At 37.7% G+C, this 57,671-nt stretch carries 59 protein-coding genes and 3 pseudogenes; 35 read left to right on the forward strand and 27 right to left on the reverse strand.

What is annotated here, in order from left to right; all coding sequences use genetic code 11:
- Positions 1–335 (forward strand): hypothetical protein (locus HEQ36_RS16560; RefSeq protein WP_290708084.1); only part of this gene is annotated, 335 nt, incomplete at its 5' end.
- Between the two features lie 19 nt (positions 336–354).
- Here the strand turns inward: HEQ36_RS16560 and HEQ36_RS16565 are convergent.
- The 3 genes from HEQ36_RS16565 to HEQ36_RS16575 all read right to left on the reverse strand — a co-directional run bounded on the left by HEQ36_RS16565 (position 355) and on the right by HEQ36_RS16575 (position 1,399).
- Positions 355–798: a putative toxin-antitoxin system toxin component, PIN family gene (locus HEQ36_RS16565; protein WP_168635841.1), complete on the reverse strand. Its 444-nt coding sequence runs from the start codon at positions 796–798 to the stop codon at positions 355–357.
- A complete protein-coding gene (locus tag HEQ36_RS16570; protein ID WP_027403128.1) occupies positions 798–1,073 on the reverse strand; it encodes a hypothetical protein in 276 nt (91 codons plus the stop codon). The genes HEQ36_RS16565 and HEQ36_RS16570 overlap by 1 nt, the downstream gene beginning before the upstream one ends.
- A gap of 167 nt (positions 1,074–1,240) precedes the next feature.
- Positions 1,241–1,399, reverse strand: coding sequence for a hypothetical protein (locus tag HEQ36_RS16575; RefSeq protein WP_160170635.1), 159 nt, complete (start codon positions 1,397–1,399; stop codon positions 1,241–1,243).
- A gap of 372 nt (positions 1,400–1,771) precedes the next feature.
- On the opposite strand from HEQ36_RS16575, the gene HEQ36_RS16580 reads away from it, so the two are divergent.
- Complete coding sequence (locus HEQ36_RS16580) at positions 1,772–2,041, forward strand: hypothetical protein (protein WP_168635840.1); 270 nt, start codon at positions 1,772–1,774, stop codon at positions 2,039–2,041.
- An 82-nt stretch (positions 2,042–2,123) separates the two neighbouring features.
- Positions 2,124–2,813: pseudogene (locus tag HEQ36_RS16585) on the forward strand (TCP-1/cpn60 chaperonin family protein); the annotation flags it as partial.
- Positions 2,814–2,931: 118 nt separating this feature from the next.
- On the opposite strand, the gene HEQ36_RS16590 reads toward HEQ36_RS16585, so the two are convergent.
- Complete coding sequence (locus HEQ36_RS16590; RefSeq protein WP_168635839.1) at positions 2,932–3,483, reverse strand: hypothetical protein; 552 nt, start codon at positions 3,481–3,483, stop codon at positions 2,932–2,934.
- Between the two features lie 184 nt (positions 3,484–3,667).
- Between HEQ36_RS16590 and HEQ36_RS16595 the strand changes: the two genes are divergently transcribed.
- The 6 genes from HEQ36_RS16595 to HEQ36_RS16620 all read left to right on the forward strand — a co-directional run bounded on the left by HEQ36_RS16595 (position 3,668) and on the right by HEQ36_RS16620 (position 9,346).
- Positions 3,668–4,099, forward strand: a complete 432-nt coding sequence (locus HEQ36_RS16595; RefSeq protein ID WP_168635838.1) for a hypothetical protein — start codon at positions 3,668–3,670, stop codon at positions 4,097–4,099.
- 12 nt (positions 4,100–4,111) lie between these two features.
- Positions 4,112–4,348 (forward strand): BolA family transcriptional regulator, encoded by a 237-nt coding sequence (locus tag HEQ36_RS16600; RefSeq protein ID WP_233455453.1) that lies wholly within the window; start codon positions 4,112–4,114, stop codon positions 4,346–4,348.
- Positions 4,349–4,486: 138 nt separating this feature from the next.
- Positions 4,487–5,089: a ParA family protein gene (locus HEQ36_RS16605; RefSeq protein ID WP_290708090.1), complete on the forward strand. Its 603-nt coding sequence runs from the start codon at positions 4,487–4,489 to the stop codon at positions 5,087–5,089.
- On the forward strand, positions 5,067–6,788 hold the full coding sequence (locus HEQ36_RS16610; RefSeq protein ID WP_233455452.1) for a hypothetical protein: 1,722 nt from the start codon (positions 5,067–5,069) through the stop codon (positions 6,786–6,788). Before HEQ36_RS16605 ends, HEQ36_RS16610 begins: the two co-directional genes overlap by 23 nt.
- 361 nt (positions 6,789–7,149) lie before the next feature.
- Entirely contained in the window at positions 7,150–8,070 is a 921-nt protein-coding gene (locus tag HEQ36_RS16615; RefSeq protein WP_039202308.1) for a radical SAM protein, read from the forward strand.
- Positions 8,063–9,346, forward strand: coding sequence for a photosystem II assembly protein (locus HEQ36_RS16620; RefSeq protein WP_053540832.1), 1,284 nt, complete (start codon positions 8,063–8,065; stop codon positions 9,344–9,346). The genes HEQ36_RS16615 and HEQ36_RS16620 overlap by 8 nt, the downstream gene beginning before the upstream one ends.
- A 472-nt stretch (positions 9,347–9,818) precedes the next feature.
- Here the strand turns inward: HEQ36_RS16620 and HEQ36_RS16625 are convergent, their stop codons facing one another.
- Positions 9,819–10,280: an anti-sigma factor gene (locus HEQ36_RS16625; RefSeq protein WP_039202305.1), complete on the reverse strand. Its 462-nt coding sequence runs from the start codon at positions 10,278–10,280 to the stop codon at positions 9,819–9,821.
- A gap of 116 nt (positions 10,281–10,396) precedes the next feature.
- Complete coding sequence (locus tag HEQ36_RS16630) at positions 10,397–11,053, reverse strand: sigma-70 family RNA polymerase sigma factor (RefSeq protein WP_053540831.1); 657 nt, start codon at positions 11,051–11,053, stop codon at positions 10,397–10,399.
- A gap of 315 nt (positions 11,054–11,368) precedes the next feature.
- Between HEQ36_RS16630 and HEQ36_RS16635 the strand changes: the two genes are divergently transcribed.
- Complete coding sequence (locus tag HEQ36_RS16635) at positions 11,369–12,052, forward strand: L,D-transpeptidase (RefSeq protein ID WP_039202301.1); 684 nt, start codon at positions 11,369–11,371, stop codon at positions 12,050–12,052.
- A 436-nt stretch (positions 12,053–12,488) separates the two neighbouring features.
- Here HEQ36_RS16635 and HEQ36_RS16640 read toward each other — a convergent pair whose 3' ends face one another.
- Positions 12,489–12,917, reverse strand: a complete 429-nt coding sequence (locus HEQ36_RS16640; protein WP_027403137.1) for a hypothetical protein — start codon at positions 12,915–12,917, stop codon at positions 12,489–12,491.
- Between the two features lie 138 nt (positions 12,918–13,055).
- Here HEQ36_RS16640 and psbQ point away from each other — a divergent pair, with 138 nt between their 5' ends.
- The 15 genes from psbQ (at position 13,056) to HEQ36_RS16715 (ending at position 27,998) form a co-directional block, all read left to right on the forward strand.
- Positions 13,056–13,508: a photosystem II protein PsbQ gene (psbQ, locus tag HEQ36_RS16645; RefSeq protein ID WP_168635837.1), complete on the forward strand. Its 453-nt coding sequence runs from the start codon at positions 13,056–13,058 to the stop codon at positions 13,506–13,508.
- Positions 13,509–13,725: 217 nt separating this feature from the next.
- Positions 13,726–14,898, forward strand: coding sequence for an FAD-binding oxidoreductase (locus tag HEQ36_RS16650; RefSeq protein ID WP_053540829.1), 1,173 nt, complete (start codon positions 13,726–13,728; stop codon positions 14,896–14,898).
- Between the two features lie 182 nt (positions 14,899–15,080).
- A complete protein-coding gene (gene hemB, locus HEQ36_RS16655) occupies positions 15,081–16,091 on the forward strand; it encodes a porphobilinogen synthase (protein ID WP_168635836.1) in 1,011 nt (336 codons plus the stop codon).
- Between the two features lie 33 nt (positions 16,092–16,124).
- Positions 16,125–17,363, forward strand: coding sequence for an FAD/NAD(P)-binding protein (locus tag HEQ36_RS16660; RefSeq protein ID WP_168635835.1), 1,239 nt, complete (start codon positions 16,125–16,127; stop codon positions 17,361–17,363).
- Positions 17,364–17,460: 97 nt separating this feature from the next.
- The gene (gene thrS / locus HEQ36_RS16665; RefSeq protein ID WP_168635834.1) at positions 17,461–19,290 is read left to right on the forward strand and encodes a threonine--tRNA ligase; all 1,830 of its coding nucleotides are present in this window, start codon (positions 17,461–17,463) and stop codon (positions 19,288–19,290) included.
- A 72-nt stretch (positions 19,291–19,362) separates the two neighbouring features.
- Positions 19,363–20,391, forward strand: a complete 1,029-nt coding sequence (locus HEQ36_RS16670; protein ID WP_027403143.1) for a GTP-binding protein — start codon at positions 19,363–19,365, stop codon at positions 20,389–20,391.
- Positions 20,392–20,489: 98 nt separating this feature from the next.
- Positions 20,490–21,137, forward strand: coding sequence for a GTP cyclohydrolase I FolE (gene folE / locus HEQ36_RS16675; RefSeq protein ID WP_039202293.1), 648 nt, complete (start codon positions 20,490–20,492; stop codon positions 21,135–21,137).
- A gap of 103 nt (positions 21,138–21,240) precedes the next feature.
- On the forward strand, positions 21,241–21,576 hold the full coding sequence (gene hisI / locus HEQ36_RS16680) for a phosphoribosyl-AMP cyclohydrolase (protein ID WP_168465506.1): 336 nt from the start codon (positions 21,241–21,243) through the stop codon (positions 21,574–21,576).
- Between the two features lie 12 nt (positions 21,577–21,588).
- A complete protein-coding gene (locus HEQ36_RS16685; RefSeq protein ID WP_168635833.1) occupies positions 21,589–22,362 on the forward strand; it encodes a GTP-binding protein in 774 nt (257 codons plus the stop codon).
- Positions 22,359–23,168, forward strand: coding sequence for a metallophosphoesterase family protein (locus tag HEQ36_RS16690; protein WP_168635832.1), 810 nt, complete (start codon positions 22,359–22,361; stop codon positions 23,166–23,168). Before HEQ36_RS16685 ends, HEQ36_RS16690 begins: the two co-directional genes overlap by 4 nt.
- A gap of 233 nt (positions 23,169–23,401) precedes the next feature.
- The gene (locus HEQ36_RS16695) at positions 23,402–24,148 is read left to right on the forward strand and encodes a metallophosphatase (protein WP_168635831.1); all 747 of its coding nucleotides are present in this window, start codon (positions 23,402–23,404) and stop codon (positions 24,146–24,148) included.
- Positions 24,149–25,053: 905 nt separating this feature from the next.
- Positions 25,054–25,845, forward strand: a complete 792-nt coding sequence (locus HEQ36_RS16700; RefSeq protein WP_027403149.1) for an SDR family oxidoreductase — start codon at positions 25,054–25,056, stop codon at positions 25,843–25,845.
- A gap of 207 nt (positions 25,846–26,052) precedes the next feature.
- Complete coding sequence (locus tag HEQ36_RS16705) at positions 26,053–26,640, forward strand: Uma2 family endonuclease (protein WP_168635830.1); 588 nt, start codon at positions 26,053–26,055, stop codon at positions 26,638–26,640.
- Positions 26,641–27,292: 652 nt separating this feature from the next.
- Positions 27,293–27,655 carry a type II toxin-antitoxin system RelE/ParE family toxin gene (locus HEQ36_RS16710; protein ID WP_168635829.1) on the forward strand — a complete coding sequence of 121 codons (363 nt, stop codon included), beginning with the start codon at positions 27,293–27,295 and terminating at the stop codon, positions 27,653–27,655.
- A gap of 4 nt (positions 27,656–27,659) precedes the next feature.
- Positions 27,660–27,998: an XRE family transcriptional regulator gene (locus tag HEQ36_RS16715; protein WP_039202282.1), complete on the forward strand. Its 339-nt coding sequence runs from the start codon at positions 27,660–27,662 to the stop codon at positions 27,996–27,998.
- A gap of 247 nt (positions 27,999–28,245) precedes the next feature.
- Here the strand turns inward: HEQ36_RS16715 and HEQ36_RS16720 are convergent, their stop codons facing one another.
- The 7 genes and pseudogenes from HEQ36_RS16720 to crcB form a co-directional block, all read right to left on the reverse strand.
- Entirely contained in the window at positions 28,246–28,446 is a 201-nt protein-coding gene (locus tag HEQ36_RS16720; protein WP_168635828.1) for a DUF2283 domain-containing protein, read from the reverse strand.
- A gap of 225 nt (positions 28,447–28,671) precedes the next feature.
- Positions 28,672–28,974 (reverse strand): annotated as a pseudogene (locus HEQ36_RS16725) (HEPN domain-containing protein); the annotation flags it as partial.
- 153 nt (positions 28,975–29,127) lie between these two features.
- Positions 29,128–30,015 carry an IS982 family transposase gene (locus HEQ36_RS16730; RefSeq protein WP_053540817.1) on the reverse strand — a complete coding sequence of 296 codons (888 nt, stop codon included), beginning with the start codon at positions 30,013–30,015 and terminating at the stop codon, positions 29,128–29,130.
- A gap of 157 nt (positions 30,016–30,172) precedes the next feature.
- The gene (locus tag HEQ36_RS16735) at positions 30,173–30,364 is read right to left on the reverse strand and encodes a hypothetical protein (RefSeq protein ID WP_053540816.1); all 192 of its coding nucleotides are present in this window, start codon (positions 30,362–30,364) and stop codon (positions 30,173–30,175) included.
- Between the two features lie 146 nt (positions 30,365–30,510).
- The gene (locus tag HEQ36_RS16740; protein ID WP_168635827.1) at positions 30,511–33,213 is read right to left on the reverse strand and encodes a GUN4 domain-containing protein; all 2,703 of its coding nucleotides are present in this window, start codon (positions 33,211–33,213) and stop codon (positions 30,511–30,513) included.
- Between the two features lie 341 nt (positions 33,214–33,554).
- A complete protein-coding gene (locus tag HEQ36_RS16745; protein WP_053540814.1) occupies positions 33,555–34,964 on the reverse strand; it encodes a Rieske 2Fe-2S domain-containing protein in 1,410 nt (469 codons plus the stop codon).
- Between the two features lie 29 nt (positions 34,965–34,993).
- Positions 34,994–35,392: a fluoride efflux transporter CrcB gene (gene crcB / locus HEQ36_RS16750; RefSeq protein ID WP_053540813.1), complete on the reverse strand. Its 399-nt coding sequence runs from the start codon at positions 35,390–35,392 to the stop codon at positions 34,994–34,996.
- A gap of 266 nt (positions 35,393–35,658) precedes the next feature.
- Between crcB and HEQ36_RS16755 the strand changes: the two genes are divergently transcribed.
- Positions 35,659–36,522, forward strand: coding sequence for a zinc metalloprotease HtpX (locus HEQ36_RS16755; protein WP_053540812.1), 864 nt, complete (start codon positions 35,659–35,661; stop codon positions 36,520–36,522).
- A 119-nt stretch (positions 36,523–36,641) separates the two neighbouring features.
- Positions 36,642–37,022, forward strand: a complete 381-nt coding sequence (locus tag HEQ36_RS16760; RefSeq protein ID WP_053540811.1) for a hypothetical protein — start codon at positions 36,642–36,644, stop codon at positions 37,020–37,022.
- 628 nt (positions 37,023–37,650) lie between these two features.
- On the opposite strand, the gene cruF is transcribed toward HEQ36_RS16760, so the two are convergent.
- Positions 37,651–38,559 carry a gamma-carotene 1'-hydroxylase CruF gene (gene cruF, locus HEQ36_RS16765; protein WP_053540810.1) on the reverse strand — a complete coding sequence of 303 codons (909 nt, stop codon included), beginning with the start codon at positions 38,557–38,559 and terminating at the stop codon, positions 37,651–37,653.
- A 344-nt stretch (positions 38,560–38,903) separates the two neighbouring features.
- On the opposite strand from cruF, the gene HEQ36_RS16770 reads away from it, so the two are divergent.
- Entirely contained in the window at positions 38,904–39,329 is a 426-nt protein-coding gene (locus tag HEQ36_RS16770; RefSeq protein ID WP_027403156.1) for a hypothetical protein, read from the forward strand.
- A 377-nt stretch (positions 39,330–39,706) separates the two neighbouring features.
- Here the strand turns inward: HEQ36_RS16770 and rpmA are convergent, their stop codons facing one another.
- Positions 39,707–39,991 (reverse strand): 50S ribosomal protein L27, encoded by a 285-nt coding sequence (gene rpmA / locus HEQ36_RS16775; protein WP_027403157.1) that lies wholly within the window; start codon positions 39,989–39,991, stop codon positions 39,707–39,709.
- Between the two features lie 137 nt (positions 39,992–40,128).
- Positions 40,129–40,536: a 50S ribosomal protein L21 gene (gene rplU, locus HEQ36_RS16780; protein WP_168635826.1), complete on the reverse strand. Its 408-nt coding sequence runs from the start codon at positions 40,534–40,536 to the stop codon at positions 40,129–40,131.
- 1,092 nt (positions 40,537–41,628) lie between these two features.
- Here rplU and HEQ36_RS16785 point away from each other — a divergent pair.
- Positions 41,629–42,729 (forward strand): nucleotidyltransferase domain-containing protein, encoded by a 1,101-nt coding sequence (locus tag HEQ36_RS16785; protein ID WP_053540809.1) that lies wholly within the window; start codon positions 41,629–41,631, stop codon positions 42,727–42,729.
- A 128-nt stretch (positions 42,730–42,857) separates the two neighbouring features.
- Here HEQ36_RS16785 and HEQ36_RS16790 read toward each other — a convergent pair whose 3' ends face one another.
- The 4 genes from HEQ36_RS16790 to ndhL all read right to left on the reverse strand — a co-directional run bounded on the left by HEQ36_RS16790 (position 42,858) and on the right by ndhL (position 45,164).
- Positions 42,858–43,508, reverse strand: coding sequence for a heterocyst differentiation related protein (locus HEQ36_RS16790; RefSeq protein ID WP_072033624.1), 651 nt, complete (start codon positions 43,506–43,508; stop codon positions 42,858–42,860).
- Positions 43,509–43,739: 231 nt separating this feature from the next.
- Entirely contained in the window at positions 43,740–44,543 is an 804-nt protein-coding gene (gene trpA, locus HEQ36_RS16795; RefSeq protein ID WP_168635825.1) for a tryptophan synthase subunit alpha, read from the reverse strand.
- A gap of 73 nt (positions 44,544–44,616) precedes the next feature.
- Positions 44,617–44,928 (reverse strand): DUF3007 family protein, encoded by a 312-nt coding sequence (locus HEQ36_RS16800; RefSeq protein WP_027403162.1) that lies wholly within the window; start codon positions 44,926–44,928, stop codon positions 44,617–44,619.
- Positions 44,929–44,954: 26 nt separating this feature from the next.
- Complete coding sequence (ndhL, locus tag HEQ36_RS16805) at positions 44,955–45,164, reverse strand: NAD(P)H-quinone oxidoreductase subunit L (protein ID WP_080683924.1); 210 nt, start codon at positions 45,162–45,164, stop codon at positions 44,955–44,957.
- A gap of 1,531 nt (positions 45,165–46,695) precedes the next feature.
- Here ndhL and HEQ36_RS16810 point away from each other — a divergent pair.
- The 4 genes from HEQ36_RS16810 to HEQ36_RS16825 all read left to right on the forward strand — a co-directional run bounded on the left by HEQ36_RS16810 (position 46,696) and on the right by HEQ36_RS16825 (position 50,994).
- A complete protein-coding gene (locus HEQ36_RS16810; RefSeq protein ID WP_027403163.1) occupies positions 46,696–48,024 on the forward strand; it encodes an adenylosuccinate synthase in 1,329 nt (442 codons plus the stop codon).
- A gap of 119 nt (positions 48,025–48,143) precedes the next feature.
- A complete protein-coding gene (gene rplY / locus HEQ36_RS16815) occupies positions 48,144–48,443 on the forward strand; it encodes a 50S ribosomal protein L25 (RefSeq protein ID WP_168635824.1) in 300 nt (99 codons plus the stop codon).
- A gap of 272 nt (positions 48,444–48,715) precedes the next feature.
- Positions 48,716–50,254 (forward strand): AAA family ATPase, encoded by a 1,539-nt coding sequence (locus HEQ36_RS16820; RefSeq protein WP_168635823.1) that lies wholly within the window; start codon positions 48,716–48,718, stop codon positions 50,252–50,254.
- A 227-nt stretch (positions 50,255–50,481) separates the two neighbouring features.
- Entirely contained in the window at positions 50,482–50,994 is a 513-nt protein-coding gene (locus tag HEQ36_RS16825; RefSeq protein WP_168635822.1) for a hypothetical protein, read from the forward strand.
- A gap of 493 nt (positions 50,995–51,487) precedes the next feature.
- Here HEQ36_RS16825 and HEQ36_RS16830 read toward each other — a convergent pair whose 3' ends face one another.
- The 5 genes from HEQ36_RS16830 to HEQ36_RS16850 form a co-directional block, all read right to left on the reverse strand.
- Positions 51,488–51,880, reverse strand: coding sequence for a hypothetical protein (locus HEQ36_RS16830; protein ID WP_096663721.1), 393 nt, complete (start codon positions 51,878–51,880; stop codon positions 51,488–51,490).
- An 11-nt stretch (positions 51,881–51,891) separates the two neighbouring features.
- A complete protein-coding gene (locus HEQ36_RS16835) occupies positions 51,892–52,239 on the reverse strand; it encodes a hypothetical protein (RefSeq protein ID WP_168635821.1) in 348 nt (115 codons plus the stop codon).
- Positions 52,240–52,261: 22 nt separating this feature from the next.
- On the reverse strand, positions 52,262–52,630 hold the full coding sequence (locus tag HEQ36_RS16840; RefSeq protein ID WP_096663727.1) for an HNH endonuclease signature motif containing protein: 369 nt from the start codon (positions 52,628–52,630) through the stop codon (positions 52,262–52,264).
- A 274-nt stretch (positions 52,631–52,904) separates the two neighbouring features.
- Entirely contained in the window at positions 52,905–53,351 is a 447-nt protein-coding gene (locus HEQ36_RS16845) for an HNH endonuclease signature motif containing protein (RefSeq protein WP_290708103.1), read from the reverse strand.
- On the reverse strand, positions 53,321–53,590 hold the full coding sequence (locus HEQ36_RS16850) for a hypothetical protein (RefSeq protein WP_027403169.1): 270 nt from the start codon (positions 53,588–53,590) through the stop codon (positions 53,321–53,323). Before HEQ36_RS16850 ends, HEQ36_RS16845 begins: the two co-directional genes overlap by 31 nt.
- Positions 53,591–54,060: 470 nt before the next feature.
- Between HEQ36_RS16850 and HEQ36_RS16855 the strand changes: the two are divergent.
- Both HEQ36_RS16855 and HEQ36_RS16860 read left to right on the forward strand, forming a co-directional pair.
- Positions 54,061–55,021: pseudogene (locus HEQ36_RS16855) on the forward strand (IS110 family transposase).
- Positions 55,022–55,251: 230 nt separating this feature from the next.
- The gene (locus HEQ36_RS16860) at positions 55,252–55,827 is read left to right on the forward strand and encodes a Uma2 family endonuclease (protein ID WP_027403170.1); all 576 of its coding nucleotides are present in this window, start codon (positions 55,252–55,254) and stop codon (positions 55,825–55,827) included.
- A 93-nt stretch (positions 55,828–55,920) separates the two neighbouring features.
- Here HEQ36_RS16860 and recN read toward each other — a convergent pair whose 3' ends face one another.
- Entirely contained in the window at positions 55,921–57,651 is a 1,731-nt protein-coding gene (gene recN / locus HEQ36_RS16865) for a DNA repair protein RecN (protein ID WP_168635820.1), read from the reverse strand.
- Between the last annotated feature and the right edge of the window lie 20 nt (positions 57,652–57,671).

Here is a 57,671-nt window from a genome sequence, read left to right on the forward strand (position 1 = left end):
CCACAGAGGCACAGAGTACACAGAGAGAGAATTTCTGCATCAGTTTTGGGACATTTTTTTATTTGGAAGTCTCTTATCAAAAATTACCCGAAATTGTCAGAACTTTAATTGACAATAATCCTCTTTATCAAGAAAACTTAGATAGAGAGAAAATGATTGAAGTGATTAATCGTAATTTTGATCCTATTGCTGTCCCTGATGTTAATAATATCTCTCAGGGGGAATTAACGAAACGGATTAAAAGTATTTTATCTTTACATTTAGTTTCAGGAATGTTAAATGATTTGACTCCAGAGCAAATGCAAATTTTTGATGAATCTGTAAAACGAGGTTAAATGGGTTATTTAATTGATTTTATTTATCTAATATCCTGATAAATAAATCGGGTGATAAAATTTGTGTTCCGTGATAATGTTTTAATGGAAGAATATGTTTTTTATCAAGAGAAACTAAATAATCAGCACTAACTTCATAAGCTGCGGCTAAAAATATATTATCATTAGGATCAATATTATCCAAGATTGTCGCTTGATAAGTACCTTGAATTTTAATTGCCGTATAAAAAATGGCTGTCAAAATATCTTTAATATCAGTTGTATCAATATTTTTTGCTAATAATTTTTCAACTAATTCCTCTAATAGTTGTGGAGACATTACTAGGTTAAATCTACCTTCTCGCCAGTATATAATAATCTTACAAGGCGCACTATTCGGGTTTTTACTCAGTAAAGCTGAGATAAAAACAGATGTATCCAAAATGACTAAAAGTATTGGTGAATCAAATTTTTGAAAAGACATTATAAGAAATCTGATTCATTTAATTTTGCCGATATTCTTCCACTGGCTGCATAAAATTTTTGCCAAACTTGCTCTTCGCAGTCATTTGATAAAGCTAAAACTTCACTGATAGTTTCTGCAATAATCTCTTTTGCTTGTTGTTTATAATTTACTGGTGGTTTTTCTTGAGGATTTAATCCCAGTTGTTGAATTAACTGTTGTAATAACCATTGTTTATCTTCAATGGAGTAAGTTTGTAATATTTGTTCAAGTTCTATAATCTTAGGTGATGGCATAAGATTTTTTATAGGAAAAGTTGAGTTAGTCTTATTATACCACATTCGTAGTTAAAACGGAATTAATATGATCAGATTTTAGATAATTCGCAATCAAGATAAAATTGTATGAATTTTCAATTCAGGAAACTTACTGAGCTATTTTATGATCACACAACCAATGCAAATTATTTATTTTTTAACTCTATTTTTTCTTGTAATTTATTGATTTGTTGTTGTAATTGTTCAATTTGACCATCTTTTTCTTCTAACCGACGATAAAGTTCTTGAACAGATTTCTCTAAATTTTGATTGTCATTAGAGTTATTACTCTGACGGGAGGACAAAAGTAGTTAAGATACTGATAAAATAAGGCGCATAGCTCTCTCACCCTGTTGATAATACTTCTGTTTATTAGGAGATAATCTCAATAATGACCTAACTAATTCCCGACAATTAAGTAGGTTGGTGTTGAAAATTGTCGTTATGGCAAGGCAAAGGCAAGAGGCAAGAGGCAAGAGTGAAGAGGGTTTGGGCGATTTTACATTTCTTTACACAGTTTGGTTTTATTGTGTTCACCTACTTATCTATGAAATTAACCCAAGTCTGAGCATATAATCCAATATAAAAAAAAGTAGGTCTATCTCTTTTTACCATAAATCGGTACAATCTTTACCTGATAAGATATTTAGACTATTTCGTCATCCCGTTAGATATTTTTGGGAGATATAGAAGCACTTTTAGAAAATCATTTAGAGCGTTTATCAGAATTAGAAAATAAGGTTATTAACTGGTTATCCACACAAAATGAACCTATAGATATTTCCCAAAAACCTGCTGATATTGAATTATCAAATGCTAGATTTTTGCAAATTATACAATCTTTAACACGACGGTGTTTAGTAGAAAAAGTGTTAGGAGAAGAAGAAGTAAAATTTCAGTTAAATTCGTTATTTAAAACATACATGAATAATGAATATTGCGGTTAATTGGAAAGAATTTAATTTTCAAGAAAGTCATCCGCTTTAATCCTAGCTTGCCTCAAAATTGCTCATAATTTCCTTATGATGCTTAGGTAAAGCTCGTCGCATCACCATTACCAAAGACAGCACCACAATTGTTGCTGAAGGTAATGAAGCTGCTGTGAAGGCTCGTTGCGAACAAATCCGTCCTCAGATGGAAGAAACCGAATCTTCCTACGACAAAGAAAAACTGCAAGAACGTTTGGCTAAATTGTCCGGTGGTGTCGCTGTAGTTAAAGTTGGTGCAGCTACCGAAACCGAAATGAAGGACAAGAAGCTGCGCTTGGAAGATGCTATCAACGCTACCAAGGCTGCTGTAGAAGAAGGTATTGTTCCCGGTGGTGGTACAACCTTGGCTCACCTCGCTCCTCAATTGGAAGTTTGGGCGCACAGCCACCTCAAAGATGAAGAGTTGACAGGTGCTTTAATCGTCGTTCGTGCTTTACCTGCTCCTCTGAAGAGAATTGCAGAAAACGCTGGTCAAAACGGTGCCGTAATTGCGGAAAGAGTGAAAGAGAAGGATTTCAACATTGGTTTCAATGCTTCTACCAACGAATTCGTTGATATGTTGGCAGCTGGTATTGTTGACCCTGCTAAGGTAACTCGTTCTGCTCTGCAAAACGCTGCTTCTATCGCTGGGATGGTGTTGACAACTAAATGTATCATTGTTGACAAGCCAGAACCTAAAGATGGCGCTCCTGCTGCTGGCGCTGGTATGGGTGGAGATTACGATTACTAAAATCTTTTCGTAGTTTTCCTAGTTTGAATAATGGCCGCTTCCGTAAGGGGGCGGCTGTTTTTTTTGGACATCGAACCACAGAGGCACAGAGGACGCAGAGAGAAGATTTTGTTTAAGTTCAACTTACAGCTAAAAGTTCATCAAGCTTATTTTTTAATTCTGGAGATGTCATTAATGGATTATAAACTTCCCCTTTGTAAGGTTGCCAAACATAACCAGAACTAAATGGTTGGAAACCTGGTAATGTTTCTACTTCTTCTGCAAGTGCTGTAGATAAAACTAATCCTGGAATAGATAAATTAGGTAAATCTTCTATTAGTTCACTATAGGTTCTAAATTCATCAACTTCTACACCAACTAAAGCATAACGAAAGCTAGAATCAAACTTTAGAGCTTCATAGAATAACAAACCTAACTCCGTCATTAAATAAGCACTTTCAGGACTATATATTCCCACTTCGCTAACATTATCTGAGTAAACCCGTTCAGGGTAAACCCGACACCACCAATTGTCTTCTATATCTTGAAAAATGTCTGTGCGACACACATATATAGTAGACTTCAAAAGTAACCATTGATACCCTCTTATTTCCCCAAAATATTGAGCAAATTTCTTAGCACTGTTTTCATCAGAGCCACACTCTGCTGATAAACTAAATATCCACGCCATACCTGCCTCCTATTTAGTTCTAATCAATTCTTTCCCAATAATCTTGGGTGTTTGCCATTCGAGTTTGAATAATCGCTGTTTCTGGAAAGGGTTGGCTGTTTTTTGTTGTTAATGCTTAATTTTTAGCTTAAAAATCCTAATTTAATAATATACTGATAAAGCTTGAATTTTAAGTCTAACAAGTATGGAAGATTACCAGGCAGCTTTTATGGAGCGCCATACTGATACTGAAACACTGCATCCTGTAAGGAAAGTTGGGGCTATGCACTTTGGTGGTGTAACCATCGAATGTTTATTAAAAGCGATGATTTTTGCTACTTTACCAAATGGCGCGAGTCGAGAATGGAAAACAAGTTCTAAGAATCCTGGACATACAATCAAAAATCCGGGACACAAATACGATGAGGCGTTGAGACGACATAATCGACTTCGATCTAGAATTGAAAGGTTTCCAGATGTTATGGAATGGCTCAACACAGTTGAGAACCCAATGAGCCAACATTTCATAGATTTGCGCTATTCTGGACTTGAGCCTAATGATGAAAGTTATCAACTTTGGTTCCACGCATATCATAACCTTATTCGTTGGTTACAAGAGCAAATCGCTACACTTTAAAAAGGTGATCAAATGCAGGAAAATTGGCAGGTTTTACTAAAACAGAAAATTACAAACCAGTATGTACAGAAGTCACAGGAATGGGTTGATGTAAATATTTCTACATCTGGTTTATTGAATTTGACTATTGTAAGCGATCGCTTTATAGGTTTATCTATTCCTCAACGTAAAGAACAAATTTCTAACTTACTTAAATCACAAGTTCCTCATTTATCTCCTGGTTTTCTCTCCCTATATACACTTCAATAAGCTGAATCACTTAATATTTCACCACCACAGATTTTTGATCCAGCATCAATACATACTTGGCAAGATTTAGCTATCCAAGCAGCAAACCCACAAAATCAATCAATAGCACCTCAGCGCGAACTCAGTTTACCCAGAACAGTGACATTTTATTCCTTTAAAGGAGGAGTAGGACGCACTACGGCATTAACTCATGTTGCTTGGATTTTAGCAATGCGAGGACGTAAAGTTGTAGCTGTAGATTTAGATTTAGAAGCACCTGGTTTAAGTACAGCATTTAACCTACAACCACAACCAAAATATGGAATTGTTGACTATTTTTATGAACGTTCCTATTTACCAGAAGGAATAAAGCCGAGTATTTCCATTACAGAAATATTTGGTGAAGTGAGAATACCAAACGCTAAAGGAAGATTATTTGTTGTTCCTGCTGGTTGTCTTAGTCTTGATTATATTTCTAAGGTTGATGATCTTCATGCTAATACTGTTATTGATGGAGATCAAAGTCTTTGGACTGTTTTCAAGCGGGAAATTTACGAACAATTAAAACCTGATGTTATATTAATTGATTCGAGAACGGGAATTAATCAATGGGGAGCTTTATCATTAATTCAAGCTGCTGATGAAGCAATTATTTTTCTTTTTCCTAATGAACAAAATAAACAAGGAATAGAATTACTATTGCGTTCGCTAAACACTCTAAAAAATCTATCAATCAATTTTGTTTTTTTCTCCTGTTCCTGATGTTAGCAAACTTGACAAAGTAAACGAGATTTATAAATATTTTCTAGATGAAATAAAAATAGCCACAGATGAAGAATTTGAAATAGATGATAATGATCCATTAGAACTACCAGAACCTTTAGTAATTCCCTATCTTCAACCCATTGCTTTAGCTGATAATTACCCTGTAAGAGCTTTACTAGATTACTATAATAAAATTGTCAATTTAATTGATGAAGAAACTGATGAAATTGACAGAACAAATATTTTAACTAATTCAGAAACACGCTGGAAAATTATCAAAAGCTTGCAATTTCCTGAAGTAAATGCTGCGGATACAGATCAAAAACAGGATTTCACCCTCCTATTCCAGCGTACCAATGATTTTGAGAAATTTTTAGATCATGCAACTTGTTTAATTAGAGGTAGAAAAGGAACAGGTAAAACTGCTCTATATTGGCTTTTTCTCAAATATAAAAGTGATGCTCAAAAACTAGCTCGTGGTAGATTAGATAATACTGTATTTTTGTCTGCACATGGTAGATATCAGGAAAGTCGTCCGACTCGTGGACAATTCCAATTTATTCATGAAAATTTACAGCAGCAGGGTGGCACATGGGAGGCTTTCTGGAGAGCTTATTTACTCCTTAGATGTCATCAGGAAAATTTATGTAATTTTCCTAAAAATAGGAAAGGTGAAAAATTTAGTGAACTGAAAAATATTATCAATAATTTACCTAAAGGAAAATGGCAATTTGAGTACAATCAAGTTTTGTTAGAATTATCTACTAACTCTATACTAAGTGAAATAGTCAATGATACCATTAACATTATCATTCATGAAGAAGCCAAAAATAAATCTCAGAAAATCTGGTTTCTTTATGATGATTTAGATGAAGATTTTCCTGAAGCAGGAGAAGTAAGACAATCAGCATTATCTGGATTATTTCAATTAGTTCAATCTTGTGATGCAAATCGCCTAACAGAAATTAGATTTAAGATTTTCTTGAGAGAAGATATATGGAATCGTTTAATTTTTGACAATAAAAGTCATTTTACTGGACGCGATATTATTTTACAATGGACTAGGGTTGACTTTTTAAGATTAGCTTTGCGTCAATCAATACAATCTCCAGATTTTAAGGATTTGGTAAATAGATTTTCTCCTATTGCTGAAGATGCAATTGATCAAACTACTGAAGATGCAATTGATAAAGCTTTAGAATTGCTTTGGGGAAGTCGTCGCAGAAGAGGAGACAAAGCTAAATATTTATCCAGATGGGTTTATGAAAGATTAACTGATTCTAGTGGTACTACTTTTCCTCGTAGTTTAAGTATATTATTAACAGGTGCAAAAGAACAAGAATTAAGCTATCAAGGAAAATCATCAATTCAAACACCAACAGATCGTTTATTACGCAGTAAATCTTTAGAAATGGGATTGAAAAAAGCATCAGAAAAACGTTGTGATGAAATCAAAGAAGAATATCGTCATTTGACTAAATTTTTTGACTCTCTCAAGCAGAAATCAGCCCTTTTACCTAAAGACGAATTACATAGCATATGGCAAGAATCAGCACATGATATAGCAGACTTTGAAGAATTTGCTTCTTTTTTAACTGAAATCGGTATTATTCAATTGCGCGAGAAAGATCAACGCTATAAATTTGCGGATATCTATGTATATGGATTTGAGATGATTCGTAAAGGTGCTGTATGAAAATATTTTTGACTTTATATCCCTAGTTGTGTAGAAGTTTTCGCAGGTTTACGATTTGAAAAAGATTAAGAGACTTCCAAGAAATAAATTATCCCAAGAAACGAACCACAGAGGCACAGAGTACACAGAGAGAGAATTTTTGCATCAGTTTTGGGACATTTTTTTATTTGGAAGTCTCTAAAGTTAATTAGTATATTCATAGAGATATTTTATCTTTTCACAAAATACTAACTTTCGTTTTCTCTATGTTTAGAAAAAAACGGAAAAATACGTGAATATACGTTTGTGTATCAGCAGTGCTTATATTTAAATGTATTCAATAGCATTTTTAGGATCTATCAAGTAAATAACATATTAAAATATGGCGAAACCAAGGTATGAAGGTTATAGCGACGAAACTCCTACAAAATGCGTGCGCGAAAAATTTGGAGATACTACAGTTTACGCTCAAAATGCTAAATCACTGCTAACAAAAGCCACTGGGTTTATTGCTGCTTATGACTTTACCCTCAATCCTTATCGGGGTTGTCAATATGGCTGTAGTTATTGCTATGCTGCTGCATTTAGCCCTAATTCTCAAATGCGCCAAGACTGGGGTAAATGGGTAATTTATAAAGAAAATGCTGCGGAAATTTTAGCAAAAGAATTAGAAACTTGGTATCGGAAAAATCCCAAGCAACCTCCCAGAATTTACATGAGTAGTGTCACAGATCCTTATCAACCTTTGGAGTCTAAACATCAATTAACTCGCAGTTTATTAGAAGTAATGCTTGATTATCGGCCAAATTTAGTAATTCAAACTCGCAGTCCCATTATTACTAGAGATATTGATTATTTACAAAGGTTTCAACGATTGCGAATTAATATGAGCATTCCCACAGGTAGCGAAGCTGTAAGAAGAGACTTTGAACCCCGTTCTCCTAGTATTAAAGCCAGATTAAATGCTATTACTAAAATTAGACAAAGTATTGATATTTTTAAAGGTTTTATTCCTAAAATTTCTATTACAATTACACCTTTATTACCAACATTAGTAATAGATGAAGATGCTTTTATTGAAAAATTAGCTATTGCAGATAGAGTAGTAATTCAAGATTTTCATCCTCACAATAATCGTTCTCTTGTCGCCGGAACTCGTCAAGAAGCTGAAGAAATTAAACAAAAGTATGCTTGGTGGTATAATTCTGAGAGATTTAGTTATCAGAGATTTAAAGAAAAGTTAGTCTCTCAGCTTCCGGGTGTAGAAATAAAAGAAGGAAAAGACGGGTTTGGTTATGAGTAATTTTATTATTAATTGGTGGAGAAGTCAGCAATTTAAATCAGCATTACAGCGTGGTGATACCCGAAGTGCTGTACAAATTTTGCAAGAGATTCAAAAATCGGGAGCAAGTTTTTCATGGTTAGAGAAACTATTTAGGGATAAACTGCAACTTGAACGAAATTTACAGGAAAATAAACACGAAACTGCAAATTTAAGAAACCAAATAACAGCAGCAAAAGAATCAAAATCTCATCTGTTATTAAATCCAAATGCAGAATTTATTAAGTTTATATATCAAGCTTTTAAATTAGTGGATCATGATGAATATAAACTCCAAGCAACAGGAATTGATGAGAGTATATTTGATAATTTTGAAGTTAAACTAGTGGAATATCTTCAAGAAGAATTTAGTAAAATTTCTGATCAACAATTAGCAATTAAATTAGAAGACGCTGTTGAGGATATTACTAGCTTAAAAATGGGACAAGATCCAGACTACCGTTTTAGTCTGACTCCTCATGTCTATTTTATGAAATATTTTTTAGAAAATGTCTATTGTCTCTATTTAGCCTGGTTTTTAATTTACCAAGATGGGTTGTTACCAACTAAATTGAATATTCTTGATATCGCTGCTGGACCGGGAACAACAGCTTATGGTTTGGCTTTATTTCTCCAAAGTTGTAGCAGCTTTTTTGATATTCCCCAAATGCACATATCTTACTATTCTTTAGAAAAACAAGCCGCTTTCCAGTATCGAGGACTTCAATTTTGGCGTAAATATATCGAGTCGCAACTAAATCCTCTAAATAATTACTTTCGTTTTGTTAGTTCTGACATCTTTTTATGGGATGCGAAATCTAGGAATATTCCCAAAAACTTTTTTGATTTCATCGTTATTTCTCATTGTTTTTTCGCAGATAATACCAAAAGAATTCAAGCTAATAATATATATAAAGAAATATTTTCTGAAAGCTTAAATAATCAGGGGTATGTACTCTTAATTATCCAAGACAAGAAGCTATTCAAGGCTTACAATATTTATCAAGTTGAAGATAAAGAACAGGAAAAAAATATAGTATATAAGTTTGTAGAAGAACTTGGATTAGAATTAGTTTGGTATAAATATATAAATGCAACGGGTTTAAGAAAACCTTTAGCTATTTCTGAGTTTGCCAAATTTGCTCAAGATGAATTACCTAAGCAACTATATATGACTCGGTTACTTAAAAAGTATTTCAGTCAAAAGTATGAATCACACTATGTATTAGATGATTATGTCATATTAGCCAAGAAATAGAGAATTATTTTTACTCAACAAAGCCGAGATGAAAACAGATGTAAGTAGGTGAACACAATAAAACCAAACTGTGTAAAGAAACGTAAAATCGCCCAAACCCTCTTCACTCTTGCCTCTTGCCTTTTGCCTTGCCATAAGGACAATTTTCAACGCCAACCTACTTATCTACAATTACTAAAAGTATTGATGAATCAAATTTTTGATCAGACATTATAAGAAATCCGATTCATTTAATTTTTTCGATATTCTTCCACTTACAACCTAAAATTCTTGCCAAACTTGCTTTTTACGTTTCGTTTAGAAATCAACCGACATCAAAAAACCTCTATAATCGCCAGTAAATAGAGGTTTGTAAGCTAAACGGCTCATTTTTATATTTGGTTTGGGTGTATTTTATGACATCATAAAAAGTTGACCAGCTAGGAGGTATACTCACTGATGCTTGCTGGAGTGGTGACAGTTTAGCTATTAATTAATTGAGGTTGTTAACTAGCTTCTCGCTAGGAGCTACTGCTGTTTTGGGAATTTCAATAACTGGGTTATTTAAAGCCACCATTAAGGGCGAATCTGCGGCTGTTGGTGTTAATTCTGTTGGTTGTGTTGTGGCTATTTCTAGCATTCTGGAATTACTTGGCAATAAACCAGATATTGTTCCCAAAATACAAGCCACTGCGGCTGCACTACCTAACATCCAGTTCAAGCGATAACGGCGATTAACACGGACTAAAACTTGGTTAATCGTTGCTTCTGATGACTGAGAGTTGGCGGGAACAGGGATGTTATGCAAGCCTTTTCTAAGATTTAATAGTCTCTTGTATAGGCATTTAATTGAGGCATCAGTTAATAGCCACTCTTCAACTTGCCTGCGTTCAGTAGCTGTAACTTCGCCATCCAGATAAGCACTTAATAACTCGAAACAATCGCGCTTCTCCATATTTATAGTACCCGTTGATTCATTTTTGCTTCTCAATGGCAGAAAATATATATTTTCGTTGACAGTCCTTAATATTTCTTAAAATCTGCCATAGAATTGAGGAAACATGGTGTAGATTATGTATCTAGATAGGTTTGTAACTGAGTTTGTAATCTTGATCTGGCTCTAGCTATTCTAGATTTCACCGTTCCCAGGGAAACTCCGGTAATTTCGGCAATTTCTTCATAGGCCATGCCTTCAATTTCTCTTAAAACAATTGTAGTCCGAAAAACTTCTGGTAAGTCGGCGATCGCTTCTCGCAACTGTTCATAAAATTCTCTAGTAGTTAGTTGCTCATCTGGACTTGGGGTATCACCGGCAATTTCCCAATCCATTTCCCCATCATCTAAGGTGCGGGGAGCATCTAATGATAAGGGACTAGCGACCCGTTTGCGTTTACGTAATTCATCATAGAACAAATTTGTGGCAATGCGGCTTAACCATCCCCGGAACTTGGCAGGTTCTTGTAGTCGGTTAATATTCCTATAGACACGAATCCAAACTTCCTGGGCTAAATCGGCTCTATCAGACCAATCGGGGGCTAAATGATATAAAACTCGATCAACTTGAGTCTGGTAGCGACGTAACAGTTCTGAAAAGGCAGCACGTTCTGGACGCAATCCGACTTGACAGCGCAAAATAAGATCGTTGTTTGAGAGTTTGTCAACTTGCACCGATGCTATTGGATAGGTGGCATCCACTGTTGACCAGGATACACTAATGGATTGACTCATGGATCAGATTGGCGTTAAATCACTCCCCTCCATTAGACTAGATTATAGATCAAAAGTTCCTCGGTAAGGTGACGGATTTATAATCGGAACACGGAAATATATATAGAAAGGAGTTTTCAGCATTTTATTCCATCGTCAAGTAAGTATGAAAGAAGAAGGTAAAGAAGACTACGGATTAACTTTTTGTTAGAGTTAGGGATGGTGATCAGATTAGCAAATGTCCACTAAATACTTGACTGGTACTTACTTAATGATCAATGATCAGTCACCTTTAGCCAGATGTGTCAGGGATAAATAATAGGCGATGAATAGGCGATGGCAATGGCAAGAAATGAATCTGTAGCGAGTATGGTCATGTTTCTCTGTTTTGGTACAGCAATTTTATCTCTGGCTGTCCATTGGCACAATATGACAACAAAAGGACAATTAAATCAGTCTATATCCACAGAGATTTATCCACAGGGTTCATCAGTGGAAATTGGCAACAGTGCAATTGCGGCTTCTGTGCCTAACTCTCCCCAAAAAGCTGCTGTTTGGAGAACACAAAGGTCAAGTCAGGATCAAGTTACAGATCCGGTCAAGAGTTCTCAGGGATCAATGCCAGTATCAAATACAACTCAAGTAGTGGTGGATTTGAGCGATCGCCGTGTCTATGTTTCTCAATATAATGAAATAATAGCTAGTTATCCCATTGCTATCGGTAAAAAAGGCTGGGAAACACCAACAGGCAATTTTAAAATCATCCACAAGGAACACGACCCCATTTGGCGACATCCCATTACAAATGCTGTTTTCGAGGGCGGTTCTGACAGTCCTTTAGGGGATAGATGGATTGGTTTTTGGTCTGATGGTCGGAATCAACTCGGCTTTCATGGCACACCAGATGTTGATTTACTAGGGGCGGCTGTTTCTCACGGTTGTCTAAGAATGCGTAATTCTGATGTCAGAATGTTGTATAGCCAAGTAAGTATAGGTACACAAGTATTAGTACGTGAATAAAAATATGAAAGCAGTAAGAATTAAGGAATAAAAGTCTTTTAGAGACTTCCAAGAAATAAATTATCCTAAGAAACGAACCACAGAGGCACAGAGTACACAGAGAGAGAATTTCTGCATCAGTTTTGGGACATTTTTTTATTTGGAAGTCTCTTACTGTATGCCCAACTCCTGCCTCCATTGTCGGTGTTATACCAGTCATTGCGAGGGAAGGGAAGCAATCACAACCCTTGGAATTGCTTCATTTCACTTCGTTCCATATGGCTAACGCCACGCAACGCTTACGCAATAACACTGTGTAATTAATTCTGTCTCACTACTTAACTTGGGTTTTTACATCCATATATTACCTTGAAGCAAAAGCTCAATTTATTCCCTTGCGGAGTATAAGTGACCATCTTCAAGAGCTTTTTCTACTATTTTTTCAATACTCTCATTTTTACAGACTCGGCTGATTAAACACCTCTAAAATTTGCCGACAAACCTGTTTCAGTTTTTCCCGAACTTCAGCAGAGGGTGTGGAGTCACCGACAAAACTCCAGGTTTCAATAGTGGAAAGTCGCCAAACTTCCCCACTGTGATCAAATCCAGCGGCTTCGACACCAATGGCGCGACGGTGATTATTAATCGGATCTTGATAAAATCGGATTTGAATCAAAATACTGCGACAGCGCCAAGATTTGCTAATGCCAGGAAAGTGAAAACCAATGTCTATAGAATCTGGATCTACTAGTTCTCTGGTTTCTGGGTCATTGTGCCAGGGTTTAAGATCGGATTTGACATCAGGAAATTCATATTTAAATAAATTTACTACCGTAGCAATTTTGCTGGCAAATTCTAGGTTTGTGGCTTGTTCGGCTGCGTTCACTCAATAATACTCCTCTATGCGGTTGGTCTGCGGGGAAGATCAAGACAGAAAAACCTGAGTTAATTGTAACGGTTCATTACATAGCGATCTAAAATAACACTGTTAATCTGTAAACAAACAAAAAATTAATTTCCATTTATGGTGCGTCAACGTTCTATTTTTTCACTGATTTTTGTACTATTAGCCACATTTTTGATTAGTTGTGGTAGTCCTACTGTTGTTACTGTACCACCATCTTATACGGCGGCGGAAGTTGCGAAAATTCAGGAATATGTTCCCGGAATTCAGATGGTGCGCGATCGCTCTTCCGAACTCCAAAACCTGATTAAAGCAGGTGAATGGGTGAAAGTGGGTAATTTTATTCACGGACCGATGACAGAAGCTAGATTAAATATGACTTATATCATTCCCAACCTAGCCAAGCAAAACCAAGCTCAAGCTCGACAAATTAGCAAAGATTTGTTGAATGACCTAGTAAGAATTGATCAAGCTGCCGCTGCGGGTAATACTAGCCTAGCTGCGAGTAAATACCAAGAAGTGTTTGCGGATATTGACAAATTCTTAGAACTAGTTCCCGAAAAGAGTAGCTAAAAGAGGAGCGTAGGGGCGCAGGTCCTGCGCCCAGGAGTCAGGAGGAAGAAGAAAGAAGAAGAAAGAAAGAAATTTCTCCCCTGCTTGCTTCCCCTCTCCCTACCTCTTGCTCCCCTGCCTCCTTTCGAGTCTTGAATCACAAAATGCTAGGGTAATGGAGTGATAGGGTGGAGAGGAAGACTTTTCATGCTTCACCCCTAACTCAAGCGCAAAAACCATGAATGTAGTAATTATCGGCTGTGGCGTGGTTGGGGCGGCGATCGCCTATGAACTCAGCCAAGTTAAAGGTTTAAACATCACCGTTTTCGAGCAAAAACAACCAGCACAAGGTTCTACCAGCGCCGCTCTCGGTGTGTTAATGGGTGTAATTAGCCATAAAACCAAGGGTATTGCTTGGCGAATGCGACAAAGTAGCATCCAACGCTATGAAAGTTTGATTCCTGAATTAGAAGGAATTACAGGGCGGAAAATCCCTTGTAATCGGCAAGGAATCGTAATGCTATTATCAGAAAACTTAGAGCGTCCCTTAGAAAGTGGCGTTGAAGTCCTTTCCGAATGGGAACAACTGCGAGAAATTCGCCAATCCCAAGGTTGGGAATTACAAGTTTGGGATCAAGAACAACTGCAAAAATATTGTCCCCAAATCAGTCATCCGCAAATTATTGGTGCTGTCTATTCTCCCCAAGACTTACAACTAAATGCCACAGCTTTAACTTTAGCTTTAGTAGATGCAGCCCAACGTAATGGCGTAAATTTCAAGTTTGGTGTGTCTGTGACCGGCACAGAAACGCCTCCTCCTCCTCCCCCAACACCTTTACACATCAAAAAAGGATTGGGAGAAGCGCGTAAATGTAATTTTATTGAAACTACAGAGGGCAAAGTTACCGCTGATTGGTTTATTATGTCTGCGGGTTTGGGTTCAACAGCCTTAACTGCACAATTAGATCAAATGGTAAATATCCGTCCAGTGCTGGGACAAGCTTTATATTTGAGCTTAGGACGCAGTTTAGGAAATCCCGATTTTCAACCTGTAATTACTGGTAATGATGTGCATATTGTACCAATGGGAAATGGTGATTATTGGGTGGGAGCAACCGTAGAATTTCCCAATCATGAAAATCAAATATCTGCAAGTCAGGAATTATTGGATATTGTCAGACAACAGGCGATCGCCTTCGCCCCAGAGTTAGCCGCAGCCAAGGTTCTCCGCACTTGGTCAGGGTTGCGCCCCCGTCCCGAAGGCAGACCAGCGCCAGTAATTGATAAACTACCGGGTTTTACAAATATACTCCTGGCTACGGGACACTACCGCAATGGGGTTTTACTCGCCCCAGCCACAGCCACAGCCATTCGGGAAATGATTTTACCTCAAGATTCTCGTTCCAATTGAAAAAAGTCTTGATTTGTAGGTTGGATTGAGGTTGAGGGACGTATCCCTGACGGGAGGCTCACCCAACAAATACCTTGGGTTGCGCTGTCGCTTAATCCAACCTACAAAAAATGGAGAAGGTATTGTTGTTAGGACTTATGTAATACGACTATAATAATGATTATCATTTTTACAGAGCTATTATGTCGTCTGAGAACTCGTCTACCAATCAAGCCTTACATCTGACTCAACGTCCCCGTCGTCTCCGTCGCACTGCAACCCTCCGAAAAATGGTGCGGGAAACGATTTTAACTGTAGATGATTTGATCTATCCGATGTTTGTCATGGAAGGTGAAAGCACAAAAATAGAAATTGTTTCCATGCCAGGATGTTATCGTTATTCTTTAGATTTACTCCTGGAAGAAATAGCCGCAGTGTCACAATTGGGTATTAATGCGATCGCACTATTCCCAGTTATTCCCGAAGAACAAAAAGACGACACAGCTACAGAAAGCTACAACCCAGAGGGATTGGTGCAGGAAACCGTCAAAGCCATTAAAAACGCAGTTCCAGAAATCATCATTATTACTGATGTTGCTCTAGACCCCTTCACAACTCATGGCCATGATGGTTTAGTTGATGAAAATGGCAAAATTCTCAATGATCAAACCATAGAAGTGTTAGTAAAAATGGCACTTTCCCAAGCAGAAGCCGGCGCGGATTTTGTTGCTCCTTCGGATATGATGGATGGTAGAATCGGCGCAATCCGTCAAGCTTTAGACGCTGAAGGTTATATCAATGTCGGGATTTTGGCATACTCAGCAAAATACGCCTCAGCCTACTATGGACCATTCCGGGACGCTTTAGATTCAGCCCCCAAATTTGGCGACAAAAAAACCTATCAAATGGACGCAGCTAACGCTAAAGAAGCTTTAAAAGAAATTGAACTGGATATTGCTGAAGGTGCAGATATCATTATGGTCAAACCAGCCCTAGCATATCTAGACATAATATGTCAAGTAAAAACAGCCACAAATTTACCAGTCGCCGCATATAACGTTAGTGGCGAATACGCAATGATTAAAGCTGCGGCTCAACATGGTTGGATTGACGAGAAAAAGGTGATTTTAGAAACTTTAACCAGCATGAAGCGGGCTGGTGCTGATTTAATCTTGACTTATTTTGCTAAAGAAGTGGCACTGATGTTGATGTAATAGTTGCCAGTCCTTATCTCCCTATTATTTATTATGACTACAGTTCCTGCAAAAATTGACTTAGCAATTATTGGTGCTGGTCCTCATGCTCTTACCTTAGTTGCCCATTTGCTGCAAAAACGGCAAACAATGAAGGGTAAAATTGTAGTGTTTGATCCCAGTGGTACATGGATAAGTAACTGGAAACAGCAATTTGCGGCTTTGGAAATTCCTCATTTGCGCTCTCCTGCTGTTCATCATCCCCACCCCAACCCCTTCGCTTTAAGGAAATTTTCTGAATCTCGGTCTGAGGAACTATTTCCCCCCTATGATTTACCTGGAACGCGCCTATTTGAAGATTTTTGTGAGGATGTGATTACATCCTATCAGTTGCAGGAGCAGGTTATCCCTTTGGCTGTAAGTAGTGTTAAACCGTCATTTGATCATTTTCGTCCTCAATTCCAGCTATGGTTAGAAGATGGACAAATGGTAACTGCCCGGCGAGTTGTGTTGGCAACTGGTAGTGGTAAGATACATATCCCTGATTGGGTAAGTCAGATTCCTTCACCCTATCCAGAACATAAACTTTGCCATTCTCAAACTGTAGATTTACGTAAATTACAGTTAAAGTCTCAAAGAGTCTTAATTGTTGGTGGTGGTTTGACAAGTGGACATTTGGCTGTAGGTGCGATCGCTCATGGTGCAAAAGTCAATTTGATGATCCGAAGACAGTTATCAGAAAAACTATTTGATGCTGAACCGGGTTGGTTAGGACCAAAATATCTCAAAGGATTTTTTGAAGGAGATTGGGAACAACGGTGGATGATGATCCAGCAAGCTAGAAACGGTGGTTCTATGACACCAGCAATCGCCACCCAATTACGCAAAGAACATCATCGTGGTAATATTAGAATTGATGAAAACTGTCAAATAGTTAAAGCTAAATGGTTAAGTCATAATTGGCAGGTAGAATGTAGCGATGGTCATATATTCGAGTGTGATTATATTTGGTTAGCCACAGGTACTAAATTCGATGTCACCACTGAACCATTATTGCAAGATATCTTAACCGCTTATCCCATCCAAATTGTTAAAGGTTTGCCAGTTTTAGACAGCTATCTGCGTTGGCCTGGTTGTGAATTATTTATCATGGGTGGTTTAGCAGCTTTACAAGTTGGTCCGACAGCCAGAAATTTATCCGGTGCAAGAATGGCTTGTGAAAAAATTGTCCCAGCGATCGTTAAGCCCAGTGTATCTTTTTCTCATAGTATCACTGAAGTTAAAGCCAGCTAACAACACTTCAAAATATTTTCCCCAAAATCAACTCCAAAATTAGTAACATTCACACCTTTTTGCGCTAGACTGATAACGATTCTCATTTTTGTTTGATATGGTCAGTTCAATAACCCAGTCTCAAGACACCTTGAACCTGCACGAAGACGACAAACTTACACGAATTCGGCACACCAGCGCCCATATCATGGCAATGGCGGTACAAAGACTATTTCCAGGGACTAAGGTAGCAATTGGCCCCGTCACAGAAATTGGATTCTACTACGATTTTGATTGTCCAGTCAGCATCACCCCTGATGACTTAGGCAAAATTGAAATCGAAATGCAACGGATAATCAAAGTGAACCTACCTATTATCCGGGAAGAGGTAGAACGAGCCGAAATTCGTGCCGAAATTGCCGAATTAAATGAACCTTACAAACTAGAAATCTTAGAGCGTATACCCGAATCAGAAATTATCACCCGCTACTTCATTGGTACTCCCGAAACTGGTAATTCAGAAACTTCATTGTTTGTCACAGATATTCAACCAGCGAATAACTATTGGTGGGATTTGTGTGCAGGTCCTCACATTAACTTTACTGGTGAAATTGATCCTCATGCCTTTAAATTATTAAATGTTGCTGGTGCTTATTGGCAAGGTGATGAAACTAAACCTCAGCTACAACGGATTTACGGGACAGCTTGGCAAACAAAAGCAGAATTAGAAAATTACCTCCAACTAAGAGAAGAAGCCCTCCGTCGAGATCATCGCAAGTTAGGTCAAGAACTTAACTTATTTAGTATTCAAGAAGAAGCCGGTGGTGGTTTAGTATTTTGGCATCCCAAAGGCGCAATTATTCGCTACATAATTGAAGATTATTGGCGCAAATCTCATCTAGAATCTGGTTATCAATTACTGTATACACCTCACATAGCCAATCTCAACCTATGGAAAACATCGGGTCATTTTGACTTTTATCAAGAAAGTATGTTTGACTCGATAGATGTGGAAAATCAGGCTTATCAAATTAAGCCCATGAATTGCCCTTTTCATGTTCTAACTTATAAACATCAACTTCATTCCTACCGAGAATTACCATTAAGATGGGCAGAATTAGGAACTGTTTATCGTTATGAACGATCTGGAGCATTACATGGTTTAATGCGAGTGAGAGGATTTACTCAAGATGATGCTCATATCTTTTGTTTACCTGACCAAATTGCTGATGAAATACTAGGAGTTTTAAATCTCACTGAGCAGGTTTTATCAGATTTTGGTTTTAAAGAATATGAGGTCAATCTTTCTACCCGTCCTGATAAATCAGTCGGAACTGATGATGTTTGGGAATTAGCCACAACAGCACTAGAACAAGCTTTAAATACTAAAGGCTGGAATTATGTTGTTGATGCAGGTGGTGGAGCTTTCTATGGACCAAAGATAGACATTAAAATAAAAGATGCTATTGGTCGTTTGTGGCAATGTTCAACTATTCAGGTAGATTTTAATTTGCCAGAAAGGTTTGATATGGAATATATTGCTGCTGATGGTAGTCGGCAAAGACCAATTATGATTCATCGGGCTATTTTTGGTTCTTTGGAACGCTTTTTTGGCATTTTAATTGAGAACTATGCAGGGGATTTCCCCTTGTGGTTAGCACCTGTACAATTGCGGTTGTTACCTGTAAGTGATGACTTTCGAGAATATGCAAAATCAGTAGCAGCAGATTTTAAAAAAGTTGGATTTAGGGTAGAAGTAGATAGCAGTGGTGAACGTTTAGGGAAACAAATTCGGACAGCACAATTGGAAAAAATTCCCGTTGTTGCCGTTGTTGGTAAGAAAGAAGTAGAAAGCAAAACTTTGAGTGTCAGAAGTAGACAAGCTGGAGATTTAGGAGTTTTGACTTTAAGTGAACTTGTAGATCATTTACAAGTGATAAAACATTAAGATCAAAGAAGTCAGTAATCTTTTAAGAACACTGATTTAAACAGTCAACAAATAAAACCACTAAATTTTGATATGAATACCATCACTCTCGACACAACAAACATCATTCCTGAAATTCCCAAACAAGGAATGCCCGTAACTATTATTACCGGATTTTTAGGAAGTGGAAAAACCACACTTTTAAATCAAATTCTTCAGAACAAACAAGATTTAAAAGTCGCTGTCCTCGTTAATGAGTTTGGCGATATCAACATTGATAGTCAATTACTAATTTCTGTAGACCAAGATATGGTAGAACTTAGTAATGGCTGTATATGTTGTACAATTAATGATGGTTTAGTTGATGCTGTTTATCGAGTTTTAGAACGAGAAGAACGGATTGATTATCTAGTTATTGAAACCACAGGTGTAGCTGATCCCTTACCGATTATCTTAACTTTTTTTGGCACAGAACTCAGAGATCTAACCAATATAGATTCAATTCTCACAGTAGTAGATGCTGAAGCTTTTAACGAAGAACATTTTCAGAGTGAAGCAGCTTTAAAACAGATTACCTATGGAGATATTATTCTCCTCAATAAAACAGACCTTGTTACCGCAGAAAAACTACAAGAAGTAGAAAATTTCATCCATGATATTAAACATGGAGCGAGAATTTTACATACTCAATACGGTGAAGTTGCTTTACCTCTAATTTTAGATGTGGGTTTAACACCAAAAGATCAGTATATTGCCATTGATAATGAAGATCACCATAAACATGAACATGAACATCATCATGCACATGAACATCACCATCATCACTCCGATCATTTAGAAAATGATGGGTTTGTTTCCATTTCTTTCCAAACCGATAGACCATTTGATGTCCATAAATTTGAGAATTTCTTAACCGAAGAAATGCCAGAGAATGTATTTCGAGCTAAGGGTATTTTATGGTTTAGTGATAGTGATTTACGTCATATTTTTCAACTGAGTGGACCTCGTTACACATTGAACGCTGACGAATGGCCTAATCAACCTAAAAACCAGGTAGTTTTTGTTGGCAGAAAACTGGATAATAATGAGATTTACACAAAACTTAACAAATGTTTGTTATAATTTAAAAGTGTTGATAAATTCTCTTTTTTTAGTTAGTAGTTATTCATAGATATTTAACTATTAACTTCCGTCATAACTCATTCTATTAAATTCAAATAATGACTTTATCCATTCGTCCAGAACTAACTGCTGCTGATGTAATTTCATCTTTATCTCATCAGCAACAACCAACCGTAACAGAAGCAGAGATGATGCAAGCTGTACGCACTTTACTGATTGGATTAGGAGAAAATCCAGACCGTGAGGGATTAAAGGATACTCCTAAAAGAGTTGTTAAAGCCTTAAAATTTCTGACCAATGGATATGATCAATCTGTAGATGAATTGCTAAATGGAGCAGTATTTACAGAAGATGCAAATGAAATGGTGTTAGTCAGGGATATTGATATTTTTAGTTCCTGCGAACACCACATATTACCAATCATTGGTCGCGCTCATGTTGCTTATATTCCTAATGGTAAGGTGATAGGTTTATCAAAAATTGCCCGCATTTGTGAAATGTATGCTCGACGTTTACAAGTGCAAGAAAGGCTGACTTTACAAATTGCTAATGCACTGCAAGGTTTACTCAAGCCTCAAGGAGTTGCAGTGGTAATTGAAGCAACTCATATGTGTATGGTGATGAGAGGAGTCCAAAAACCAGGTTCTTGGACTGTTACCAGCGCCATGCGTGGGGTGTTTTCTGAAGACGCACGGACTCGTGAAGAATTTATGAATTTGATTCGCCACAGTGCTAATTTTAAATAGGCTTTGTGTGATGTAGGGATAAGAGATTTTTTATCTCTACATTATATTGATATTTGAACGCAGATAAACGCAGATAAACGCAGATAAAAAGGGATAAGTTATCATGATTGGAAATTTGAAATTTAATGAGCAGGGGTTAATTCCGGCTATAGCTCAAGATTATCTTGATGGTACTGTTCTAATGATGGCTTGGATGAATGCAGAATCAATTCAAAAAACCCTGGCTACAGGTGAAGTTTATTATTGGAGTCGTTCCCGTTCTCAGTTGTGGCATAAGGGGGCAACATCTACACATATTCAAAAGGTAAAAGAGCTTTTTTATGATTGTGATGGTGATACAATTCTCATCAAAATTGAGCAAGTTGGTGATATTGCCTGTCATACTGGAGCAAGAAGTTGTTTTTTTAATTCTGTGGGAATTTTATCTCATAAATTATAATTTATATTGATTATGACTTTACCAATTATTACCGTTGTCGCTGGATTATTTGGATCTGGAAAAACTACCTGGATCTGTCAACAAATTCGAGATATTAAATCTATTGAAAAAGTAATTTATTTTTCTCCAGGAACGGGGAATATTCCCATTGATCAAACTAAAATAGCCACTGAATTTCCTGATCTGAAAATATTTGGTGATGGTCAAGAAATTGAATTTCTATATCACATCCCCACAGCAGATAGTGTTTATGTTGAATTAGGTTCTTATCTAGAGTTAAATAGTATATCAAAAATATTAGATCATCTCACTTACCAGGCTATAGCAATTATTCCAGAGGAGTTAAAAAACTCTGAATATGATAGTTGGGCAAATGAAATTATCTATGGCGCACCAGTTCCAACTATAATTGTAGAAAATTTATGGCGGGTAGAAACTACGGGGCAAGTAATTGATGAAAATAGTTTGGATGAATTTTGGTATGAAATAACTCATGGTGCTTATGGGATTGTTACCCGTGCTAAGGCAATTCTCGATGTTAATGATGGGCGTTCTCTTTACTGTGATTTTGTCAATGGTGTTCCCCAAATAGATTTTTTAGAATTAGACTTACCACGACATTTACAAGGTAGACCTCAGCGGTTTAGTGGCATAGAAATAGTAGGCAAGAATTTAGATAAAACAGCTTTAAAAGCAACATTATCGGATTGCTGTTTATCGGAATCCTTAATTTTTCAATATCAACAACAAGTACAACAAATTTTATTAGAAGGTCAACAAGTATGAAAATAGCTGTTATCTCATGTATTCATGGTAATTATGAAGCCTTAAATGCTGTATTATTAGATATTAACCAACAAAAAGCCGAGAAGATATTTTGTGTTGGTGATTTGGTAGGATATGGACCCCATCCTAATGCGGTAATTAACCAAATTCGCTCTTTAGATATTCCTACCTGTGCTGGTTGTTGGGATGAAGATATTGTGGAAGGATTGAATGCTTGCGATTGTAGTTATCCTTCATTATTAGCAGAAAAAAGAGGTTTTCAAGCTCATGAATGGACAAATAAGGAAATTCATCCAGAAAACCGCGAATTTTTAGCCAGTTTACCCTATAGTCTCCAGTGGCAAAATTTAGCTTTTGTTCATGGTAGTCCCCATAGTAATCATGAATATTTGTTACCTGAACTTGATGCTTTTGTGGCCTTAGAACGGGTACTTTCCACAGGTGCAGATGTGCTGTTTTGTGGACATACTCATGTTCCCTATAGTCGTAATCTTGATGCTGGTGAGTTACAAGTTCAAGTTGCTAATCAAGCAGCATCACGGAAAATTAGCTTTTCATCTGCGCTGAAGAAGATTGTTAATGTTGGTTCTGTTGGAGAACCTCGACATGGACGACCAAATGCAACTTATGTAATTTATGAAACTGATACTCAAGGGGTGACTTTGCGGGAAGTGACCTATGATTATCAAAAAACCTGTGCAGCAATTATAGAGAAGGGATTACCAGAAATCTTTGCTTGGCGTTTAGCGCATGGTTTGGAGTATGCTGAACGCGCAGATGATCCAACTCATGTTTGTACTAGATAAAATAACTAGGATTTAGGCAATGTAAAACCTGCCATGATATGAATAAACGAAATTGCGTCGTTTTCAGTTTTGGGAATAACTGATTGAGTAGGTGCGTCAGATAGAGAAAATCTGTTTTTTGTGAAATTATCGGGTCTGACGCACCCTACAACAGATAAAATCCACATTTCATATTTGGTGAACTTCCTCAATGCGTAAGTCCTAATAACTAATCCAAAATCTAAAATCTAAAATTGATTATGTGGGCAATTTTAAGCGGAATTGAAGGAAATTTAGCAGCTTATGAGGCTGTGATAGCTGATATTAAGCCGAGAAATCGTTATTTAGAGGCATTGTATATCATCGGTGATTTAGTTGGACCGCGACGGGAATGTGAACAGCTAGTGGCAAGGGTGAAATCACCTCGTCGGGGTGAATTAGAACCAATGATTTGCAAGGGATGGTGGGAAGAACAGTGTTTGATTTTACATGGTTTGGGTCCGACTGGAGACGCACCGGAATTGCTGGCAAAATATGGGGGTGATACGGTGCAGATGTTGTGGGATTGTGTTTCCCGTCAGACTGTACAATGGTTGCGATCGCTCGATTTTGGTTTTTTTGAATTAGATTGTTTATTAATATATGGTTCGACAATGGGGGTAAATGATGAATTGACCCCCGATACTCCTCCTATTCAAATGTTAGATAGATTATCAAGAATGCAAGCAAATAATCTATTTTGCGGTCGTTCTGGGTTAACTTTTCAGTATCAGTTACAAGCAGGATCTATTACCAGTGAAATCATTACTCTTGATCATCAATTTTCCCCACAAACAGTCACAGTTACCCCTCGTCAAGTGATTGGGGTCGGAAATGTGGGACGGATACCAGGACAAGCAACCTATACTCTCTACAATCCTGGTACAAATCAGGTACAGTTTAAAACTGTATTTTATGGACAGAGTAAGGGTTTTCAAATACACCCGCAGAGTAAAACCTGATAAGCTGTTACCAAGGTAATTTTAAGTAGGTGGGCGGGGGAGAATCAAAATATATTTCGTTTTGTGAAATGGCTAAAACTCAACCACAATAACGCATTGAGGTGAATTTACATATCGTTACACATTTTGGTTATTTTACATCCACTTACTTAACTGCTGTTTTGGGGGATTCGTTAGCAAATTTGTCTATATTATCAGCAGTTAAGTAGGTTGGCGTTGAAAATTGTCGTTATGGCAAGGCAAAAGGCAAGAGGCAAGAGGCAAGAGTGAAGAGGGTTTGGGCGATTTTACGTTTCTTTACACAGTTTGGTTTTATTGTGTTCACCTACTTACACAAAATAATAATATTTGACCACAGATAAATTAGTGTTGTTTCACCAAAAATTATAATTAATCCCCTAGAAATGCAACAGATTAATTGTCTTGAATAAGTTAAAAAAATGTATTCATGGTCACAAAATTCCCAGAATTGTGAGGGGATCATGATATAAATTGCTGACTATTCATAAAAACTTATATCAATCACGACTGCCATATATATATCTTACGAAAATGACTGATCAGGAATCCTGATTAAAAAATATTGCAATAACTTGATTTAGTTGCTAGTGTGTGTGGGTACGACAGCACTGGTGAATGCTCGGATTATTTAAAAGAGGTGAAATCAATGAGCTTTATCCATCCTGCCAAAAGTCTTTTATGTTGATTATTCCCATGCTGACAACCAGGAATTTCTACTTTCGAGAAGCAATAAAGGGGTATTGCAAATGAGCATAAAAAGTAGCTTCCATCTTGTCACTGCATGGAGATTTGATTTTTGTGTACTGTTCATTAATTGTCTTACCTATTGATTGCCAAGAACGCAACAGGAAGACGAAGAATGAAGAATTTAGAGGTGAAACCCGATGAAGATTCAAGGAAAAGTTGCACTCATTACCGGGGCTTCTCGTGGCATTGGTAAAGCGATCGCCCTAGAATTAGCCAAACAAGGCATGAAAAGGTTAATATTGGTAGCACGCGATCGCCAAAAGTTAGCCGAAGTAGCCGCCGAAATTGAAGCTTTAGGCGTAGAAACTACAATCATGGCTTTGGACTTAACCCACTCCATCAACGTTAACATAGCCGTAGCTCAACTGTGGCGCAGTTATGGACCAATTCATCTCCTCGTAAATTGTGCCGGAGTCGCACATCAAAACTCGTTTCTGCAATCAAAACTTCCCCAACTGCAAGAAGAACTCTCCGTCAATTTGTTGGGAATGTACACCCTCACCAGCTTGATAGCCAAACGCATGGTTAGTCAAAAAAAGGGAATCATTGTCAATGTCTCCAGTTTAATGGGGAAAGTTGCCGCACCGACAATGGCCACATATTCCGCCACTAAATTTGCCATTGTCGGATTTACCCAGGCACTACGTCAAGAACTCGCCCAACACAATATTCGCGTTATCGCCCTACTCCCTTCCCTCACCGAAACAGACATGGTGCGTGACTTGCAATCATTTCGGGGAGTAATTCCCATGACACCCGAACAAGTCGCTCAAGCGCTCGTCATCGGCATAGAAAACGATACCGCAGAAATCCTAGTCGGCTGGCAATCTCACTTAGCCGTATTATGCCAACGTCTCGCCCCTTGGTTACTAGAAATCATCCTGCAACTAGCAACACCCAAAAAACCATTACCTGACGCTGCGGGATAACATTCAACCCATTTGAGTTTTGTTTCGCACCATCTCTTTTAGAGATCCTGAAAGGTAGAGGCTAATCAGCAAAGACACAAAGAGTTTTTTGTGTCTTTGCGTAAAGTAAAGTTAAAAAATGGTAGGTTGGGTTAAGCAAAAGCGCAACCCAACTAAAAATTTGATAATGTTGATTTTTAGGCTTAACTAAACTTTATTACCCCATAAATGACTATTGCACAAGAAATACGCTACTACTCACCTGAAGAATACCTAGAATTTGAGGTAAATTCAGAATTACGTCATGAATATATTGATGGATTAATTATCCCCATGACAGGCGGAACACCAAATCATAATAAAATAGCTGGTAATTTATATGTTGCCATACATTTTGCCCTCAAGCGTCAGCCTTACGAAGTCTATTATACTGACCAACGGCTTTGGATTCCTAAACAACGGATTCATACTTATCCTGATGTAATGGTTGTCCAAACTCCCCTAGCGTTTGCAGAAGGAAGAAATGACACTATTATTAATCCAGTTATGATTGCTGAAGTGTTATCAAAATCTACCAAAGGTTATGATAGAGATGAAAAGTTTGCAGCTTATCGGGCTATTGCTAGTTTTCAAGAATATATTTTAATTGACCAATACACAATTCACGTTGAACAATATGTCAAAACTGATAATAGAAAATGGATGTTTTTAGAATATGAAGATATTAATGATACTTTAAATTTAACTTCTGTTGCTTGTCAAATTTCTCTGGCTGATATTTATGAAAAAATAGACTTTACCAGTACAGAATCTTAACTATTTGTCTGAATCAGGATGTCCAGGATTTTGATTTGATTTGTGGTGTACTAATATTTTAATTTGTCTGAATCAGGATATCCAGGATTTAAGGATTTACAGGATGTTGTTTGAAAGTATCATGTTTTGATTTTTGGGCGTTGCTGATTAAGGGTATGAATTTTAGTCTCACGCAAAGGCGCAAAGACGCAAAGGTAAGATTTTTAAAGGTTCAATTTGGAAATTTCATACCTCGATTCAGCAACGCCGATTTTTGATTGTCCATCTTTATCTGTGTTCATCTGCGTTTATCTGCGTACCCTTCGGGAAGCAAGCTACAATTATTCTTGATATTACTGTTAGATTACTAATTTTTTTAAACGTTCGCGGAGCGTGGCGTTAGCCATACCACAGAGACACAGAGGACACAGAGAAAAAATATCAGTTATCTTTGTGTGGGAAGGGAGTAATTTTCTCGTTCATCTAATTAATTATCTCAGAATTGGGAAAGATTTCATCAGAAAATAAAATCCTGTAAATCCTCAAATCCTGGATATCCTGATTCTGACTTAATAATTTTGGCGTTGCTGATTTGAGGTATGAAGTTCTACATACAACGAAAGCGATTGATCTGATACTTGAATAAATATGGATTCTAAGCCATAATAAATTCATGACATGGGAAATTTTATTTCATGACGAATTTCTACCTGAATTTTCTGAACTAACAACAGAAGTACAGGAAGAACTTCTTGCACACACAAAATTACTAGAATCCGCCGGTCCACTCCTACGTAGACCTCATGCTGATACACTTAAAGGTTCTCGACATAAAAATATGAAAGAACTGCGTTTTTATGCGGACGATGGTGTGTGGCGAATAGCTTTTGCTTTTGATCCAAAAAAGAAAGCAATATTACTTGTAGCTGGTAATAAAGCTGGAACAAGTGAAAAAAGATTTTACAAACAATTAATTACAAAAGCAGATAAAAGATTTGACTCCCATCTTCAGGAATTAAAAGACAAAGGAGAATAAAAATATGGCGACAAAATTAAGTGATATCATGGCACAATTACCACCGGAACAGCGGGCAAAAATTGAAGCCCGCGCCCAAGAACTGATTTTGGAAAATATGACTCTTCAAGATATGAGAAAAGCCAGAAAATTAACTCAAGAATCTATGGCAGAATTATTAGGAATCCGTCAAGATAGTGTTTCTAGATTAGAAAAACGGGCGGATCTTTTACTTTCTACATTACGTAGTTATGTAAAAGCTATGGGAGGAGATTTAAAACTTGTGGCAGAATTTCCTGATAGACCTTCTGTGATTATTTCCGCATTAGGAGAATTAGAAGATGAAGATTCCATACCGGAATAATCGTCTTGTCAAGTCTTAAAATATAAAATTGCTCAAAAAAGTAGAGAGATTCAGATCCCCGACTTCTTTGATTAATCTTTTCATTCACGCAATTAATTATGTTTAGAAGTCGGGTATCTTTGACCACAAACTAAAATCCTGTAAATCCTTTAATCTTGGATATCCTGATTCTGACAAAATTCAGATCCCCGACTTCTGTTGTTAATCTTCTCATTTAATACAAATGGTGCTTTTATGTCAACTCAACTTACGAATTATTAACAGAATACTCAAACAAACATGGGTTATATATACGTTTAGAAGCGTCTATTATTTCAATTCCTACAATATTTCCAGCGTCGTCATAATCTAAAATGATTCCTGGTTTTTCTTCATCACTTTCTTCAATTGGTATATTGCTGAATATAATTCTTAAAACATCAACTTCTGCGTCGTAGGTGATTTTCATGATTCTCTCCAGTATTTCTCAATTTTGCATTTGTCTGAATCAGGATGTCCAGGATTTTAGGATTAACAGGATGTTGTTTGAAAATCTCGTGTTTTGAATTTTGATTGTCCATTTTTATCTGTGTTTATCTGCGTTTATCTGCGTACCCTTCGGGAAGCAAGCTACAATTATTCTTGATATTACTGTTAGATTACCATTATTTATTTAACCATTGATTTATTTGAATTAGCAAGATGATAGATAGTTTACTAATTCTAGGAACTCTTCGGTTCTTTCAATCAGTAGTTTTGCATCTTCAGCAGTTAAACGTTCAGAACGATCATAATCTCCCTTTAAACGTATCTGTTCTGCATCAATTAGATAACGGTGAAATTTGGGATCAATTTTACTAGTTCTGGCAAAAAGTTCGCCAAACTTACTAATTACAGCAGAGTGTTTGCTAAAACTAAGATTTTCACTTACTAGGAATGCTTCAGCTATATAAAACATGGCATAATAAGCACGAGAAGCAGCAAAATCACCTGAGTTCGATGTAAATAAAAAGTCTAAAAGTACGTAACAGCAACAGTTCTGTCAATAAGTATTGGTTATTGAGAATTAAAGCCCACGCCAAAAAGTTCTCAAAAAATTAATTTTTTGAAATGTATTTACTATTAGGTAATATTGATATTTAATTGGTAATTAAGCTAATAAAACTGGTAAGGTTTCAATTTCATTTTCATCAAATCTTAAAGAAGGTTTTTTAGGTTGCCAAGTATAAGCTATTATTGCAGCAACAACATTAACCATGAAATTAGTAACACTTCGATGTCGAGAATGAGCAAGTTGTGAAATATTTTTGAGTTGGTCATTAACAGTTTCAATTAAAGAGCGTTTTCGGAGCATTAATTTCTCCTCCAGGGACAAGAGCTTATTCCGCATATTTTTCTTGAAAGGAGTGATTAATTTGAGTCCATTAGACCAAAGTTCAAGCCAGAGTTTTTGAGAAATATATCCTTTGTCTCCAAATATTTTCCCAAATAAGTTCTTAGTCAAAGTGGGAACAGGTTTTCGGTCATCTGTATTTCCAGGAGTAATTTGAAACGCAAGTAACTCTCCTTGATCATTAATAATCAAATGAAGTTTAAACCCAAAATACCAACAAATAGAACTTTTCCCCCAGCCAGCTAAATCTTTAAAGACCTTATTTGTCTTGGCTCTTTTAGAATGACAAATGGGAATAGAGGTACTATCAATAAAACTTATACCTGTATTGAGTCCTTTTCGTGTATTCAGATAATACATCAAGGGAATTAAAGCATTTGGCATTAATTCAACAAATCTTTGATAACTCACTAAATTGGGAAATTCACCTTGGCAATATTTGAAGATATGTTTCAGGTAATAATCTTTAAAATTGCGGTAACTAGAGCGATGAAAATACACAATTATTGTCATAATTTCACTTAGACATAATCGGCTGGGTCTAATTCTTTTTTTTATTTGGGATGGGATAAGTTGAGCTTGAAACATTGGCTCAAAATAGGTACAAAAATCATCAATTTCACAGAAAATAGTTTCTAATTCCATGAGTTATAATCATTAATTTTCTTTAATTAAACCTCTTCTATTGTCCCTAATCTGAGGTACTTTGAGTTTGTATTCAAATAGTATTCGTAATATAAATTTAGATTTTGTTATGAAAATTTACTTAAATCTAGGCTGGTTTCCTATTAATTCTCAATAATTAAGGCTTATTGAGAATATAGGCTCTTTCCAGAAAAGCCTCTAACCCTTTTGAATACTCATTTTTAGCTGGTTTTCTTACATCGAACTCAGGTGTTTTTCTACAACCAGATGCTGACTGAGATAAAACTGATCCAGCTAATTGTTTAGCTAGATAGTGAATATAATTAGGGTCACGATGAAAATTCTTCATTTTCTTACTTTTTTATAAATTACGATAACAATTATAGCAAATTAGTTTTTAAAAATGATAATATTCCAAAATATCAAGATTTTATTTATATTTTGATACTTGGATATCATTTCTAGTAGGAGTTTACTTATAAAAAGACTTATATTTTATAGATTACAAGTCTCGACGCGATAGAAGAGACTCCTCCTTCCTCTATCCTTCTTTTCACTTCCTATAGGGAGGTGTCCTTTTGGTGCTTTTATATCAAAAGTAATATTTGTGTAGTACAACCAACTGCCAAAGTTTCGCCATCCTACCTTGTCCCCAAAGTTTCGCCAAACTTCCTCATTGTAGTTTTTAGTTCCCCCAAAACTTTTATAAATCCTTTGTTGAACAGAGAAACCAAACTTACCATTGCTGTATTTTACCCATAGCTGGTCAATGGTGCGAAGATCCTCACAGCGAAAATTATCAATATCTTCTATTCTTAACCAACCTTCCTTTTCCCGTTTCATAACGGCTAACATTACCCTTTCTGTTTCCTCATCCGCTTCTTTCCATTTTCCTTGTGCAAGGTAGTCACGCAGTTTTCTGTAATCTTGTCCTACTGCTGATATTAAATCAGTATTATCTAATTCTGGTAATGTTGAATTTTGGATTTGAGACTTTTGATCGTTGGTAATATTACAAGTTTCAACACGAGAGAAGATATGAAAAGAACATACTAAAAATCCATTAGATTCTTCCACTAATATTTGTCTTGGGAGATGGCCTTTTGGTGCATTTATATCAAAAGTAATATCGCCGTAATAAAACCACTCTGTTGCTGTTTTCCATCCCACAGCATAGCCAAAAGCTTGCGTAATTATGCTGTTATGTTTCTTTGTTCCCCCCACATTTTCATAAATACGCTTTTGGATAGAAAAACCAAAACGTTCATTACTGTATCTTACCCACAATTTATCAATCGTATGGAGGTCTTCACATGGGAAATTATTAATGCTGTTAAAATCTAGCGAGCCTAGCTGCTCCCTTTTTGCAACTGCTAACATAACTCGCGTTGTTTCTTCATCAGCCTCTTTCCATTTCCCTGCTGCGAGTAAGTCACGAAGACGGGTATAATTCATACTTACTGCTGATTTTAGCTCAACATCAACACACTGAATATATTCAAGTCGTTTAAGAGTCTCATTGTAATCATTAATATTATTTTCTTGTTTGTAAATATAGGCTGCTTTTTTAAAATCATCTATTGCGGCCTGCTTATTTTTTAAAGATAAAAGAGTTAAGCCACGATTGTAATAGGTGTTAGCACAATTAGGAAGAATTTTTATTGCCTGATTATAGTCTCTAATTGCATCTTGATATAGTCCCAAATTATAATAAATTAATCCGCGCTTGAAATAAGCTTGAGCATCATTAGAATTGATTGCAATAATAGTTGATAAATCTTGAATAGCACCTCGATTATCTCCTGCATTGAAACGAGCTAACCCACGATAGTAATAGTTATTAGCATCACGTGGTGAAAGTTGAATAAGGTATGTAAAATCTTCAATAGCACCTTGATTATCTCCTAAATTATAACAAGCTACTCCCCTATTATAGTAAGCATAATTATGAGTAGGTATATTTTTAATAATCTGTGTATAGTTCCATATAGCATCTTGATATAGCCCCAAATTATAATAAATATCTCCTAGCTTAAAATAAGCGCCAACTTCATTAGGATCAATGTTAATAATTGTGGTTAAATCTTCAATAACAGCTAATTTGTATCCTAATTTAGAGTAAATTTCTGCTCGTTCATAGTAGGCATCAATATAATTATTATCAAGCTTAATTGCCTGAGTATAGTCTGAAATAGCAGCTTGCTTATCTCCTAAATAAGAATGAGCCAAACCCCGCTTATAGTATAATTCAGTATCGGCAGGATTAATAAGAAGTGCTTGAGTATAATCATCAATTGCACCCTGCGTATCTCTCAAGTTGTTACGGATGTTTCCTCTATTATAATAAGCTTCAGTAAGGCTAGGATTAATAAGGAGTGCTTGAGTATAATCGTCAATTGCACTCTGCGTGTTTCCTAATGCCTCATGTATAAGTCCTCTATTATTGTATATTGCAGAAATATTAGGATTGCTAAGTATAGCCTTATTATAATTAGATAATGCTCCTAAATAATCTGTTGATTCTCGACAAGCCATTGCTTGTTGATCATAAATCAGAGCTAAATCATAACTTGAATTAATATAATCATTTGGTTGATGAAATATAAAACTCTCTAAATAACCACGTAAACCACCAGGATAAAGTAATTCATCTATTCCTACTATAGCTTCATTGGCAGCAGATTTAATCATATTAGTTGGTAAAAACCCAGCTATAATAAGACCATATTCTTTTTCCATGTCACTAAATTTTTCTTGACATAAAATACATACTAAAACAGAATTTTTTTCAATTTCTTCTCTATCAATTGTCCATTGAACTTGATCACAATTCCCATAGCGGGTTTTCACCTGAATACCAATTGATGAATTAGCAGTTAAGGTAAAATCAACCTTTCCATCTCCACCACTGTATTTTTCATAATCAATTTCAGTTACAAAATCACCTAAACGGATTTTAACAACTTCCTCACCCAGCTTTCCCTTCATATTATTGAAGAAGATGTTCTTAACATCGTATTTTTGCTTAAATTTATTAGCCATCTCCCAGCAAAAATCCCGTAATTGCTTTAACCTCTCTCCAGAGATAACCGTCAACTCACTATGCTGGCCTTCCTTCTCACAATGGAGTAAGTCACCAGATTTCAGTCTTTGAATAAAATCAGTTTGCTGTGCTTTGAGTATTGTTGTCCAGTCCATTTGTCAAAACTCACCTTTATCTGACAAGGAGTATTTATTCTATTATTCCCTATTAAGCAACAAAAAGCACTAATCTAGATTACATTGCAGTTTTTTGAGTCTAACCGAGAAGTATAGAATCCTCAAACCCTAAAAATGCAAATTAAACAAACATCCTGTAAATCCTTAAATCCTGGATATCCTGATTCAGACAGTTAACCCTAAAAACATACCTCAGACGGATAAACAGGTATAGACTCAGCATCTAAAATATCAAAGCCCGATTGATACCGAGAGTATGAATTCAAACTTTCATATTTGGACGCTGACAATAGTATTAAGTGAAATTTGAAACCGCCAATCTATCTTTTTGTCTCTGGTAAATTACGAGGAGGGATCATTCTCCCCTCATAAAACTCCCTTTCCAACTGACTTAATTTCCACCAAGCTGCACCCAATAAAAGAGGAATAAATGTTTCTGTGATCACAAATAGAATTGATTTTGTTTCCACCAAAAAAGCCAATAAAGGACTACTAGCTAAAGCCAGAATAGTAAAAACACCACACCAGAATTTTAACTTTTGAATTCTCCTTAAAGCCTGACGACAACTAGCACATTTTTCTGTATGGGAATGATATCTTTCTAGCAATCCTTCCTTATTCAATAAAAGTGGTGGTAAAGATTCCCCTGGAAATGTTTCCCCATGATATTGATTTACCCATTTACGTAACTCAGCCACAAAAGTATCTGCTTTCGTCGCCAGATAAAAGGCTTTATTGAAATTAGCACTACCACCTTTATCCGCTAAATAACGTTCTTGATAATGGAGAAAAATTTGATCATCTTCTAAAACGCCATTTTGTCCAATATGAACATACCAACGAGGGCGAATTTTAATAAAAAATCCTGGTAGTTTAGACTTGAACTTAAAAGGAAAACGGGCAATGATCCGACATTCACCTTTGCGAATGGGGACAGCATAAACAACGGTTAAAATTCTGCCTTTTTCAGCATTAATATCATGCCACATTAAACCAGGGGCAATAAATGTTGTGGAAAGTTTTCCCGATTGTCCCGCTTTTAATCCTTGTTTCCAAATCCCTTCAAAACCATGTTTTCCTGATTCAACTATTTCTAATTCTAAAGGTGCAGCATTGGCACGATTTCCCACTGTCAGATGATGCGTAAAGGCAATATGACTAGGATCAAGGATATTTTCTAATAATGTTAAAGCATCATAAGGAACATCTCGAAAAGTGTTCATAATTACCCATCCTTCCGGTGCTGCTTCTATGGGTTCAACTACAGGAACTTTCGTATTTGCAGCATTTTCTGGATTACCAGCATAGACAAATAATAATCCTTGTTTTTCTGTTGTTGGTAAAGATGGTACGCAAGCCCTGGGAGAGGTTTCTGCTTTTGCACCTGCAACCTGTTGGGGAATTTTTTGACAACTTCCATCTCCAGCAAATGACCAACCATGATAAGGACATTCTAACAATCCATCTTCATTAATTCTGCCTTCAGAAAGAGGTGCAAGACGGTGAGGACATTGATCTATAAATACTTGCCAAGATGAGTTTTTTTGATCCCACCAAATGACAATATCTTTACCTAAAAGAGTGAAAGGTGTGGGTTTGGATTTATCTAAATCTTGAAGGTAGTGAACTGGATACCATGCTTCTGCTAATTCAAAAGCATCTGGGTTACTCCCTCCAGGTAATATTTCTGTTAAAGAATTCTCGTTGATAATAGATTGTGTTTGCACCATTTTCTGTATTGATTAATTTTCAATAACTTTTAATTGAACATTCTAGCAAGAACCATCCCTAATTGCACACTGATAATTCCCAAGATTGTACTACCTGAAAAATAACCAGCAGCGGCTAACCAATTACCACGTTGTAACAAGCCAACTGTATCTAAACCAAAAGTAGAAAAAGTAGTATATGCACCTAAAAATCCTGTAGCGACAATTAACTTAATTTCTGGGGAAATCAGCGCTGTTTTTTCCATAGCTAAAGTTGCGAAAAACCCCATTACTAAACAACCGCTAATATTAATAAAAAAAGTTCCATAGGGAAAACTGAAACCAAAGCGGTTCGTAAACCACAAAGTTAAATAATAGCGACTTAAAGCCCCAGCTATTGCCCCTAAACTAATAGCAATGGGAACACGAATTTCTGCCTGTTGTAACATTATTAAGTAGTCGGACAAAATTAAATTCACTCGTTGAGAGAGGGAACAGGGAACAGGGAACAGAAAAATCAGTTGTGTAATTAATTCTGTCCCATTACTTAATCTTTTATTCAATTAACCTCAAACGGAAAACCGTACTCTAGTGAGAGGTTTTCATCACTGTACCCCAAATTTGAACTCGATACAATCAAGGGGTGGGTAAAAAGATGCTGTTGTCCAGATAAAGTTACAAAAATTAATACAGCATAAGTAGGAGAGTTATCAAGATGGGAAATCAACTGAAAACTGCTATTTTACTAGCTACCCTAAGTGGCTTATTAATAGCAATTAGTTACTGGGTAATTGGTGGTACGGGGGGCTTAGTCATCGGAGTTGGGTTAGCAGCAGCGACTAACCTCTTCTCTTGGTATCAATCAGATAAGATTGCTTTAGCAGTATATAACGCCCAACCTGTCACCGCAGCAGAAGCACCAGCACTGTATCGTATCGTCCAAAAATTATCTACCCGTGCCAATATTCCCATGCCGGGAGTGTACATTGTTCCTAGTCCCACTGCCAATGCTTTTGCGACAGGACGAGATCCTGAACACGCGGCTGTGGCCGTCACCGCCGGGATTTTAGACATCCTCCCACAGGATGAATTAGAAGGCGTAATTGCCCACGAACTTACCCATATTATTAATCGTGATACCTTAACTCAAGCGATCGCCGCCACTGTCGCCGGTGCTATTTCTTTCCTGGCGCAGATGCTCAGTTATAGTATGTGGTTTGGTGGCGGTTCACGGGATAATGAAAGAGGTGGCAATCCTTTAGGTGTATTAGCTACAGTCATATTTGCGCCCATTGCTGCTACTGTGATTCAGTTGGCAATTTCCCGCACAAGAGAATTTTCGGCTGATGCTGGAGCAGCAAAATTAACAGGTAATCCTCGCGCATTAGCTAGAGCGTTACAACGGTTAGAATCCACAGCTAGACAAATGCCTTTGAATGCTAACCCAGCCTTTGAACCATTATTAATTATTCATCCCATTTCCGGTCAGTTTTTGGGAAATCTTTTCTCTAGTCACCCAGCAACTGAAGCAAGAGTAGAAGCTTTACTACAATTAGAACGGCAACTTATTAGTCGTTAATAATCTATCTTTGGTCATAAGTATATTGATAAATCCCCAATTAACTGATGACCAAATTATGATGATTACAGGTGCAATTTTCATCCACAAGTAAACTTTACCAACAGGATGTGGCAACCATGACTACTAACAATATTGAATCTATAGAAATCGTCGAAATTACCCTGCAAACTAGCCAAAATGGTGAAACAGACGAAGTTAAGCAGGAAACTACAGCACTATTGGAAGCAATTAAAAAACGCGCCCAAGCTGAAGCTGAATCTGCCGGTACTATTACCCGTGAAACCTATTTGAATGCTGTGCGTCAGGTGCGGGAAGCTATTGAAAGAGATAAACTCATTGAACGCGATCGCTTAGAATATTCTTGGGCAAGAATTCAAGAAGAATTAGACCATAATTGGAACTTACTGCATAAAGATATCACAGATTTAGGTGAGAGATTCCAAAATGCTGCTAAAGCAGCTTGGGAAGCTTTCAATGCCCCTCGTGATCAAAATTAATATAGGGAGGGGTACGCACTCTTTGTGAAATCCAGTCAGCAAATCGTAAAGTAGGGGCGGGGTTTCCCCGCCCTCACAGACAACTTTTTCAGCAAACCCTATATAAGTAATTGGACAAAAATATTTACAGTCATTGCGAGCGAAGGGAAGCAATCACAACTCTTGGAATTGCTTCATTTCACTTCGTTCCATATGGCTAACGCCACGCTGCGCTAACGCAATGACATTGTGTAATTAATTCTGTCTCACTACTTAGCACTTGATTAATAAATCTAAACCGTTCTATAAAACTTACCCAAAATTACCAAAGTCTAGACACATCTGGACAGCGATAATCTTAGTGTTTATTTCCTGCTTCATCGCGGTCTTAGAATGACTTCCAATCTTGTTTGCCCGCTCCACAGACAATCTCGGTAGAACTTACCGTTTCTGACCGTAGTTCCTAAAAAGAACCCTTGACAAATAAATATTTTCAGAGAAGTTCAAAATTAATAATCGGCAAAAATAAACAATAAAAAATCAGGCACTTTAGATAATTCTTTCTTCTTCCTTCTAACTCCTGACTCCTGACGCAATTGGGGAAGAGGAAATTACAAAAATTGCTTTTCTTATTCCCTCTTCCCTATTCTTATTTGAAAGCAACTTTCACATTAGCAACAGCAACTTCCTTAGCAGATGCTTCAATATTCACCGTTGCAGGTGCATTAGAACCCTTAAACCACAGTAGTACAGCAGGAGCTACACCTAGCGCCACACCTAGCAATACCGGGATAGAAAACCCAGCCGCCAAACTCATCACTGTCGCAAAACCAAAATTACCCAAATAAACTAATAAAGGGACATTCAATTGGTAATTGTCCAATTTAATCGGGTTTTTGCTCCATAACAAAGCCGCTACAGTCATAAATAACGACCCAGTACCCATCCAACCTGCAAAGTTCTGGTAAGGCATTCCAAAGAAAGCCCCAGGTTGTTGCCAATACCAGAAGGGAAGAGAAGTTTGACTCATAGCTGGGTCAAGCACAAAATCCCAAGAAGTGAGCAGTAAAGCCCCCAAAACAATTGCTCCAACGTGACGGAACAAAGTGGGTTTTTTATCTACGTCTAAACCCGCCCGCGCCAACACATAAGAAACACATCCCACATAAAACCATGAAAGGGGAATTGTGAAAGGTACCAAACCAGAAATTTTATACCCCAAACCACTCAGATAGCTGTAGTGACCAAAAGGAAAGCCAGTGCTAGTTCCTAATAATTCACTAGCCAAAGAAATTAATACAGATGGGATTAAAAATCCTAAAACGCGTCCCAAACCTAAAGTCCGGTAAGCATAGAGGAACACTCCCACCGCCCCCAAAATCATATATACCACACCGCCGCCCGCCATGCTCCACTGCATGACGCTTTGTCCAAACTCTGATAAGCTGATAATTTGTTCAGCATTGGGAATAACAATCAGTATTCCCACCAGTCCAAATACCATAGAAACGATATGACCAATTAGGCATACGCGCTCGACGATAACAAGTTGTCTCATGATCAATCCTTAATGATGTGCCAGATGGCTACTCAACTGTTAACAGTTTACAAATATTTATGAACGATTTAACTAAATGTTGATATTTATTCTCTCGACATGGGAATCAGGAGTGAAGTTCAACTTTTAGAAACCTTATAGGTTCAGTAAATCTGTGAAATAATGAATGCAACTGATATTGAAAATACCAGTATATAACGATTTGTAACTGAGTGGGGTACAGAACTTTTAAAGTCATAGCAACCGCCAAGTTTATACGAACTAGGGGAGAAATTTCCTTTTTCCGTCCTCCTGACTTCTAACTGGGCGCAGGACCTGCGCCCCTACCTCCTGACTTTTGCTATATGTCAATGTTGAAAAAGATTCCTTGGTTTTCTCTAACACTTGTATTGCTGAGTTACAGTACATTAGGCTGGGTGATATTTGAAGAAAAAGCCCCTTGGTATGTACGGCTGATAACTGTGCTAACCATCCTGCTGTCACTAATTTCTGTCACCAACCCTTGGTTAAAACTCGATGATTATTCTCATATTTTCTTCAAGTCAAACGCTAGGACTTTTTTGGTGGCTATCTTAGCAGCTTTCCTATTTTTTCTAATGATTGCCTGGTTTCGGGTATTTCTTGATACTTTACTTATTATCTGCGCCACTATTTTAGCTAAAATAGACTTTCAATCAGTTGGTTTAAAACCAGCACTAGCTTTTGGCTATATATCTTTTTGCTCACTGCTGGGTTTAGGATTGGGCGCACTTATCAATTACTACATTTAGAATTAGTCATTAGTCACTAATTAATATACTCAAAACGGTTGGGACATGGACTTTTGCGAAATCACGAAAACCCTAGATTTGTAGGGGTAAAGCAAGAGCTTCATGGGTGTCAACTTAAGATCAAATCCCTACCACATCTCGTTCCTAGTCTCTGACTAGGAATGCAGTTGATGAGGCTCTGCCTCTAATATTATTGAAGGCAGAGCCTTCTAGAATTCATTCCCAGTCTCTGACTGGGAATGAGATGACTTGAGTTCTTTGCGGGATAGAGGTTTTACGTTAAGTTGACACATATCAGCTTTTGCTTTACCCCTACCCGGAGAATCAAATAATTAAGCCGTTTTGGATATAACTAATGGCCAATAACTAATAAATAACTAGCTGGCTACAGCTTCTACAAGTTCTACCGCTACTGGATAAACGCTAACTTTCTTCTGGCTTTTACCTCTTCTTTCAAAGGTAACTACACCATCAACTAAAGCGAACAAAGTATCATCACTACCGATACCAACATTATTACCAGGGTGAACCTTAGTACCACGTTGACGGACGAGAATATTACCTGCGCGTACAGTTTGTCCACCGTAACGCTTTACACCTAGTCGTTGAGCATTAGAGTCACGACCGTTTCGCGTACTACCCGTTCCCTTCTTATGAGCCATGATTTCCTCTTTTCTATTTACTTTATTTATCCCAGCTAGTTATCTAGTTTAGGCTAGGAAAAAGATGATTAATGATTGGCAATTAAATTACTCTTGCTCACCTCTTGCCTATTCCTTAACTAGCAACTTAACCTTATTTATGATTCTTCTACGGTTTCTTCCACGAAATCAGCATTAATGACGGGACTTTCCGCCATCGTTGGGGCTTCTTCGTAAGCTAAAACTTCACCGTTAAGATTGATAGAATTAATCAAAAATCTGGTAATTTCCTGGCGATGTCCCCGTTTTTTGCGGGTTTTCTTTTTAGGTTTCATCTTATACACCAGGACTTTGCGACCTCTGAAATGTCGCATAATTGTCCCTTCCACTGTCGCACCTTCTACTAAAGGTTGTCCAATGGAAACTGCGCCTTCGTGGTGTACAAGTAATACTGCGTTGATGGTAACTTTTTCATCTGGTTCAGCGGTTAGTAATTCAATGTCGTAAAAGCGACCTGCTTCTACTTTCATTTGCTTACCGCCAGTTTCAATAATCGCGTAGGTCATTAAATTGTCCTTGAGGTTGCCGTACAGGTAGCTGGCTATAATCTCCCGTAGAGACGCTATTTATAGCTTTTGCCAGCCTTTGAAGTATGTCTACCTGATCCGAGCAGGAGTTAGACAGACAATCTAATATATTACCTGATTGATAGCTAATCAGTCAACCTTTTAGAAAATATAATTTTATAAGACCTCGCGGTAAGCGTAAAACTCAGCGGCTTGGTTCCCTGAGATATAAGCGACACGAGGGATTTTAATCCCTGTGGTATGTTACAATTAAATTGTGAGTAAGAACAAGAAAACATTTATGTGTTGAAGCATCCTAGTACGGAGAAATCCCGGCTCATAAGAAACAACGGTATTTTTGGCGTTGCTGAATTGGCGTATGATTTTTGGAGGTAGAGACGTTACATGGAACGTCTCTACAAAAGTCTTGAACCTATGCAAAATTATTTTCATCCCTAAAATCAGCAACGCCTAATTTTTATTAGATAAAGGTCAACCACCCATCACTTCCCTTCGGGTAAGTGAGGGCTTGTAAAGGCCTAGTTGGACTCAGTTCTTAACTGAACTACGTTAGAGGTAAGAGTTAAAGACCTACCAGGGGATGCGTAGCTAGTTCCCTGCTCTAGAACTTAAAAGTTAAACAGGCTTAAGGGTTAAACCAGTGCTTTTAAGATAGTTACCGACCTCTAACATTGTCAAAGCTAACATGACCCCAGAAATGGGAGGCTCTTCGGAGCAAAATATTATGTCCAAAGTATTTGTTTTAGACACTGAAAAAAGACCACTAGTACCGCAAGGCGGAAGTCAAAAGTCAAAAGTCAAAAGTCAAAATGAAGACAGTATAGGCTTTTGGAGGATTTAGAATGGTTGGTTTATTTACGCCGTTTTGTACTAGACCTAATTAATCCAGTAAATCAATTCACAAAGACAGTTACGAATATGGAAAATCAAAGATTTGTTAATTGCTCAACTGTCCCCTTTGTTGTTTGTGCTGGCGCACAAAATTACTCAAGGGACGTTTCACAGTTAACCCTCCATTCCTCCCATCACAAAACTGAGTACAGTTTTGGTGGGGGTCTCCTGGAGGTTTAGATGAAAAGGATAGAAGTTGAACAAAGAACTATTTTTGTGGGTTTAGCTGGTAGTCATGGTTATGGTTTAAATCGTCCTGAATCAGATTATGATTATCGTGGTGTATTTATTGCTCCTAAACGCTATTATTTAGGTTTTGATAGTATTGAGCAAAAGGATTCAGGATGGGATGAACCAGGGATATTCCCGTTTATAGATGGTAATAAAGATACAGTTATTTATGAATTAAGGAAAGTTCTACATTTATTGGCTGGTGCAAATCCCAATGTTTTAGAATTGCTGTGGTTAACGAATTATCCTTTTTTAACAAATGTCGGACAACATTTAATTAATCATCGCAGGTTGTTTTTGAGTAAAAAGGTAAAACACACTTATTCTGGTTATGCTTTTGCTCAAATCAAGAAGATGGAAACTCATCGTAAATGGTTATTAAATCCACCCACGAAAAAACCTATTCCTGCCGATTTTAATATTATGGATGAAGTTCCTTTAAGCAAAGATGAGTTAAATGCTTTTTTGGAGTATCTTTATCTTTTAATTAGGGGGAAAATTGAATTTTTGGAAGAATCTGAACAGTTATATAAATTGCTGACTGCGGATATTGATTTTAAAGGTGTTTTAAAACAATACACTTTAGCTGATGAAACTTTAACATATACTCAAAATTTAACTCATGGACGTAAGGATTTTATTCGCCTTTTACAAAAAAGTCAAAGTTATCAAATTGCGTTGCGAGAATGGAAGGCTTATATATCTTGGCAGGAAAATAGAAACCCTGCAAGAGCCGAAATGGAAAAAAAATCAGGTTATGATTTAAAACATGGAATGCACTGTATTAGATTACTACGCAGTGGATTGGAAATTTTGCAGCGGGGAGAAGTAACTGTAGATAGAAATTTAGCTGGTGATATTGATGATTTAAAGGCTATTCTGCGGGGTAATTATAGTTATGAAGAGTTGATGAAAATGGCGGAAGATTTGGTTGCTCAAATGGATGCTTTTTATGAGCAATCTAGTTTACCACATCGTCCTGATTTGGAGCAAATTAATGATTTGTGTATGGAGTTGGTGGAAATGCAAGGTTGGGACTCTCAGGGCTAAAGCCACTGAGTTTCCCACTTACCGCGAGGTTTTATGAAAACAATTGCTACTAATGTTAAAACCCCACTAATTGGATTCTGATGTTTGGTTTTTACTTTCTCAATGTCTGAACTATTCAGCACAACGGTTTAGTGCATTTCGTCGTATTCTGCGGTTTCGATCCTTCTAGATTCCATGGGAGAAGATGGTAAAAACTCAGCACGACGCACAGGATTTAAAGATTGTGTTGATCCATTGTAGGGATGAATCACCTGAACAGTACGAGTAGGACGCTGTTTTGGTGCAAATAAAGATAAGACACCGGCGACAACAACACCACCACCAATAGTCAAGGTAGCACCACCCACAGCCCAAAGCATAGGTGAAGACCACCAATTATTTTGCTCAGGTTGTTGTAAAGTGGCCATTTTTTGTTGATTAGCTTGTTGTGCTAATTGCCACTGCTGTTGCGTAAAACTTTGAGCTTGTACCTGGAATTGTTGGTTTTGTAACTTTAGTTGTTCATTGTCAGTTTTCAATTTCTCTATTTGCATATTCATTTTCAGCTTTTCCATTTCTAGCCGCTGATCAGAATTAGGAGCGGTTGGGGGCTGATTAGAATAGACAGGTTGCCCGTAATTAGGGGGATACTGCATTACCTGGGGTGCCATGACTGTCCCAGGCATTTGGGGACTGACAGCAAAGTTCGATGATATCGGGGTATTTGTCCCTTTCAGCAAGACTAAAGCCGCTAACCCAGCTACTGCGACTCCGCCAATAAATGCCATACTTTCGCTCATTGCTGTTACCCCCCAAATATTACTGAATAGTAACTCAGTTGTGACTGATGCACTCTCACACGCATAATTTTTTGCCTACTTTGATATTATAAGAAAATTCAAGATTAACCAGTGTATCAGTTAGTTTTGTGTCTATCCTAAGATATGCTGTTATTATTTAAGACGATTACAGTTAAATTGTCCACTAAAAAATAACAAAAAAATACACTGTTTGGCAATTGCTCTCTTTGATTAAGAGGGGTTTCTGATGGCTGTTTTGAGACTTTGGCAAAATTGAGCGATCGCATCTAATCCCTGCTCTGGTGTGCCTTCTGCCAGTCGCTTCACCATAGCACTACCGACAATTGCCGCATCCGCCCCCCATGCTTTTATCTGTCCTGCTTGCTCAGGCTCAGAAATTCCAAACCCCACACCAATAGGTTTATCTGTAACATGACGGATTTGTTGCAGCAGTTCACCAACCCGCGTTTGCAGTTGGGTTCGCATTCCCGTGACACCAGTAACACTGACTAAATAGATAAATCCTTGAGACGCACGGGCGATCGCCTCTATTCTTTCGGGAGAACTCGTAGGAGCTACCAATAAGGTTAAATCTATCCCCATCTGTGCTGCTGGTTTGATTAGCCCTGCGGACTCTTCCAATGGCAAATCCGGCACAACTAAACCTGCTACCCCAGCATCCTTAATTTGCCTCAAAAACTTATCAACACCTCGATGTAAAATCGGATTGTAATAGGTAAATAAAATAATAGGCGATCGCAAACTCGGACTAATCCCCTTGAGCATCTCCAATACCTGCTCTAAAGTCGTTCCCCTCTCCAAAGCGCGAGTAGCCGCAGCCTGAATCACCGGACCATCAGCCAAAGGATCAGAATAGGGTACACCCAACTCAATAATATCCGCCCCAGAATTATCCAGAACCTGCAAAGCCTGAGCAGTAGTTTCTAAATCCGGATCACCAGCCGTAATAAAAGGAATCAACGCACACTCTTGATTCCGTCTTAAATTTTCAAAGCAATGAGAAATAGCAGTCATTTTGCCTAGTCAGTAGTCAGTGGTCAGTAGTCAGTAGTTACAATCAACAACTGACAACTGAACAATCATAACTCTAAACCTGAGATTCTTTTTCCTCTTCAATCTTCGCTTGCAGTTTAGCTAACTCTTCAGGAGAGAGTTCATCAAGCCGCTTTTGCAAAAAAGCCGTTTCATAAGCTTCCCGTTGTTGATGGTAGGTCATTTTATTCCCTATCGCTCGGAAAATATAGGTGCATAACCAGCCAATTAAGCCAGCCATCAAGAAAACTTGACTCCAGATACCAGCATTCTGACTATCTAAACCCACCCCTTGCAAACCCACATAAGCCAAGCCACCAGCCACAAAAACGCCGAAGCCAATACCAATTGCGTCAATACGTCGCATGAGAATTATGACCTACCAATTTTAATTTAAGCAATTTTTCGAGGACGGGGGTTCAAATTCACAAACGGGGAGAGAACTAGCAACCCCGGAAAGAAAAAGAACACTAAAAAGTACATAAACACCCGTTCCACAGAACCACAGGTATACCATCTTAAACTCAAGTAGAAAAATACAGCAATGGGTATTACCAGCAAATAAGCGCCCGCCAAACTCAGATACAGTAGTGCTACAACCATATTTCTTACCGCAATTTGAACTATATTTGGTGCATTCACTTCTTATGATATGCCCAATGGCTGGTTTGAGGAAGTCGGTAATTCTGTTATTTTCCATCTTCTTTGAAAACCAATTGCCCAAAAATCGAAACTTATGATATGATCGTCTTCAGCCATTAAGCGTAAACTAACTGGCTAGTTTAATATTTTGTTTCGGTGCTAAATGTCAAATATTAGCGTTAGCAAATAAAATTTTAAAATCTACTTGCCAAAAAAAAGCAATTAGTGGTATAACAGACAAGAGGGTAAATACTGCCTCAAAACAGTAAACAACCTTACGGGAGTGTGGCGGAATGGTAGACGCTACGGACTTAAAGGAATTGAGCCTTGATAGAGAAATCTTTCAAGTGGCAGCTCTCAAACTCAGGGAAACCTAAATCTATTTATAGATATGGCAATCCTGAGCCAAGCCCAGAAAAATATTTGACTGGGAAGGTGCAGAGACTCGACGGGAGCTACCCTAACGTAAAGCCGAGGGTAAAGGGAGAGTCCAATTCTCAAAACTTATGATTGCTTTAGCACCTAAGTAGTAGTGAAAACTACAAGAGAATGAAAATCCGTTGACCGTAAAAGGTCGTGGGGGTTCGAGCCCCCCCACTCCCATCTAAAAACCAACTAAAGATGTGCTAAAACCTTTAGCCCGCCTGGGAATGAATTCCCAGTCTAATAGCAAAAGTCATCTGAAGATGACTAAGAGAACTCCGCAAAAAAAATGATCCAATTTTGTGGGATGGGCATCCTTGCCCGTCCTTGATGATTAGCGGGCAATTCGTCCCGCACCACAAGAAATTTTGGGATATTTTTTTGATTGGAAGTCTCTAATAAACCTGTGCTGCATGAGTTGTCATTGCGAGTGAAAGGAAGCAATCTCTTGACAACCGATAAACCACCTAACGCAAAAATCTCTCAAACCCTTATTCCTCTGTGTCCTCTGCGCCTCCGTGGTTCGTTAATCAGGATAATTATTTCTTGGAAGTCCCTCACTAAATTATTGGGTCTGACGCACCCTACAAGAGATAAAATCCACATTACATATTTAGAAAACTTTGTCAATGCGTAAGCACTAGGATCATCTTTTTTGTGGATTTCTCTAAATAACCCGGAAATTTTTCATCTCATTCCCAGTCTCTGACTGGGAATGAATTCTAAAAGGCTCTGCCTTCAATAATATTAGAGGCAGAGCCTCATCAACTGCATTCCTAGTCAGAGACTAGGAACGAGATGTGGTAGGGATTTGAGCTTAAGTTGACACCAATGCACCTTCATCAACTCAGTTGGTAATGTTGTACTGGACATTCACGATATCTCAGATGTCAGGGAGTGTCGCGGTTAAAAGTATTCAGTATGTCACAGTTCGAGAGAAACCGAAAAACATCTTTTGTTGTCTCCTTTTTGTGCTTACTCATTGAATTTATGACAAATTTCTTGACAAAAGATATGAAATCTGCTAATAATTGTAATTTGTGGAAACTTTACCCTTTAATATAATCTCTTGGCTAACGTCATTGTCATAGGTGCCCAGTGGGGCGATGAAGGAAAAGGTAAAATAACTGACTTACTCAGCCGCTCCGCAGACGTGGTGGTACGTTATCAAGGGGGAGTTAACGCTGGGCATACAATCGTAGTCCAAGGTCAGACGTTTAAGCTGCACTTAATCCCCTCTGGTATTTTGTATCCAAAAACCGAATGTATCATTGGCTGTGGCACAGTCATAGATCCACAGGTTTTGATCAAAGAACTCGAACAACTAGAACAATTAAATATTTCTACGGCTAATCTGTTGATATCTCAGACGGCTCATGTCACCATGCCCTATCATCGCATGATTGACAAGGCATCCGAGGAAGTCCGGGGAAATCATAAAATCGGGACAACAGGTAGAGGCATTGGTCCCACCTACGCGGATAAATCGGAACGTACAGGCATCAGGATGTTAGACCTCATGGACACCGATGGACTGCCTGAGCAGTTAGAACGGACGATAAACTATAAAAATACCATTTTAGAAAAGCTGTATAATCTACCACCCTTGAATCCACAAGCAGTGATTGAGGAGTATTTAGGTTATGCAGAACGCTTGCGTCCTTTTGTCGTTGATACATCATTGAAAATCTACGATGCAGTTTTACGGCGACGAAATATTTTGTTTGAAGGCGCACAAGGGACATTGCTTGATCTGGATCATGGAACTTATCCCTACGTCACATCCTCCAACCCAGTCGCTGGTGGGGCTTGCGTTGGTAGTGGATTAGGTCCGACAATGATAGATCGGGTAATTGGTGTATCCAAAGCCTATACTACAAGAGTGGGAGAAGGTCCATTCCCCACAGAACTAAATGGCGAAATTGGGGACTTGCTAGGCGATCGCGGTGCAGAATTTGGCACAACTACAGGGCGTAAACGTCGCTGTGGTTGGTTTGATGCGGTTATCGGGCGTTATGCAGTGCGTATTAACGGCATGGATTGCATGGCACTCACTAAACTGGATGTTCTCGATGAACTAGAGGAAATCAATGTTTGTGTGGCTTATGAAATTGATGGTGAACGCTGCGAAGACTTCCCCACCAGCGCTCGTCAGTTCGCTCGTTGTCGTCCCATCTACAAAACTGTACCGGGGTGGCAAGTTTCAACAAGTCACTGTCGTACCCTGGAAGAGTTACCACAAAAAGCACTGGACTATCTGAAATTCTTAGCAGAATTAATGAAAGTGCCGATCGCAATTGTTTCCTTGGGAGCAAGTCGTGATCAAACTATCATTGTCGAAGACCCGATTCACGGTCCCAAACGCGCACTGTTACAACCCAACGGTACACCTGTTTAGTCATTGGTCATTGGTCATTGGTCATTGGTCATTGGTCATTGGTCATTGGTTAGTAGCAAAATAACTGACAACAGACAACAGACAACGAATAACTAACAATTAACAAATTAACAAATTATATGGCGATCGCACTCGAATCTAAACCCCGTCCCGAAGGTAGCAAACCCAGAGCTTTGCGCCGTTCAGGCTTAATTCCCGCCAACTTGTATGGTCACAAAGGGATTGAATCAATTGCTCTAGTTCTTGACGCTAAAGTTGTAGAACGCCTGCTCAAGCAAGTTACCCCCAACAAAACCGAAATAGAACTCAGCATTCCTGAATTAGAGTGGACTGGTACAACCGTAATCCGCGAACTTCAGATCCACCCAGCCAAAGGCACACCTTATCACCTAAGTTTTTTTGCTGGCGTTAAAGGCTAAAATTCAGGTAATACAGCAGGAGTCAGGAAGTAGGGGCGCAGGGCCTGCGCCCAGTCAAGAGTCAGGAGTAAAACTGGCTTTGTGTATAGGTTTCAATTTAGATTGTGTACGCAATCTGCTGTAATAAAGAAGAGAACCAGGGTTAGCCCTGGTTTTTTTGTGGAAAAATTATTTATAGTAGGGAACGGGGAACAGGGAACAGTCCAGAAATTTTCCCATTACCAATCACCAATTACCAATCACCAATTACCAATCACCAATTACCAATAAAAATGACAGAAACCAATCTCCCGAATTTAATCTCACAAATGTTACAACCAGGATTTTATCCCCATCCCGTAACAGAACCAATTCAACTAATTCAAACTCATATTTCCTATGTCCTCCTCACCGGGGATTATGCTTACAAACTCAAAAAACCAGCCAACTTTGGTTTTTTAGACTTTTCCACCTTAGAAAAACGGCATTATTTTTGTCAAGAAGAACTGCGACTAAATCAAAGAGGTGCAGGTGAATTATATTTAGAAGTTCTTACCATCACCGTAGTAGGTGAACAATACCATTTAGGTGGCACAGGAGAAGCCGTAGAATATGCAGTAAAGATGCGTCAATTTCCCCAAGAAACCCTATTTAGTGAACTTTTTGCCAGTGGAAATTTGTCAGAAAGTCACTTAGAAGAATTGGGACGAGTTGTAGCTGAATATCATGCAAACACCGAGACCAACGATTATATTCGCAGTTTTGGAGAAGTCTCCCAAGTCCGATTAGCAATTGATGAGAATTATCAACAAGCTGAAAAATATATTGGTGGACCCCAAACAAAAGAACAATTTGAGGAAACAAAACAATATACAGACAACTTCTTTCTCCAACATCCAGAACTATTTAAAAGCAGAATTGACAATAACTATATTCGTGAATGTCACGGCGATTTGCACCTCAGAAATATTGCTCTTTGGCATGACAAAATTATGCTATTTGATTGTATAGAATTCAACGAGCCTTTCCGCTTTGTGGATGTCATGTATGACGTAGCATTTACAGTCATGGATATTGAAGCCAGAGGACGGAAAGACTTAGGAAATGCCTTTTTAAATACCTACGTAGAGCAAACTGGAGACTGGGAAGGTTTACAGGTATTACCTTTATACTTAAGCCGTCAAGCCTATGTACGAGCTAAAGTAAATTCCTTTTTATTAGATGATCCTAATATCCCGGTTGCGGTCAAAGAAGAATCTGCAAAAACCGCATCTGCATATTACCGTCAAGCCTGGGAATATACCAAACCCCAACAGGGAAGACTGATTTTAATGTCAGGATTATCTGGTGCTGGTAAAAGTACCACAGCTAAATATTTGGCGCGGAAACTCAACGCAGTTCATCTCCGTTCTGATGCTGTGCGTAAGCATTTAGCAGGAATTCCCCTCCTAGAAAAAGGTGGTGATGAAATCTACACGCCAGAAATGACCCAAAAAACCTATAGCCGATTATTAGCATTAGGAATTATACTGGCTAATCAAGGTTGGTCTGTGATTTTAGATGCCAAATATGATCGCCAGGATTTACGGGAGACAGTTATTTCCCAAGCTACACAGCATCAATTACCTGTACATATTATCAACTGTACCGCACCCCTAGAAGTTATCAAAGAACGACTTCTGAACCGTACTGGTGATATTGCTGACGCAACCGCTGATTTATTAGCATCGCAAATCAAGCAATCTGAACCATTTACAAATCTAGAACAACCTTATATAACAGTTGTGGATACAACTCAACCGCTAGACACGCAATTATCAAAACTGATTTAATTTTTGTCTAGTTAACTTAGGGTTTAGCATTGCGCTTCTCTCGTTCCCATACTCTGTATGGGAATGAACTCTAAAGGCTCTGCCTTCAATAATAGTAAAGGCAAGATGTCTATGATAGGATTCTCATTCAAATAGTAGAGGCAGAGCCTCTGTGATAGCATTCCCAGTCAGAGACTGGGAACGAGATAACCGAGATATAATTATTCTTTCTCCTGATTTCTAGCATTATGGCACCAAAAAATAATCTACTAGGCAATATTTTCTCTTCTTCTCCTAACTTTCTTTCTCAATTGTTATTTGGATTATTTTTATTTATTATCTCCAGAATTGCTAATGCTTCAGTTCCTCTCAGTCTATTTATAGCCATTATGGGTGGTGTCACCTTGGGGTGGTTCACATTTGCCAATGATAATAATCCTGAACCTGCTACTGTCGCCTCTAATGATGGCATTGATGCTGGATTAAAATATTGGTTGTTTTTTATGATGGGCTGCCTTTTCCTCGGTTATTCAGCCCCTATGAGTATTATATTCGGTGCGATCGCTGGAGTTGGTGGTGGTTGGATTATTGGTTGGTGGAGAAGTGAGGAGGCGTTACAAACACAATTATCAGAGGAGATTGTGGAAGAAATAAATCCAGAACAGCCGAGTGAAAGAAGTGCAAAAAGACGCAAAAGAAAACCTACTCGGCGCTTCCGTCGGGACTCTGCAACTTTCAATTTTCGCTTTTGGGAAAAGTAATTAACAATTGATAATTAGGATTATAAAATTAAATTGTCTGATAGCGTAGCGTGGCGCAAGCCATATCAGGATATCCAGGATTAAAGGATTTGCAGGATGTTTGTTTGAGTTGTATTTTTAGGGTTTGAGGATTCAATACTTTTCGGTTAGACTCAAAAAACTGCAATATGATCTAAATTAGTGCTTTTTGCTGCTTAATAGGGAATAATAGAATAAATACTCCTTGTCAGATAAAGGTGAGTTTTGACAAATGGACTGGACAACAATACTCAAAGCACAGCAGACTGATTTTATTCAAAGACTGAAATCTGGCGACTTACTCCATTGTGAGAAGTTTGTAGGTTAGGTTGGTTTTATCAAGCCAACATTTTCGGGGCGGTTTGTTGGGTTTCGCCTCGTTCAACCCAACCCACGACTATCATTAACTAAATAGATAGATCATCAGTTAAATTTGGTTAAGGGTAATCATGTATGAAACTGAATGATCATCTATCTACTTTTTCAGAGCCTTGTTAGCTTTGGTGATTAACTTGTCAGTTTTCAGAGATAACAATTCTTCCTTTTTCTCTAACTCATCAATTCTTTCGCTCAATACTTCCAGTCTCTTTGCCGGAGGTAAATTTTTCAGAAAATCTACCTTAATAACGTTTGAGTCTCCATTAATCCAGTCTAGAACTTTCTGTAGTTTTTGACGAGACTCTGGTTTAGTTTTAGGATTTGATAATTTAGCTTCAACGGAGTCTCTGACATCAGCAACAGAATATTCTTTAAATCCACTGATTGTTTGCATCACTTCTAAACCTCTAAAAATCTGTTGAACTAAATAGTCAGAAAGTTCAAAAGATTTTAGATGTAGTTTTGTTAACATCGGTAATTCATTGATCATAGCCTTTATCCTCAACTAGCCCAAGGCATTTGTTTAAGAAGTTCTTCTATCCTTTCTGCTTGTGCTGTAATTGTAGCTTTTAAAGTAGGAACCATTTGATTTTGGAAGAAGTTTTGAGTGTTTATAAGCTGTTCAGTTAGCTGTTTAATAATTTCTTGATCATTCTTACTTACTTTTTTAAGAGAGCCTATTTGATAATTTCGTTTTTTGAGTTCTGGTCCGGCAAAACGCAGACAACAAGCTAAAATATCCTCTTTTGTATGAACATCACCATACTCATCTAATGCTCTCTTTACATCTGCTTGAGTCCATTTGATTTCTTGGGCTACTTCCTTGATAAGTTGTTCCTTACTAGCCATAAATAATTACTCCTGACATATGTTAAAATTCAACTATTTTAGTTCCGATAGTAAGATTACAACTGGGATGAAGTAATTTGAAATTTTCAGGTTTATTTGCAGCATTGCCAAATTCCTTCAAAGGAAGTACATGATGTACAACTGTATCTGCAAATCTAAGTAATTCACCACAGTAAGCGCATTTACATTCTTGATAATCAAATTGCTTCTTCTTCCAAGATTGACCCTCGGAAGATTTAAGCCAGTTGTTAAATTCACGGCGGGGGTCTATAGTAGCTTTAGCCTTAGCTAAAACTTCTGCTGTCTGCTTACGGAGTTTTTCCTCTTTTTGTAGCAGGATAAACATCTCACTATATAGCTGATTTAGCTTATTGGCTGAGTTGTTGCTCATTTATACTTTATAAGTAGCAAACGACATATATAAAATTTAACAGTTTAAGCATTATAGGATAATAGTATTTTTACTTAATTTAATGCATTCTCTAGAACTAAAGCAGAGAGTATACTTACTGATTCTAATTTTGATGAAAGGACTTACTTTTAAACAGTAATGAAAGGATTACTCTAAATCAGTCTCCACAGCAAGCACTTTTAACTGTTCTATCAACCTTTCCTTCTGTCGTCTTTCCTGTTCTGTCGGAGTCAACATCCAAGGAAATTGATTTTTATTCTTCACGTGGATCTGATAGTGGTGGATGCCAACCCGCTTCTACCCAAAAACGCCGAGCAACTTGAATAGAAGGCTCATCACGTCGTTTATCATTGAAGTCAAAGCGATCGCTAGTAGCTCTTCCTGTAGGCGTTGTACCTACAATTTTTATACCATCTTTTGTCCAGATAAAATGCTCTGACCATTCTTGCTGACGAGGGTTAAATAAAGCAACTTTCTCTTGAGTTTTAGGATCAGTAGCTACTATAAAATTATAATGACGCTCATTACAGCGATGACAAGCCAAAGCTAAATTATCCAGTTCGTCTGAACCCCCCAAAGACTGCGGCATAATATGATCAATAGTAAAACGATCAGGACTCAGATATTCTGGAGAGTGACAATATTCACAGAGAAATTTAGCTCGTTTTCTTATAAGTCGTCGAGTTGGTTCGGACACCATTTACTTTTAGCCGCTAGTTGAGCATTAATTAAGGTAAATATTCGCTGTAACTCCGAGATACCTACATATTCCGCTTCCTCTTCAGAAGTCAGTTTATCAGATTTTTTCTTTGCTAATAGTTCTTCAAAACGTATCTGTAGTTCTTCGGTAAATTTAAATAGATAAATATTACCAAATTCACTCATCTTCATACCAGAAGATATTAAAGACGAAGGTTGAACCATTAATTGAGTAGCCATTGTATGTTCACAGTGTCTTTATTTGTATTATCTCATAAAAAATCCTGAAAATCCTGAAATCCTGGATATCCTGATTCAGACAAAAATCCTGTAAATCCTTAAATCCTGGACATCCTGATTCAGACAAATAATTCTATAATAGCAATACCTTGTCCATTTCCTGCTTTGTTGGGTTAAGCGACAGCGCAACCCAACGCATTTGTTGGGTTTCATGCTTCAACCCAACCTTGTATCTTAGAGGTATGTTAGAAGAAGTGGTAGACCGTCCCAACCTGGGTCAGAAAAGACCGCTTTGTAGCAAGGATCACCACAACAATCTCCATGACAGAACTCGAACAGTCGCCTGGGGTAAAAACTATGAACAAAGACATAGATAATATAGCCCGTATCGTGCAAGGATGAGTGAAATCAAGGGGATGAATAAAAACAAAACAAATTAAAAAGAAGTAATTGAAATTGGAGAGTTAAAAATGGATTATATCTCCCAATGGGTAGGCATTGACGTAAGTAAAGCAACACTTGATGTTTATATCCGTCCAATGGGTAAAGCATTTCAATTTGCTAATACTGAAACAGAAATAGCTAATCTAGTTAAGCAACTTCAATCTAACGATTTAAACCTAATCGTACTGGAAGCAACAGGAGGACTAGAAACAGAATTAATCATTCAATTGCAAGCGGCTCTTTTACCAGTAGCATTAATCAATCCTCGTCAGGGAAGAGACTTTGCTAAAGCTACAGGTAAGTTAGCCAAAACCGATGCCATTGATGCACAGATTTTGGCGCATTTCGGTGAAGCAATGAAACCGGAGGTGTTAGCATTTTGATTGTGAAATGTCACGTCAATTAGGCGAATTAATTAGTCGCCGAAGACAATTAGTAGAAATGTCTACAGCGGAAAAGAATCGCCGTGACCGCGCTCGTGGTAAAGCTTTGACAGATATTGAATCCCATATTGATTATCTTGAGCAACATCTTCAACAACTCAATCAAGAAATTGAGACGTTGACCCAAAATAATCAACAATGGATTGATAAAGTCAATCTACTCAAAACTACTCCTGGCATTGGTCAAGTAATTTCTACCACTTTAGTTTCTGACTTACCAGAATTAGGTCAATTAACTGCCAAACAAATCTCTCGCTTAGTTGGTGTTGCACCAATTAATCATGATAGTGGTCAGCACAAAGGTAAGCGCATGATTAATGGTGGTCGCGCCCATGTTCGTGCCATTCTTTATATGGGTGCTGTTGTTGCCATGCGTCATAATCCTGTTATCAAAACTTTTTATGAGCGCTTGGTTGAACGTGGTAAACCCAAAAAATTGGCCATTACTGCTTGCGTTCATAAAATGTTAGTTATTTTAAATGCGATGATTCGAGATCATCTTCCTTGGTCTATTTCTCAAGACTCACAACCAATTTCTGCATAAAGTTCTACTGTCGTTTTTATACCTCCAATCTAGTTTGGTAATTTATGGCAATCTATAATTTACCTGTTTTGTTCTGTTCTGTTTTTCTCCTCTATTTTCTGACTTTTTTCCTAGACTTTAAATTTTTCCTTAACGATCGCTTGACAATCAAGACAGTCGCTACAAATCAAGGCTTTTTCTAATTTGGACAAGGTATTGTAATAGAAAATAAATATTCACCTTAATTAACTATGCAAACCACAGAATCACCCTTACAATTGCGGCTGTGGACTGTTGATGAATACCACAGAATGGCTGAAGCAGGAATATTTGAACCAAGTGAACGGGTAGAATTATTAGAGGGGAAAATAATCTGGATGGTTGCTAAAGGAACAGCCCACCGTTCAGCAGTGGGTAGAACATATAAGTTGTTGGAAAACAGAATTGGTCATAAAGCTTGCATAGCTATTCAAGACCCTGTAAAATTAAATGAACGATCTGAACCAGAACCAGATATTGCTGTGGTGAAAATAGATCCCCTAGACTATGCAGATCATCATCCTACCCCAGCAGAAGTTTATTTAATTATCGAAGTTGCAGATAGTAGTTTAAAACTAGATACAGAAATCAAAGCTAAAGCTTATTCTCAAGCAGGAATTAAGGATTATTGGGTGTTAGATGTAGTGAAACGCGAATTAATTGTATTTAGAAATCCCACAACAGAAGGTTATCAAAATCAAGCAATTATCACAGAACAGCAAAAAATATCTCCTTTAGATTTTCCCGATTTAGAAATTGTAGTTTTTCAAATGCTACCACTTGTCTGATAGATAATAGAATAATTGAGAGGATGACTTTATTAAATCCTGGACATCCTGATAGCGAAGCGTGGCGTTAGCCACTTCTGACAATTTCACCATCTATTTTCTCTTTTCTCGATGATTAGCAGCTTGTAATAATAAAGATTCAGCAAAAGAAATTGCTTCATTTGCTGATTTACCACCGGCTAACTGTGCTAATTCTTCCCGTCGGGTAGTTAAATTATCCAAACTTGTTACTCTCACAACAGTCCGCTGTTCATCATTACTATTTCTGGCTTTATTAATTACTAATTTATCAACGCGAAAATGACGATCTGCCATTGCTGCAACTAGAGGCTGATGAGTTACACATAATACTTGATGTCCTTGACTAAGTTGGTGCAATTTTTCCGCTATGGCTTGGGCAACTCTACCAGAAACCCCCACATCAATTTCATCAAATATCATTGTTCCTACTTCATTTCCTTGATTAAAACAAGCTTTTAAAGCTAGTAAAAAACGGCTCATTTCTCCACCAGAAGCAATTTCTGTTAATGGTTGGATAGGTTCACCGGGGTTAGGACTAAACATAAAAGTAATTTTATCTGCACCCGTAGCTGCGGGGGTAATGGGGACGATTTCTACTTGAAATTTCACCTTATCCATTGCTAACGGCTTGAGTTGGGCTAATAACCGAGATTCTAAATTAGCCGCAGTTTGCTGACGTAATTGGCTTAATTGGTGGCTAACTTGCTGGAGTGCTTGTAAAGATAATTGTTCTTGTTGTTCTAAAGTTTCGATAGATTGTTCGCTATTATTTAATTCAGCTAATTCAGTTTGAATACGTTCATAATAAGCGATCGCTTCCGTTAAAGTAGGTCCATATTTGCGACAAATTTGTTTTAATTCCCGTATCCGTTCATCCACCTCTTCCAACCGTTGCGGATCTGCTTCTAACCCTTCTCCATAAATACTAATTTGTCTCCCCACTTCCATTACCGCTGCCACTGCATCTCGCACCAATTCCAAGAGAGATTGTAATTGAGGATCATACTCCACCATGTGAGTTAATGTCATCTCTCCATCGGCTAATAAATCAGCAGCAGTGCGAGTTTCCTGATCATCTTGATACAAAGCCTGATAAACTTTGTAACTCATTTGTTGTAAATCCACAACATGATTCAGGCGGTCCCGTTCTTGATTTAATTGTTCCATTTCCTGGGCATCATCAAGATTAGCCGCACCCAATTCTTGCACTTGATAGGTGAGTAAATCCAATTGTTGCAGCCGTTCCCGTTCTGATGTCCGGCGTTTTTCCAGTGCTTGTCGGGCTTGTTGATATAGAATAAAAGCAGCGGCAACATTTTGGCGTTTTTGCAATAAAGCATCACCACCATATAAATCTAACCAATCTCGAACTTGGGCAGATTGTCCCACCTGTACCGTTTGTCCTTGTGCTGTAATTTCTACTAAACTGTCTCGTAATCCTGCCATTAAGGGGCGATTTACCAGCACTCCATTTACTCTTGATCTACTGCGGATATTACTAGTAGTGGTGGCAATTTCCCGACTAATAATCACAGCATGATCATCGGTTAAATCAATTTCTTGTTCACTCAACCAAGCTGCTAGGGGCGGAGTAACGCTAAAAGTCGCCTCCACGATAGCGCGATTTGTGCCAGTTCTAATCACCCGACTAGAGACTTTACCACCCAAAACGGCATCAATGGCATCTAATATGATTGATTTTCCTGCGCCGGTTTCCCCTGTTAATACATTTAAACCTACACCAAAATCTAATTCCAGATGATCAATTAAGGCAAAATTTTCAATTCTTAAATATAGCAGCATTTAAATAATCCTTACTATTG

The organism is Anabaena sp. 54, from assembly GCF_017355725.1.
GTDB lineage: Bacteria > Cyanobacteriota > Cyanobacteriia > Cyanobacteriales > Nostocaceae > Dolichospermum > Dolichospermum heterosporum.

Coding starts and splice junctions, on each gene's coding strand:
- HEQ36_RS16620 (WP_053540832.1), top strand. CDS start 8,063: ATGAGTAATTTTATTATTAATTGGTGGAGAAGTCAGCAATTTAAATCA.
- HEQ36_RS16565 (WP_168635841.1), bottom strand. CDS start 798: ATGTCTTTTCAAAAATTTGATTCACCAATACTTTTAGTCATTTTGGAT.
- HEQ36_RS16785 (WP_053540809.1), top strand. CDS start 41,629: ATGAAAAGGATAGAAGTTGAACAAAGAACTATTTTTGTGGGTTTAGCT.
- HEQ36_RS16595 (WP_168635838.1), top strand. CDS start 3,668: ATGGAAGATTACCAGGCAGCTTTTATGGAGCGCCATACTGATACTGAA.
- HEQ36_RS16625 (WP_039202305.1), bottom strand. CDS start 10,280: ATGGAGAAGCGCGATTGTTTCGAGTTATTAAGTGCTTATCTGGATGGC.
- HEQ36_RS16615 (WP_039202308.1), top strand. CDS start 7,150: ATGGCGAAACCAAGGTATGAAGGTTATAGCGACGAAACTCCTACAAAA.
- rplY (WP_168635824.1), top strand. CDS start 48,144: ATGGCGATCGCACTCGAATCTAAACCCCGTCCCGAAGGTAGCAAACCC.
- rpmA (WP_027403157.1), bottom strand. CDS start 39,991: ATGGCTCATAAGAAGGGAACGGGTAGTACGCGAAACGGTCGTGACTCT.
- HEQ36_RS16835 (WP_168635821.1), bottom strand. CDS start 52,239: ATGGCTAGTAAGGAACAACTTATCAAGGAAGTAGCCCAAGAAATCAAA.
- hemB (WP_168635836.1), top strand. CDS start 15,081: ATGTCGTCTGAGAACTCGTCTACCAATCAAGCCTTACATCTGACTCAA.
- HEQ36_RS16685 (WP_168635833.1), top strand. CDS start 21,589: ATGACTTTACCAATTATTACCGTTGTCGCTGGATTATTTGGATCTGGA.
- HEQ36_RS16715 (WP_039202282.1), top strand. CDS start 27,660: ATGGCGACAAAATTAAGTGATATCATGGCACAATTACCACCGGAACAG.
- HEQ36_RS16830 (WP_096663721.1), bottom strand. CDS start 51,880: ATGATCAATGAATTACCGATGTTAACAAAACTACATCTAAAATCTTTT.
- HEQ36_RS16570 (WP_027403128.1), bottom strand. CDS start 1,073: ATGCCATCACCTAAGATTATAGAACTTGAACAAATATTACAAACTTAC.
- cruF (WP_053540810.1), bottom strand. CDS start 38,559: ATGAGACAACTTGTTATCGTCGAGCGCGTATGCCTAATTGGTCATATC.
- HEQ36_RS16650 (WP_053540829.1), top strand. CDS start 13,726: ATGAATGTAGTAATTATCGGCTGTGGCGTGGTTGGGGCGGCGATCGCC.
- HEQ36_RS16820 (WP_168635823.1), top strand. CDS start 48,716: ATGACAGAAACCAATCTCCCGAATTTAATCTCACAAATGTTACAACCA.
- thrS (WP_168635834.1), top strand. CDS start 17,461: ATGGTCAGTTCAATAACCCAGTCTCAAGACACCTTGAACCTGCACGAA.
- HEQ36_RS16850 (WP_027403169.1), bottom strand. CDS start 53,590: ATGGCTACTCAATTAATGGTTCAACCTTCGTCTTTAATATCTTCTGGT.
- HEQ36_RS16755 (WP_053540812.1), top strand. CDS start 35,659: ATGGGAAATCAACTGAAAACTGCTATTTTACTAGCTACCCTAAGTGGC.
- folE (WP_039202293.1), top strand. CDS start 20,490: ATGACTTTATCCATTCGTCCAGAACTAACTGCTGCTGATGTAATTTCA.
- HEQ36_RS16845 (WP_290708103.1), bottom strand. CDS start 53,351: ATGGTGTCCGAACCAACTCGACGACTTATAAGAAAACGAGCTAAATTT.
- ndhL (WP_080683924.1), bottom strand. CDS start 45,164: ATGGTTGTAGCACTACTGTATCTGAGTTTGGCGGGCGCTTATTTGCTG.
- HEQ36_RS16735 (WP_053540816.1), bottom strand. CDS start 30,364: ATGAAGAATTTTCATCGTGACCCTAATTATATTCACTATCTAGCTAAA.
- HEQ36_RS16745 (WP_053540814.1), bottom strand. CDS start 34,964: ATGGTGCAAACACAATCTATTATCAACGAGAATTCTTTAACAGAAATA.
- HEQ36_RS16860 (WP_027403170.1), top strand. CDS start 55,252: ATGCAAACCACAGAATCACCCTTACAATTGCGGCTGTGGACTGTTGAT.
- HEQ36_RS16705 (WP_168635830.1), top strand. CDS start 26,053: ATGACTATTGCACAAGAAATACGCTACTACTCACCTGAAGAATACCTA.
- HEQ36_RS16770 (WP_027403156.1), top strand. CDS start 38,904: ATGTCAATGTTGAAAAAGATTCCTTGGTTTTCTCTAACACTTGTATTG.
- HEQ36_RS16825 (WP_168635822.1), top strand. CDS start 50,482: ATGGCACCAAAAAATAATCTACTAGGCAATATTTTCTCTTCTTCTCCT.
- HEQ36_RS16660 (WP_168635835.1), top strand. CDS start 16,125: ATGACTACAGTTCCTGCAAAAATTGACTTAGCAATTATTGGTGCTGGT.
- HEQ36_RS16590 (WP_168635839.1), bottom strand. CDS start 3,483: ATGGCGTGGATATTTAGTTTATCAGCAGAGTGTGGCTCTGATGAAAAC.
- HEQ36_RS16800 (WP_027403162.1), bottom strand. CDS start 44,928: ATGCGACGTATTGACGCAATTGGTATTGGCTTCGGCGTTTTTGTGGCT.
- HEQ36_RS16740 (WP_168635827.1), bottom strand. CDS start 33,213: ATGGACTGGACAACAATACTCAAAGCACAGCAAACTGATTTTATTCAA.
- HEQ36_RS16790 (WP_072033624.1), bottom strand. CDS start 43,508: ATGAGCGAAAGTATGGCATTTATTGGCGGAGTCGCAGTAGCTGGGTTA.
- crcB (WP_053540813.1), bottom strand. CDS start 35,392: ATGTTACAACAGGCAGAAATTCGTGTTCCCATTGCTATTAGTTTAGGG.
- trpA (WP_168635825.1), bottom strand. CDS start 44,543: ATGACTGCTATTTCTCATTGCTTTGAAAATTTAAGACGGAATCAAGAG.
- HEQ36_RS16600 (WP_233455453.1), top strand. CDS start 4,112: ATGCAGGAAAATTGGCAGGTTTTACTAAAACAGAAAATTACAAACCAG.
- HEQ36_RS16840 (WP_096663727.1), bottom strand. CDS start 52,630: ATGAGCAACAACTCAGCCAATAAGCTAAATCAGCTATATAGTGAGATG.
- HEQ36_RS16760 (WP_053540811.1), top strand. CDS start 36,642: ATGACTACTAACAATATTGAATCTATAGAAATCGTCGAAATTACCCTG.
- HEQ36_RS16635 (WP_039202301.1), top strand. CDS start 11,369: ATGGCAATGGCAAGAAATGAATCTGTAGCGAGTATGGTCATGTTTCTC.
- HEQ36_RS16710 (WP_168635829.1), top strand. CDS start 27,293: ATGACATGGGAAATTTTATTTCATGACGAATTTCTACCTGAATTTTCT.
- rplU (WP_168635826.1), bottom strand. CDS start 40,536: ATGACCTACGCGATTATTGAAACTGGCGGTAAGCAAATGAAAGTAGAA.
- psbQ (WP_168635837.1), top strand. CDS start 13,056: ATGGTGCGTCAACGTTCTATTTTTTCACTGATTTTTGTACTATTAGCC.
- HEQ36_RS16670 (WP_027403143.1), top strand. CDS start 19,363: ATGAATACCATCACTCTCGACACAACAAACATCATTCCTGAAATTCCC.
- recN (WP_168635820.1), bottom strand. CDS start 57,651: ATGCTGCTATATTTAAGAATTGAAAATTTTGCCTTAATTGATCATCTG.
- HEQ36_RS16700 (WP_027403149.1), top strand. CDS start 25,054: ATGAAGATTCAAGGAAAAGTTGCACTCATTACCGGGGCTTCTCGTGGC.
- HEQ36_RS16690 (WP_168635832.1), top strand. CDS start 22,359: ATGAAAATAGCTGTTATCTCATGTATTCATGGTAATTATGAAGCCTTA.
- HEQ36_RS16720 (WP_168635828.1), bottom strand. CDS start 28,446: ATGAAAATCACCTACGACGCAGAAGTTGATGTTTTAAGAATTATATTC.
- hisI (WP_168465506.1), top strand. CDS start 21,241: ATGATTGGAAATTTGAAATTTAATGAGCAGGGGTTAATTCCGGCTATA.
- HEQ36_RS16730 (WP_053540817.1), bottom strand. CDS start 30,015: ATGGAATTAGAAACTATTTTCTGTGAAATTGATGATTTTTGTACCTAT.
- HEQ36_RS16630 (WP_053540831.1), bottom strand. CDS start 11,053: ATGAGTCAATCCATTAGTGTATCCTGGTCAACAGTGGATGCCACCTAT.